Origin of the sequence: Streptomyces sp. NPDC046881 (genome assembly GCF_040645015.1) — a bacterium.
GTDB lineage: Bacteria > Actinomycetota > Actinomycetes > Streptomycetales > Streptomycetaceae > Streptomyces.
Genome location: NZ_JBEYXJ010000001.1, coordinates 84904 through 141993 on the forward strand (window position 1 = coordinate 84904; position 57090 = coordinate 141993).

The following is a 57090-nucleotide window of genomic DNA, read 5'->3' on the forward strand; positions in this document are numbered from 1 at the left end:
TCTTCTTGTGCTCTGCCGGTACTTCCCCACCTCCCGGGGGGGGGCGGGGCGGGCCGCTCCCGACGCGAGACTCACGTTCGGGGCCTGGTGCTCCTGGTGCTCGTCGCCGTCGGCTCATTGGCACCTACTTTGCGCGGCGCGACCGACCTGGTTGACGTCGGCGTGCGGGGGTGGGGGGCGGCGCCGGGCGGGGCTCTTCGGCCCTGATGTTCAGGCAGGGAGCGGAGACGGCAGTGGCCATGCTCTGGTCGTCCAAGCCCGGGTCGCGGCGGCGGCCGCCCAGGACGAGGGTGAGGTGGCGGCGGGCTTCGGCGAGCAGATACCGGCGGTTGATGCGGTCGCCGTCCATCACGAACACCGTCGCGGTGACGTCGACGGCCGGCAGCGCCATGTCGACCACGGCGGCGGATCCGGGCCTGGATCCGCCGCACCCACCGCCTGGCCCGCCGCCGCGCCACCATGGAACTCCGCCAGAAGCGCGCGGGGAGGGGTTCGGGGACGGGGGCACGCACGGCTGTCAGCGCCGGCTGGCAGCATGGCCGCATGATTGACGATCTTGATGGCGTACTGGCAGATCCCGCACGGCTGCTGACCGCCGACCGTGCGGCTCTGCGCGACCATCTCTCCCACGACGACCGGGCCCGTGGCGTCGGGGGTGAGGTCTTCCTCCAGGCCGAGGCGATCTTCGGGGGCGCGGAGGTGACGCCCGCGGAGTTCGCATCCTGGCTGCACTTCGCGGCGAAGGCCACCGGTCACCACGCGTACGCCGACCGGATCGCGGCGGCCGGTCCCGGCATGCCGTGGCGGACGGTGTGGGCGTGGTGGCGGCCGGCCCACTGGTTCCCGGTCCACCCGAGCCTGAACGGCGACTACTTCCAGGTGCGCCGGTGTGTGGACGGGGACAGGGAACTCGTCGAGGTGACCGACCAGCGCGGCCCCCTCTGGCTCGACGCGGCGACCGGCCATCGGGCGACGGGCGTGGACGAGGCGGCGCTGACCGACGCGCCGACCGCGACCGGGGCCGCCGAGGCACCCGCGCTGTACGACCTGGACCTGTTCCTCCCGGAGGAGTGGGAAGGCGCCGTGGCCTTCGCGACAGACGGCGGCCGGACCCGGCATCTCGTCGAGAGCGTGCACGGCATAGCAGTTGTGGAGACGGACTCCGACGCGCTGCGAAACTGGCCGCGCGGCACGGGCCTCGACCCCACGTCGGCGGAGGAACCACCGCCGGGACCGGCCCCCGCCGTGCGGCGACCGACGGGTCCGCTCACCGCGGCCCGGGTCGACGACGCCTTCGGCGGCGCGCGGCACGTGGTGCGCATCGCCGAGAGCGACCTGCCCGAGAGGCTCCTCCACGCGGGCAGCAGGCGGTATCTGCGGGACGTCGGTCTGCCCGCCTGGTGGGTGTGCCACAGCGCTCAGTACGAGACTCACCCGCTTGACGCCATGCGTCCACCGGCGGAGGGTGCCCTGCCGGACGAGAGCCTGCCCGACGGGGTGGCCGCCGCCGACCTGATCGCCTTCGGTGCCACCGAGTACGGCGAGCTGTACCTCCACCGTCACGACGGAACGGTGTACATCCGGAGCACCCTGGCGCGCCGTACCGACGAGGTACTGGTGCCGCTCGCTCCGGACCTCGACGTCTTCACCCGCGCCCTGGAGGCCGTCGACCGCTACCGCAACGCGTGCTGGCACCCGTACCCGGTGGAGGGCGGCCAGGAAGACGTGACGGAGCTGTTCCTGGCGGAGCTGGCGGAACTGGCCCCGGACCTGTCCGACCAGGACACCACGACGGGCAACGTTTGGAGCTGGCTCTACGCCGGCATCACGGAGCTGGGGGTGGACGGCTACTGAGCCGGTGCGGCCGGGCCCAACGACGCCAGCTCAGCGCACTGACAACAGCCTCTTCCCGCACTCCGCCCGCTCGCGCACGGTGGAGGCGCCACAAGGCACACAGGCGCACGCCCGTAGACCGGCCACGACACGGCCCCGGCCCACCCTTCGCTCCCCGGCCACGGCCTCACGGGTGCTGGGGCAGGCAGTCGTGCCTGCCCCAGCGCCGCTCAAACCTCGTCGATCACACCGGCCTGCCTCCCAACCGCACAAGACCTTACGAACCTGAGCCCACCAACACCGACCCTCCCCACCGACCCCGAACCAAGAGGCCACAGTCGTATCGTGCCGTCGTCGCTCGCGGTTGCCAGAACGCCTCCTCTGGCACTGAACGCCGCCGTGCGGGTGGCGGCGGTGTGGCCGACCAGCGCTTCGCCTACAGGTGTGGGGCGGGTGGGGGCAGTGACGTCCCACAACGGGATCGCGCCGTCCGTTGTTCCGGTAGCCACGGTGCCTCCGTCGGGGCTGAAGGCGGCTGCGGACACCGAGCCACCGGCTCGAGTGGAGAGCTCAGGGGCCTCGGGCGATCCAGGTGTGTGGTGTCCCACAGTTGGACCGTTCCCTCGCCGGTGCCTACGGCGATCGTGCGTCCGTACGGGGGCGAACGACATCGCGTTGCCCTTCAGCGGGTGAGGGAGCCGGACCTGGGGGGAGGCGTTCTTGGCGTCCCAGATTTTGACACTTCCTGCTGGGGCAGGGCTTTTTGCCTCCCAGAGCCTGACGTCTCCCGCTTGTCGGGCCGGAGCTCGGGCACACGTCGAGGGACAGGCCTGCGGTTGTGTGCCCCGCTCAGTCGCGCGTCATGCAGTCGATGCGCCCTGCCGGCCAGTCGGACGGGCGGATCAGCGCAGTCCTGCGAAAAGATCGTTCTCGGGTATGGCCGCACCGGTGGTGTCCTGGACACGTACGAAGGTCTCTATGCCCATCAGCTCGCGGAACCTGTCCTTTCCCATCTTGAGGAAGAAGATGTTCTCGCCCTGACTGGCGTGCGCGGCCAACGCGTCGAACTTCTGACCGCTGAACTCGGTCGTGTCCACCCACGTGGTGATCTCCTCGTCGGGGAGGCCGATCTCGGCCATCGCGGCGGCCTCGGCGGGATCCGGCTCCGGCATGTCCTCATGAAACTCGCGCATGACCTCGCCGAACCGCTGCATCATCGAACGGGGCACCGTCGTCCAGTACACCTTCGGTGCCAACGCGGTCATTTCCAGCGCCGCCATCGTGATGCGGTGAGCCTGGATGTGGTCGGGGTGGCCGTAGAAGCCGTTCTCGTCGTAGGTGACGACCACATCAGGTCGGTAGTGCTGCATGAGTTCGGCGAGCCGGGCCGCGCCTTCTTGCACGGGGGTCTGCCAGAAGGATCCGGGGGCGTCGTTGCTCGGCCAGCCCATCATCCCGGAGTCGGCGTAGTCCAGCGTCTCCAGATCGCTGATCTTCAAGACGGCACAGCTCGCTTCGAGTTCTTGACGGCGCATCAAAGCGACCGCCGCCGGATCGTGCCCGGGTGCGCCCGGCTTGACACCTCCCGGTCCGTCACCGCAAGCGCCGTCGGTACACGTCACGAGAACCGTGCGGATGCCTTCCGCCGCGTACCGCGCAAGGATCCCTCCAGTTCCGGTGGCCTCGTCGTCGGGGTGGGCGTGCACTGCCATGAGCGTCAAGGGCCGGTCAGTCATGAAGTGTTCCTCCTGCGGGCATACATCTCGGTCTGAGTGCGCGGCGGGCGTACCGCAATCCCGGGGCCCGGATCCTGGTGTGGCGCCGGTCCTCTGCCGATGCAACCGTGCCGGACGGACCGCATGTTCCCGGCGCGGCTACTTTGGTCCTCCAAATGCCGGTGGGACCATCCCCGCCCGTGCTGGGATGGCCTGGACGCCGACCTATCAGGCCTCGGGCGACGGGTGCTCCCCGCGTCCCGCGGTCCGCATGGAACTCCCGTACCGCCAGATGCGCTCCCCGCACGCGCGAGGATGGGCCCACCAGGGCCATCGCCAACCTGGCGCAGTTTCCGACCGGCCCTCCAGACAGCGTTGCGCGCCGGCCCACCCGCCCGAAATGCCGAGCTGCTCGGCCGCCTGCGCGGAGGAGCGACCACCTGTGAAACGACCTGTGAAGCTCCCGGAGTACCGGCGCACTGACCGGATTATTCAGGCCCCTCCCTGCGGATCGTGTAGTCGCCCCACTCGGGCACCTTCGTCATTGGGATGGAACTGCTCACCGCAGTTGCAGGACCAAGCCGTCCCCCTTCCGCCGGGCCAGATCATTTGATCGGACGAGAGCCGGTCTCCGGTGCGCCAGGCGTGCCATATGGCGGCACGAGCCAGACGCTGGGGCAAGGAGGCCCGGGGACGACCCGACGGACGGGTTCCCGGCCGCCGAGCAGTGGACGGCTGGGGGCGGAAACCGCCAAGAGTTAGTTGCTACGAGACGAATCAGCCCAAGCTGGACGGTGCTCCCGGGCCGCTACGACGCCGCAGGCTGCCTTCTGCACGCCGGCCGCAGCACCCCGCTGTCCCAGCATGCCGGCCGCGTCCTGGCCGACATGCCGGCCCCAACCGACGGGTACGCCTCCTGGTAGCGCAGGACATCGATTCCGATCGATGAGCGGCACAGCGGACGGGACGGCCTGGACGAGCGGGGACAGCCATTGCCCAGCACCAGCCGTCCGGTTTGCAGGCGGAGTCCTGGCCAGCCCGCCCTACGGGCGTTCGGTGAGCAATTCCGCCAGTCGGTCGGCGAATTCGGTGAGCCAGTCCAGCCGTGGGCCGCTGCGGGCGATACGAAAGCCGTGGCGGCGGCCCCAGAACGCAGCCTGGACGGCATGGAACTGGGCCCACCTCCGGACGCGTTCACGGTCGAGTTCCGCGGCCTCGGCGAAGACGTCCAAGACGCGGTGGACAGCCTTGCGCAGGTCACCCGCCTCAAGGAGCGTCAGCGCGCGGGACTTCAGCAGTGTGCCGCCGTCGTAGGCGGGATCTCCGACGTACCCCTTGGGGTCGACAGCCAGCCACGGCTCTCGGCGGGCACGCAGGATGTTCCGGGCGTGGAGGTCGCCATGGATGAGGGTGTCCGGCTGGGTCCGGCCCAGCTCCCGAACGGTTGCCACGGCTGCCTCCAGCACCTGACCCGACAGCGCATGAGGCAGTTCCTCGGCGTCTTTGCGCAACTGCTCCTCCCAGGCATCGGCCTGCTCACCCAGCCGGGGCAGGCCGGGCGGTGCGGGGATGGCCAGGCGGCGATTGAGCCGCCCGGCGACCGTCACCACCTCGTCGCCGTCCTCGACCTCCGCCAGGGTCGACGGCTGAACCCGCTCCAGCAGCATCGCGAACCGCTCGTCGTCGCGCTCATGCAGCAGGACGGCGCCGCGCCCGCCCCACGCAACGAACGCATCCGGTTCATGGACGTTGCCGGGATGCGGAAACGACACCTTCAGGACGGCGCTCTCCTCAGCCCGTCGCCGTACCGGAACGATGACGCCGACGCCCCCGTGCATGACCTCTCCGTCCGGCACGCATCCCCAGCGCCCGAGCAACTCCTCCACGATCTCGGGCAGTTCGGCGAGCCATGCTGCCCCTGCCTTCCCCTCGCGGTCGACGGTGCTCTGTGCGAACTCCTCTGGCATCGAGATCATCCCAGCACATTACGCGCCGGCCCGGCACAGCCACACCAATCCCAAGCCGGCCACTGCCGCCGACCGGCAGACCGCGCGCTCCGAAAATCGCGATCTACAACTGGATGACCAACTTCAGCCGTTGAAGATCCCTAGCCTGTCCAGATGCCGTTTGTGAACCCGCGTCATTCAGTCCGCGCAATCATCCTCGACGAGGACGACCGCATCCTTCTCTGCCGGTTCGCGATTCCGGAGCCAGAAGCAACCGTGGTGTGGGCAATTCCAGGAGGACGGATAGAGCCGGGCGAGACGCCGTTTGCCGCGCTGAACCGCGAACTCCGGGAAGAGGTCGGCCTTGCCGTCCCAACCGATCCGCCGCATGTCTGGCACCAGGAAGTCGCAGCCCCTGGCCATGCCGAGGGCCACGACTGCGTCGTCAACGACTACTTCCTCGTACGCACTGCCGCATTCACGCCGAGCGGAACCCTGTCCGGCGACCAGCTCGCAGCGGAGAACATCACCAGTCTGAAGTGGTGGCACCCGCGCGAGATCGCTTCCTATGCCGGTGCCGACCTGTTCTCCCCGCGCAGCCTCGCGACTTCCTTGACGGCACTGATCACCGCCGGTGTTCCACCACGGCCCATCCTGCTCGGCTTGTGAACAGAAGCTCCCTTCATAGCGCACTTCCGTACACGCGCACTCGGTGACGCCCCATTTCCAGGGTTGGTTTGGCCCAGCTATGACGGCGTTGCGGTTTCGGTCTATGGCGGAGTCGAGAGTGTGCAGGCTGGGCAGGTCGCCCTGCCGGGCGGCGTCGAGCGAGTCCGGCAGTCGCTCGCCCTGGCGGCCAGTGAACGTGGCCGCGGAGGGCCGGACGTGGTGTGTCAGCGCATCTAGTGCTCTGACCGCATCGGTTCGCCGGGGTGGTGGTCGTGGCGGTTGGATGTCCGATGACGTCCGATCCGACCGCCCGCTGGGGGCGCGGTGGCCGAGTCTCTCCGTGTGTGTTTCACCCCCACCCGCACCTCGTGGGCGAACCCGCTCGAAGCGCACTTCGGGCCGCTGAGGCAGTTCACCATCGCCAACTCGAACTGTCCCAACCACGCCGTGCAGGCCCGGGCCCTGCACGCCTATCTGCGCTGGCGCAACGCCAACGCCCGCCACCGCGACGTCCTGGCCGCCGAACGCAAGGAGCGCGCCCGCATCCGCAGCGAGTAGGGCATCCGCTGGGGCGGACGCCCCCTCACCGTCGCAGCCTGAACTGGAGTGGTCTCTCGCGTCACCTTCGCCAGAACAGGTGGTGCGTCACACCACTCGGGCTGGGCACGACCTCCAGGTGGAACCGGTCGAGTAGGTCATCGGGGGACTCCCACAGCCGCAGTCCGGACCCGAGCTTTACCGGCGAGACCGCCACATGCATGGTGTCGACGAGGTCGGCATCAAGGAACTGCCGGATGGTGGTGACCCCGCCGCCGAGCCGGACGTCCTTGCCCTGCGCCGCCTCCCGCGCCCGTTCGAGGACCGTGGCCGGGTCGCCGTCGACGAAATGGAACGTGGTGTCGGAGAGCGTGAACGACGGACGCGTGTGGTGGGTCATGACGAACACCGGGGTGCGGAACGGGGGCTCCTGCCCCCACCAGCCGTGCCACTCATGGTCCTGCCAGGGCCCTCGCTGGGGCCCGAACTTGTTGCGGCCCATGATCTCGGCGCCGATGTTGCGCGCAAAGTCCCGCGTGAAGTAGTCGTCGAGGCCCCGGCTCCCCCCGGAATCCGTGCGCATGGGCCAGCTCGCCGTGGCTCCGGCCCAGGCGAACAGCCTCTCGGGATGGTCGTGGCCGAACGGCCGCTCGAGACTCTGGTGCTCACCGGCACCGATTCCATCGCTCGAGACGTTGAAGTTCATGACTCTCAGCAGTTGATCCACGTGTGTCCTCGCCAGTCCTGTCGCGTCACCGTGCAGCGAAGCGCCGCACACCATGACGTCGAACGGGACATGGCCGGATCGACAGCGGCCCGCAACTTTTTCCAAGGCATGTCAGGAAGCGGCCCATGCGTCGCACCGGACGTCACCGCACATCCAACCGCCACGACCACCACCGCATCAATCTGGAGCTGTTCGGCCTACGGCGGACTGCGCACCGCCGGGGCCGAGGGCAGCACGGGCGGCCGACGTCCCGCCGTGGTGGCCGCCAAGACCGACGCCGTACGCACCGCATGCCTGGCGGGCCGCTCGATCAGCTGTACCGAGGTATCAAGGCCGGTGGGCGTTGTCGCTGAACCAGGCCAGGACCTGGTCGGCGTGCTTGTCCGGCGGGAAGACCGGGTAGAAAACGTGCTCGATCACGTTGTCCTTGATGATCAGCGTGAGCCGCTTGTACAGCGTCAGACCGCCAGTGGTGAATGTGGGGAGGCCCAGTGCCTGGGCCAAACTCCGTGCGGGGTCGGAGAGCATCTGGAACGGCAGGCGGAGCCGCTCCGTGACCTCACGCTGGTAGTCGCTGTCCTGGCTGGATAGGCCATACACGTGGGTCGCGCCGGCCGCGATCAGGTCCTGGTGGTGGTCGCGGAAGCCGCATGCCTCGGCGGTGCAGCCACGGGCACCGGGGATGGAGTTCCAACCTTCGGGCAGATCGGTGCCGGGGCGCCCCGTCAGCGGGTAGATGTAGAGCACCGTGCGACCTGCGCCCAGCGCCTCCAGGCTGATCGTGGCGCCATCGGTGGCCCGGAGTTCCAGTTGCGGCATTCTCGCACCACGCAGGTGGGCAGCAGCGCCGTCGTCCTCGGGAATGGGCAGGTCGGCAGGCAGGCTCGTGTAGTCGGTCATCGGTTCCTCTCCTTTTGCCGGTGAGAAGCGGCTGTTGCGGTGAGCAGCCTCATGCAGGTGCGCCACCAGTACCGCTCGGCGGGCGGTGAGGCCCTCGATCCGCTGCGTGAGTTCATCGATGGCGTCCCGGTATCCGGCCAGCGCAGCCGGGCAGTCGTCCGCGTGTCGGTGCCCCAGGGCCAGGCATTCCAAGAACGGCCGTGTCGCCTCGACAGAGATGCCGAGGCGACACAGCGCCCGGATCTCCTGCGTGAGCCGTACGTCGTTCTCGTCGTAGTCCCGGTAGCCGTTGGTCAACCGCACCGGCGCGAGCAGCCCCAGCGACTCGTAGTAGCGCACCGCCTTCGTCGTCACGCCCGCTCGCCGGGCCAGCTCACCTATCCGCATGCCTCTCACCTCGGGGAACGCTAAACCTTGCCCTTGAGGGTAAGGTCAAGCGCTCCGCGTGGAAGCCGGCAAGCAGGAGCCGCGGGACGACCAGCAGACGCTGCACGGTGGCCGTGGAGACAGCGGCAAGCAGCCCGACGGAGTGGATGCCGTGGTCGTGAAGCACGGTGGCCTGGTCGGGCCTGATCGCGAGTACGGGCTCCGTCGGCAGCGGGACGAGCCAGTCGGCGACTTGTGTGGGGGCGGTGGCGAGGACGCCGCCGGGGTGGGTGATCTGTACGGAGGCGAGGGCTGTTGTGGTAGCGCAGGGCGCCCTATCTGCTCGCCCATGGCCGCGCACGGTGGCAGCGCCTGCACGACCGGGGACAGGTCGAACAACAGCTCCAGTACCCGCGGGTGGGTCTCCTCCGGCAGCCGGTCGGGGCAGCGCACGTGCGGCGCCGTCGCGCCCGGGGTCGTAACCGGCTCACCAGCGTGATGCACGACGCTGTGAACGGGAGCGGCCGACGGCATCGCTGCCCGGTCAGCCAAGGATCTGGTCGGCCGTTTCGAAGCGGTGCTGCGTCGGCTTCAGCACTTCGTAGAGGTGACCGAAATACTCGGTTTTTGCCGTTCCGGTGAGCACCGCCAGTACGAAGGCGGCGCAGCCCATGTCGTGGTGCTCCCACAGGGGGCCGCGTCCCTCGTTGTAGAGCACGGTCCAGTCGTCGGGGTTCTGACCGGGCCGCGCCAGCCAGTACAGGAAGGCTCCCGTGCCTTCCTCGAATGCCCAGGGCAGGACTCTCGCCCCCGCCTCCTGCAGGCCGGCCGGCTTGTCCTCGAACTCCCACAGGTCGGCCAGGATCTCGTTCCGTTCCGTCGTCTGCCTATGCAGATCGCAGTCGTCGTAGGCGGAGTCCGGGACGAGTAGCCAGATCGTCTCATCAAAGAGGCCGTCGCCGTATGTCTCAACGAGTTGCTTGTAGTCGGCGGGCAGAGCCGTACCGAGGGCGCGCTCGGCTTGCGGCCAGTCCACTGCGGGTGGTGGGGCGGCGGGCAGAGACGGACGAGGGCGTCGAGGGCGATCATGGAACGGACGCTACCGGCATCCCGTCCGGTGCCCGGGGCGGGGCAGTAGGCCACTGCCGGGGGCGGGTCGGTAGGCCAATGAAGACCCGTTGCAAGGGCACGAGGGTCGTCCGCCCCGGCTGGGAGAGCACACCCTTCGGGTGGCGGCAGCACTTGCCGTCGCAGAGATGTCACCTGTCATTGAGGCGGCCATGATCGACGCGGCCTGGTCCCTGGTGTGGCGCTCCCTTCGTGACGTCGCCGACCTCGCCCATGCGGACAGCAGCATGCCCGAGAACCCCGTTGCCAGGATCAGCGTGGCCGTGCCGACCGACTCGCGCTCGGCCGGTGTTCCCGTGCAGCCTTCGTGGCACGTGTGGAGCGACGGCCCGGACCTCCCCGACACACCAGTCCAGCGGCGAACTGCCGTAGTCCAGACCCAAGACCGAGATTCCCGGGTCAAGCGCCAGGTCAAGGCGTGGTACGACAACGGCTGCCAGTTCTGCGGGACGGTGATCGAACTGCCGACGCCGCCCTTCGCGTACAGCGAAGCCGCACATATACAGGCGCTCGGAGCGCCCCACAACGGCCCCGACCGAATCGAGAGCGTGCTCTGCCTCTGCCCGAACTGTCACGTCCGCTTCGACATGGGCGCCCGGTTGCTCACGGATGAACTCCGCATCATCGACTCGGCCACAGGCGAAGATCTCGGGCCGTTGACGGTACATGCCCAGCACCGGATCCGCCTCGAGTACATCCGGCAGCACCGCTCCCGCTGGGTCAACACGTAGTGCTCCAACCGATCGCACTCTGGACGCGTGCAGGTGCCGGGGTCGGAATGCAGGCAGTGGTGGGGGGCGCGTTGTGTGTGGCGGCTCGGCGACCTCCGCTGGTCATCTCTCCCACCACGACTCCACGGCCTCGACCGCGACGAACTCGTGGAAGTCCATGTTGCCGATCTCCAGGTTGCACGCCATCGATCCGACCTCGCGGCACGGGAGAACGGTGGACTGTCCCGGTGTGTCGTACAGGTCGACGACGGTCAGCGGGCGGCCGGGCTCGGTGCAGGTCATCGCGTCGGCAAGCACGACCAGGGGGGTGTGCTCCGCCGGCGGGACCAACGCCGGTACGTGGCCCGGTCCAAGGCCCTCGAAGGCGCGGTCGTCGACGACCAGTGCCATCAGCTGACAGTTCTCCGGATCGATGTCGTCGGGGTCCGGGCCTGTCCCGACCCAGCCGTCCTCGTCCGTCCCGCCCAGTTCCTCAAGCAGGGCACGCCAGCCCCTCTCGTCGTCGAAGTGTGTGCGGACCAACAAGGCCCCGGCGCAGGCGGGCAGCGCCGGGAAGGACCTGCGCGGCAGCACCGCCGGCGTGGGGAAGGCGGGCCGGCCGCCGTCCCCCTGGTACACCCCGTATTTGTCCATGTCCCGCACCAGGTCGTCGAACGCGAGCGCGCCGTCCAGCAGGGCGCCCAGGATTTCACCGAGCCGGGCCGGCGTCACCCGGACACCTCGCCCGGGTATCGCCGCCAGGTCCACCAGCAACGGCCCCTCTCCGCCGTAGACCACGGAGAGGTCCACGAGGACGACGACAGGCGTCCCGGGGCCGCTACCCGGGGCGAGCGCCGGTACGTTGCCGCCGCGCAGGTGGTCCCATCCGCGGGCTGCGACCGGGCGGAGCCGCACCGCGCTGCCTTCGAGGACGAGCACTTCGCCCTGCCTACGGGCCCCGATCTGGTCGGGCAGCCCGCCCCAGAGTGCCCTGTCCTCTTCGTAGCATGTGCAGACCAGCAGCACTTCGCCGGGCGCGGGTGGTGTGAGTTTGGGGAAGGACATGACACAACGCTCCTTCAACCGAGCCGGGCCAGCGGGTCACCGATGGTCGCTTGCATGAGCTCCATGACGGACAGTGAAGCGCACCGCACTGACAACGGGTCGCTGTTGTCCGGAGAGGGCGCGTTTTCCGCCGCCGTCCCGTCGCCTCCCTTCCGTGATCACGGTTGTTCAAATCCCAGCGGCCAGGTCGGCAGGAGCTGGAGGATCTCGGCAGTCGCCGCACCGCTCGTGACGGAAGGAGGACGTCTACGGGAGCAAGGCCGGGTTCCGGAGACGCTCCCGGACGACAACAGCAGACACACGCTGTTCCGTCACCTGCCCATCGAACCCCCTTCCCCGCTGCGCACGGGTGTGGTGCGGACGTGTCCGGCGCCGCCACAGCGAGATCGTCCCGCCACAGCCGGAGTCATCGTGCTCGGCCATCGCCGCCTGCTGGTACGCGACGACGTCGTACGCCGGGCCTCGCACCGCGGTGGTGTTGCGCAGCTTCTCGAGCGGCGCATCGGACGCCGGCTCGGAGTGCTCGAAGCCGGCGTGGACGACGACGGCGGCCCACGCCCCCGGGGGGATGTCCCCACCGGTGCGCAGGTCTTCGGACGCCGGTCGGCTTTCTTGGCCGCCTTACACAGGAGGTCGGAGAAGCGGTGTCATGCGGGCGGTATCAGGGTGATGAGGAATTCCTGGTCGCGGGCGCCCGAGCAGCGACCTTGAACGATCTCGGCTCCTGCGACGGTGTCCTGGTCACGGACGGAGAGGCATTGGCCGGTGACGGCGGTGCGGAGACGGAAGTGTGCTGAAGCCGGCGGGCCGATGAGTTCGATCCGGAACTGTTGTGCGGGGTCGTCCTCGGCACAGTCGTCCCTGGGCTCGATCAGGTCGCGGCCGGGACCGTTACGTAAAAGGGTCAGGCAGCCGATGCCGTACTTCGGATGGTGCCACTGGATCTGGATCAGGTTTTCACCGACGGGTTCGATATAGGTGCGGGGCGGGACGGCTCGTACGCAAGGGGACTGGGCCGCGACGGCCGTGGCGTAGCGGTGCGTCCGGTCTCGTCCTTCGGTGACACACAGCCGTGGGGTGCGGGCGGGGTGGATCTGCGCCCAGCTGCCGACGGCCAGGATGGCCAGGTTCCGTACGGGGCGAGCGGCGTTTGTCGTGCGGTGCGGTGCCGACAGAGGCGACAGCAGTGCCTGTACGCCCAGGGCCACTCCGGCGCCGATCGCTGCGGCAGCGACCAAGCGCAGGTGCCGATACCGGTGTCTGCGCTGCGGCTCATGGTCTGCTTCGCCCGTGGTCGATGTCTGCTGTGCCTCGGCGTTGGACGGGACGAGATCGGTAGGAGAACCAGAGGGCTGCTGAGCCACGGCCAGGCGTCGGCGAGCGTCGAGCCACTGCTGGGCCTCGGCCTCACCCAGTCCGCACGCGCGGGTGAACGCGGCGACGAACGGCTCGCGGGGCAGTGTGGCGCGCCCCAGAGCGGTCGCAATCGTGCTGGAGGCCAGCGTGTCCCCGCGCGCTGCGGCTTTTCCTTCCAGTTGCCGGTAGGACAATCCGGAGTAGAGACGCAGGGCACGCAACGCCGTGGTGAACTCCGCAGCAGTGCGGGCCTGGTCCGGCTGAGGCGCCCCAGGTGGCGGCTGGACGCCGTTGCTGTCTGCCTCTTGTTCCACGTTTCCACCGTAACGGGGGCGTTACAGCTGGCAACCACGCCGAATTCGTCAACCAGATGCGCTGTCCGGCCATGTTCGGAATCTGCTGCCGGCAGTGTTCGGAGGCTGGTCGGGACTGTTCCGAACGTACGCGAACACCGGAGTCGCTTGTGCGCGCTCACCGTCATGGGGAGGCTCTAGGCCGTTGCCATCGGCATGGATGCCGCAACTGGCGATGAGTCAGACCAAGTTCAAGCATGTCCGGCACCTGCCCATGGACATGCGAGCGTCCATCGGTCGAGAGAGAAGGATGAGTTATGCGTATGCGCAATGTCCTCGCCGGCGCGGCTCTTGGGTCCGCGCTTGTGCTGGGGGGCCTGGCCGCTCCCGCGCAGGCCGCTTCCGCGTCCGTCGACAGCAACACCACGGCAGCCGCGCCGATCACCACACTCGGCATCATCAACGTCGGCTGGTACCCCACCTTGGCGCGGTGCGAGGCCGACGGAGCGAACTCCGCCTACAGCTACTGGTACTGCAAGTGGAGCTCCAGCCGCCACGCCTGGGGGCTGTACGTGGACACCGACTCGTAGGCACGCGGTGACCGGGGCCGACTGGCATGAATGACAGCACACGTGCCAGGGCGGCCATTGGACCCGCCTGCCGGGGCCTGCGGTTCGCCCATGCCCAGGGCCCGAGGCTCTTCGGGCCCTGGGCATGGCCTTCCGCGGCAGTCGTGCAGCACCCGTACTCCGCTGCGCCGGTTCCTGGGCCGCGGCGGCGGACCAAGGGCCGGTCAGGTGGAGGGCAGTGGCCGGTTCCCGTGCGGGTACAGGCGGTCGGTGAGGAAGGCGAGGATCTCGTCGCGGGCCCGGACCGTGGGGTGGCCTGCCTCGTCGACGAGATGGGCGGTGACGACGCTGTGCGGGGTGCCGACCAGGTCGGCGAAGAAGGGCGGCGGGGCCGGGTTGGCCGCGCTGTCGGGGAGGACTCGCCCGTCGAAGGCGTCGCCGAGCAGCGCGCGGTAGGCGGCGAAGCGCTGTCCCGTACACCAGCGATCGCCCTCGAAACGGTAGGCCAGGACGGTGAGTTGGTCACGGTGGAGCCGGTCGCGCACCGCGTGCGCGTCCGCGGCGTCGAGTTCGAGTCCGCCGGGGTCGTCGAGCGGCAGCGACGGATGGTTGACCACCGGGGCGATCACCGCCGGTTCCAGGGCCATGGTGAGGGCGAAGTTGCCGGTGAAACACAGGCCGATCGCGCCCACGCCCGGCCCGCCGCACTCGGCGTGGGCCTGGCGCGCCAGGCCGCGCAGCCAGACCGTCACCGGGCTGGTGCCGCCCCCGGCGAAGGCGCGGAACTCGGCGCTGACACAGGCGCGGCGGACGACCTCCCGGCCGCCCTCGACCGTGGGGAAGGCGCCGTCCGTCCCGAACAGGGAGGGCACATGGACGGTGAAGCCGGCGTCCCGCACCCACCGCGCGAGCCGCAGGACATCGGGACTGATGCCCGGCATCTCCGGCAGCACCACGACCGCGGGCCCGGCCCCGGCCACGTACACCGTCTTCTCCATCCCCTCCACGTCCATGCTCCGGCGGGTGAAATCGGTGATCGGATCGTCGTCGCTCATGGGGACAGCCTGGTCCCGGACCGGCCGCCGGGTGAGAGGCGGGATCGCCAGGGTCGGGGGTAATCTCGCCACGCGCTGGGACGGCGGCCGGTGCGCGGTCGGTGACCCGAGGCCGGGGACATCAGGGGGTACGGCAGCGATGGCGGAGGCGGCACGGCAGGCGGAGGAAGGTGCGGGTCCGGGCGCCGGACCCGGTGTCGGACCGGGTGGGCTACGGGTCGGGGTCCTGGCGTACCCGGGCTGCTTCGCGTCCGAAGTGTTCGGCGTACCCGACCTGTTGACGATGGCCGGGCATGTCGCCGGACCGGACGCGGCCGGCTACCGGGTGTCGGTCGTCTCGCCCCGCCGCCGGGTCACCGCCTCGGGCGGCGCGAGCCTGGACGTGCGTCCGGTGCGCGAGGCCGACGTCCTCGTGGTCCCCGGCTTCGAACTGCGCCCGGACACGGACCTCGACGCACGGCTCGCCCGGCTCGCCCCGGAGATCGCGGTGATCCGCGCGCAGGCCGCCGCCGGCACCGCCGTCGTGTCCCTCTGCGTCGGCGCGTTCCTTCTCGCCGAGGCCGGGCTCCTGGACCGGCGGCGGGCCACCACCTCCTGGCTGCACGCGGGCGAACTGGCCAGGCGCTGCCCGGAGGCCGACGTGCGGCCGGAGCACCTGGTCGTCACCGACAGGGGGGTGACGACCACGGCGGCCTTCAGCGCCATGTACGACTTCGCGCTGGACCTGATCCGCCGGCACAACGGCGCCCGGGTAGCCCGCACCACCGCACGGCTGGCGCTCGTCGACGACGCGCGGACCTCCCAGACCCCGTACGTCGACCCACGGCTCCTCCCGCAGCCCGGCCGGGAGTTCTCCCAGCGGGTCATGCGGCTGCTCGACCAGAACCTCGCCGAGCGGTACGACCTCGCCGCGCTCGCGGACGCCTTCCGGGTCAGCACCCGCACGCTGCTGCGCCGGTTCGCCGAAGAGACCGGATGCAGCCCGCTGGCTCATCTGCAGGGCTCCCGGGTCCGTCGCGCCTGCCATCTTCTGGAGACCACCGACCGCACCGTCGCCTCCATCGCCGCGGCCGTCGGCTACCAGGACCCCGGGACCTTCGCCGCCCTCTTCGCCCGCCACACCGGCCAGCGCCCGAGCGCTTACCGGGCCGCCTTCCGCCGCACGGGCCGGGCGTCCGCACCGGACAGCGGTACCTAGGCCGTCGCGTTCAGATCATCGGATCGACGGCCCGGGGCCGCACCGCTCGGGCCAGCAGTGCCGCTGTGTGAGGCCGAGCCGTTGAACGCCATGACATGATCAACAGGAGTCAGTTCTGACGTCAGGTTGGAGCCGCCGATGGATGTGACCGAGTCAGGGCATGCCGCGCGAGTGTCCGCTTACACGGCCGTGGGAACACGGCTGTCCCTGTTGAGCGACCGTCGGCTTGCGGATGCGGTGGCCGCCGCGCCGAGTCTCGGCTCCGGTATCGGGGGCAGGTCAGCGGAGTTGGAAGTCGAGGGGATACGCGTCTTCGTCAAGCGGGTCCCGCTGACGGACCTCGAGTTGCAGCCGCAGCACGTGCGGTCGACCGCGAACGTGTTCGATCTTCCTCTCTTCTACCAGTACGGGGTGGGCTCGGCGGGGTTCGGCGCCTGGCGTGAGCTGGCCGCGCACATCATGACGACAGGGTGGGCACTGAAGAACGAGTACGCGGGTTTCCCGCTGCTGTATCACTGGCGGGTCTTGCCTGACAGTCCCCCGGCCGGCTTCGTCGACGGGCTCGGCGGCGTCGAGGGGGCCGTGGCGCATTGGGACGGCTCGTCGGCCGTGCGCCGTCGGCTGGAGGCCATCGGAGGGTCCTCCTTCAGTCTGGTGCTCTTCCTGGAGCATGTGCCACAGACGCTCGCCCAGTGGCTCGGCGACAGCCGTGATGCGGCCCAACCGGAGCCGGGATGCGAGTCGCCCTATCGGTGGGTCGAGAATGCACTGCTGCAGGGGACGGAGTTCATGAGCGCGCGCGGTCTGGTCCACTTTGACGCGCACTTCGCCAATCTGCTCACCGACGGCCGGCGGGTGTACTTCGCGGACTTCGGGCTCGCGTTGAGCCGCGATTTCGAACTCTCGGCGGAGGAGCGCGATTTCCTGACTGATCACCTCGTGTACGACCGCTCCTACGCACCGAACCACCTGCTCCGCCACCACCTGCCGGACGACGTGCGGGGTGGCACCGAACACGGGGCCTTCCTGCGCGACTGGATGGACGGCCACCAACCCTCCGACATTCCGCCCGACCTTGCCGCGATCATCGACCGGCACGCTCGGCACGCAATCGTCCTGGACGACTTTCATCGTCGACTGCTTACACAGAGCAAACGCACTCCCTTCCCCGCGGCTGAGGTCAAGCGGGCCCTGGCCGGCGCATCGACGTCAGCGGAGTGAGTGCCCGTTGCTCCATTCTGGTCGGCCCACTGCGGTGCGTTCGGCTTATCAGGGTGATGGCGGTGATGGCGCGGCCGGAGCGACACCCTGCCGAGTGCGGGATCAACCGGCTGAGGCGCCATCGTGCCGTCGGCACGCGGTACGACTAACTCGCGGTCCGTTATGAAGCGACCGTGCCGGGATCGCCGCCACCGACGACAGCCCGTGGGCGCGCCGCCGCCTTCCCTTCTGTCCCGTGGCTAACGTGGAGATCCGTGCGCATGAGAGGTCCGGGCAGTTGGGAAGCTTCAAGACCATCGTGGTCGCAGTGGGCGGGCTGCTGGGCGCGGGGGCCGCGATCGTCGGCATTTTGACATGGGCCGGCGTCCAGGCGCCCTGGACGAGCACACCAGAGCAGACGGAGACATCGTCCAAGCCACCGACAGAAGTCGGCTCGCCTCTCAACGTCTACGCATATTGCCGGTACAAGGGGTTCGCGTCTTCCCGCCCGGAGGAGGAGCTCCGGACGGTCAAAGACTGGACGTGCGTACGCGCGGACGGAAGTTCGGAGCCGATCACGATCAATGGTCGGCTCTCCTGGAACGAGGCCTGTCAGTATCAGTACGGCCCTGCAGTCGTCGCCGCGCACACCGATCCCGGAAGCCAATGGGGCAGTGTGAGGTGCGTGAGAGGCTGAGGAAGCGATCAGGGGGCGGGGCTGTGCAAGTGCGGTTCCCGGGGGTCTGGAGTCGAGGGTGGTGACCGTGGCCGTAGACCCTGGCCGCCGTCCGGTCCCCGGAGCATGAGCTCCCGGACGCAGTCGCGCAGCCAGGCGTGAGCCGGGTCCGCCTGGTGTCGCGGGTGCCAGGCGAAGCCCACCCGGACCGCTGGGAGCCGGAGCGGGATGTCGAAGGTGACCAGGCCGAGGGTGGTGGCGAGTGAGCGGCCCCACCGGCTGATCAGTCCGACCAGGTCGGTGTCGCGCAGCACGAAGAGCGAGGCCGGGTAGGTGCCAACGCTGCCCACCACCCGGCGTTCGAGCCCGAGTTCGGCGAGGGCGTCGTCGACCGGGCCGCGCAGCCGGCCGCGCCGCGACACGATGAGGTGCCCCGCCTCCCGGGCGAACCGCTCGGCCGTCAGCTCGCCGGTGAGCAGCGGGTGTCCGGCCCGTACGACACCCAGCATGCGGTCCTCGTAGACGGTCTCCACGTGCACTTCGGGCGCGGTGGTGTCGATCACGCCGACCTCCAGGTCGGCGGTGCCCTGGCGCAGGAACGGGGCGTCCACATGGCTCTCGGACAGGAAGCGCAGCCGGATGCCGGGCGCCTCGCGGGCGGCGCGGGCGAGGAGGGCCGCTGCCTGGGTGGCGGCCATCGCGTCGTGGCCGAGGATGGTGAAGGTACGGGTGACGGTGCGCAGGTCGGTGTCCCTGACCGGTGCGAACAGGGCGCGTGCCCGCTCCACGACCGCGCTGACCTCGGCGCGTACGGCCAGGGCGTGCGGCGTCGGCACCATCCGGCGCCCGGCCCGCACCAGCACCGGATCGCCGAGAGCCTTGCGGATGCGGCCGAGGGTGCGGCTCATGGCGGGCTCGGACAGGTGCAGCCGCTGTGCGGCGCCCTGCACGCTCTGTTCCTCCAGCAGCACGTCCAGGGCGACCAGCAGGTTCAGGTCCAGCCCGGTGGATTGTGTCATGTGCAGGTATTCCTTGCAAAGGTTGCACTGGAAGTAAGGACAGGGCCGAGCCTACGGTGAGAGCGCATCCCCCACCACCACCAGCTCCCGGGAGGAGCCGTGCCCGCGCACGCCCTGAAACGCCCCACCCTGCTGACCCTGTGCGCCTGCGTCCTCGTCGCGCAGAGCATGGTCGCCGCCATCAACCTGCTGATCCCCCAACTGAGTTCGTCCGCCCTGCATCCCTCGCACACCGAACTGCTGTGGACGGTCGACGCCTACGTCATCGTCTTCGCGGGCCTGCTGATCCCGGCAGGCGCACTCGGCGACCGGGTCGGCCGCAAGGAGGCCCTGCTCACCGGCCTGGCCCTGTTCGCCGCCGGCGCCACGACCAGCGCGCTCGCCCCCGACCCGGCCGTGCTCATCGCCGGCCGCGGCGTCTCCGGGGCCGGCGCCGCGCTGATCACCCCGGCGACGATGTCGATCCTGGTGCACCTGGCCGGCCCCGAGCGCCGCGCCCAGGCGCTGGCGTCCTGGACGCTGGCCATCGGGCTGGGCGGCATGGCCGGCAACCTGGGCGGCGGTCTCGTCGGCCAGTTCCTGTCCTGGCGGGCCCTGTTCGCCGTGATGGTGCCGCTCGCGGCCGTACTCGCCGCCGCGGTGGCGGTCACCACCCCGCGCACGGACCGGGCCGCCGGCCACCGCCCCGACGCGATCGGCACGCTCCTGCTCACCGCGGGCCTGGTCGCGGTGCTCTTCGGCATCATCGAGGGCCCCGCGCACGGCTGGACCTCCCCGCGCATCCTGGCCGCGTTCACGGTGGGCGCGCTGCTCGTGGCCGCCTTCGCGGCGCACGCCCTGCGCGCCGACGCCCCGCTGCTCGACCCCCGCCTGTTCCGCTCCGCCGCTCTGCGCGCGACGACGCTCGGTCTGGCGACCGGATTCTTCGGCCTGTTCGCGCTGTTCTTCGTCAACTCGCAGTACCTCCAAGAGGTCAAGGGCTTCGAGCCGGCCGTGACGGGCGTCGCGATCGTGCCGCTGATCGTCGGCATGGCCCTGGTCCCGAAGTTCGCGGCCCGCTGGTCGGCGCATCCGCGTCCGGTCATCGGCACCGGGCTCGCCCTGATAGGCATCGGCCTACTCGCCGCGTCCACGGCGGACGCGGCGACGCCCTACCCGCTGTACGCCTGCTGGCTGCTGGTCATCTCCACGGGCACCGGCCTCGCCATGCCCGCGCTCACCCTGGGCGTGGTCGTGTCCCTTCCCCCGCACCGGGCGGGGCTGGGCTCGGGCCTCGGCACCTCGGCCCGCGAGATCGGCGCGGCCCTCGGCGTCGCCGTCGCCGGCACGGTCCTGGCGGGCCACACCGACTTCGCGAGCGGGATGGGTCCCGCGCTGCGGGTCGTCGGAACGGTGGTGCTGCTCGCCACGGGCGCGGTCGTCACGGGCTACCGCGCTCCCTCCCGCGCCTCCCACACGCCGTCGCCCGCGCCGCAGGCCGAAGAACCGGTGACCTGACCGTGGGCGGGTTCCGCGCCCGCAGGAGCGAACACGTGGGCCTGCGTACCGGCCGGTCATTGTTCGGTCGTCTGACCAGCGCTGCCAAACAATGCGCCGGCCGCTGGAATCGGTGATGCGAGCCCCGCAGAGCCATCCGGGGCGAAGGCCCTGAGGCTGGCGGGGCGGCACACCCGAAGTGCCACGACGCGTACGACGCGCCGTACCGCACCCGGGGTGCCGGGTCCGGTCGGTTCTCAACCGACCAGGGGGGCCCGGGCTGCGGGGCGGACGCACGTGCGCCCCGCAGCAAGGACGAAAGCACAGCCGTGCCGTGACGGCGCACCAGGCGCCGCGATGCATGCGGCCAACGGTAGAACCCACACGAACGGAGACATCACATGCGTATGCGAACCCTCCTCCCCGGGGCGACCATGGGCGCCGCCCTGCTCGCCGGCGGAATCACCGGCCCGGCGCAGGCGACGTCCCAAGCCGCGGGAGTCTCGGTTTCCAGCGCCCCGTCGGACCAGTCCGTCGTCGTGGCCGTCGAGGGATGGACCACCGCCCTGCGGTCGGGCGACCCGGTCAGGAGCACCTACTCGGCGAGCGGCTCCGTACTCTGGCGTACCGCCTACGCGGGACAGTCCCTCCACTACTACAGCAAGAAGATCAACCAGTCCGGAAACGTCTGGTACCAGCTCGACTCTCCGCAGTGGGGTTGGATCTACTGCGGGAACGTCGCGGCGCCCTGCTGTGGCACTCAGCCGACCGTGGCTCCCGGGCAGGCGGCCCGGGAGCCGTGCCACATTCCTACGCCTCGCGGCGGCGCGATCTTGAAGCTCTCGCGGCTCGTGACTCTGCACGTCATTAGTACGCCGATCGTACGTGATAAGTACGTGATGGGAGCGGTATGCGGCTAGAGTGAGAGCGGAGGTGTCCGATGTCCGAGCTGTTCGACGCGGTCGATGCGCTGGTCGCGTCCCGCTCCCCGTTGCCGCCGCCGACGGAACGCAGGCGGCTGCGCCAGGCTCACGCGCTCACCCTGGACGAAGTGGCCGCCGCGCTGAACGTGCGGCGGGCGACCGTCGGCGCATGGGAGTCGGGCAAGACCGAGCCGCGGCCGCCGGAGCGGGAGGCCTACGCCCATCTGCTGGGGCAGCTCGCCAAGCTCTACCCCTCCCCCGAAAGCACCGGTGCTCCGCAGGAGGAAACCGCGGCGCCGCAGACGGCCACCGATGCCGCGCCCACAGCGCCGACCCGGCCCGCGGCGACGACGCCGTCAGCTACGGACGGAGCACCGGACGCTGCGGCCGGACCCGAGGGGTCCCGCCCCTCCTCCCCGGCGGCCGTTCCCGAGCCGGCCGCGTCGCGTCCGCGTGCCGAGCGGGCGTCGCCAGGCGCGCGCCGTCCGGCGGCGCGGAAGGCCGCCCCGGCGCCCACGCCGGCACCCGGCGGAGCGCACGCGTACGCGCACGGCCCGCTGCTCGTCCTCGACACCGACGCCGAGAGGCAGGTGAGCGGGTACGGCATCGGTGGTCTGATTCTGGACGTCGCCGCCAAGTCGCTGCCTGCCCTGGTGGAGTGGGCGCTGGGCGAGGCGCGGCTCGGGGCGGAGAGACTGCACGGTTCGGGCAAGGACGCCGACCCGCTTCTGGTGCTCACCGAGGCCGCGTGCGAACGGTACGGCCTGCCCGGTCGGCTGTCGGAGTCGGAGCGGCTCGCCGGACGGCTCCCGGAAACCCACAAGGTCATCAAGCAGCTTCAGCGTGCCGACTGGCAGCTCACCAAGCGAGGGCTGGGACCGTGGGCGCGGATCTACCGCCCCGCCCAGGGAGGTCGCCGGCAGTGCGTGCAGCTGTGCATCCCCTCCTGGCACGCCCTCGACGACCGCGCCTGGGGCCATGCGGCGCAGCTGGAGCCCGCGGCACTCGCCCGGGTGCTCGGGGTGTACGCGCAGCGGGTCGTGACACCGGTCGGTTCCACCGCCGTGACGGGGCTGCATCTGATGACCGCGCTCAACCCGCCGACCCGCGCCGGCGAGCCGGACGCCGACGGCAGGCGGCACCGTGAGCACCGGCCCGGGTCGCTGGGAACCGAGCCGATGGATCCGGCGCCGTGCGAGGCGACCGACGGGCACCCCGTCCTGGCGCACCTGCCCCGCTTCCACGTACGGGGCCCCGGCGAGAAGCTGTTCGAGGAGGCCTACGACTGGGCGCGGGACCTGACCGACGCCGAGTGCACGAAGCGCTACCTGGTCGGCCTCGACGTGAACCTGTCCTTCGGCGCGGCCGCGAACGGCGCCGTCGTAGGCTTGGCCACACCGCCCGTGCACGTCACCAACCCCGCCTTCGACCCGGCGCTGCCCGGATCCTGGCTGGTCGACCTCTCCCACGTCGGCCTGTCCCGGGTGAAGGTCGCCAAGCATTGGCGCCGGCTCGAAGGAGATCTGCTGCCCAGTCCGTTCACACCGACCGGTGAACGCCCCGAGGGGCCGGCCTGGTACGCCACCCCCACCGTGGCGTACGCCGTCGAACTCGGCTACGACGTCGCCCCGCTCGAGGCCTGGGTGCGTACCGAGAGCGGCCGGTTCCTGGACGGCTGGTACAAGCGGCTGCGGGACGCCTACGTCGCCACCATGGCGGACCTGGGCGTGGGTGACAAGCAGGGCCCGGCGGAGTTCCTGGAAGCGATGGACGGCTACAAACAGCGTGACCCCGAGATGGCGATCGTCGTGGACGCGATCAAGATGACCGTCAAGGGCGGCATCGGCAAGCTGCAGGAGAGGGCACGCGGCGGCGGCTGGAAGCCGGGACAGCCCTGGCCCGCCCTCGCCCGCCCGACGTGGCGCCCGGACATCCGCGCCACCGTCATCTCCCGGGCCCGGATCAACATGCACCGCAAGATGCTGCACCTGGCCGCGGCCACCGGCCAGTATCCGGTCGCGGTGCTCTCGGACTGCGCCGTGTACGCCGCCGACGGGCCCAGCCCGCTCGACGTCCTGCCCTACGGCGCCGACAACAAGACCGTCCCCGGCTCCTTCCGGCTCGGCGTCAGCCCGGGCATGGTCAAGCACGAGGGCACCCAGAGCGTGCTGTGGGGCGCCGACGTGCTCGAACACCTCGCCGACGACGGCAAGGTCGCCAACCTCGCCCGCTACATCAAGACCGGCGAGGTCACCGCCAAGGACACCGGAGAGTAGGGACACGGGCCGATGGTCACGGTCACAGACGAGCTCGACAAGGCGGTGCAGGGCGCGTTCACGCGCCCCATCCCCAAATCCGCCGGGGCGCAGATGCGCTACCTGGTCCGACAGCACCAGCGCAGCACGCGGCGCGTCGCCGAGCTGCTCGGCATCAGCCAGCGCACCGTCGAACGGTATGTGAAGAACCAGATCAGAACCCCTCGCCCGGAGCTCGCCGACCGGCTGGAGCGTGAGGTCCGCGCGCGCTGGCAGCCGCAGGTCAGGGCCAAGGCCAAGCAGGCCGCGGCCACCACCGGCGGCATCATGATCGATGTCCAGGCCCGGTTCGGCTACACCGCCGCTCCCGGCAGCACCGACGACGCCCGCGTACGTCACCTCACCCTCGCCCTGCCACCCCAGCACGCCGCCCGCCTCTTCGCCGCCCAAGAGGGCGGCGCCACCGAAGACCAGCTCCGCCAGATCGCCGCCGAAGCCCTCGGCGAGGTCTACTTCCGCGACAACGGCCGCCGCGCCCACGGACTCGAAGTGGAACTCACCGACCTCCTCGACCTGGAGTTCGAGCTGTAGGGCCGGCAGGCCGGTCAGGCAACGGCCGGCCTCCTCAACGGGGCCGAGCCGCAGGAGGGTTCAGGTTCGCTTGCAGGACCTTCGCGGCGGAGGCGGGCCACGCGCCGCACCAGCCTCAGCATCACCGGGACGCAGAGGCCAATGCGCGGCTGTGCCGCGTGCCCTTCGCCTCGGCCAACGACAGACTGTGGCTCCCGGGGTTCCTTCCCGCGGTGCGCTGGAGGGGGTGGCCGACGCCCGGTCGCCCCTATGGGTGGTGCGCACCGCCTTGGCAGGTGGGCCACCGCCGAAACGCCTTGCGGCAGCCCCCGACGCGGTCCCGGGTCCTGGGCGATGAGCATGCCGCGCGCCCGTCTTGCAGCATTCGGCGCATACCGCGGACGCGTAACGGCCTGCCTGTCACAGCCGCCCCTGGCTGTCTGCCAGTTGTCTCGGCCGAGACAGGCGGGTGGCGAACAGGCCGTCGGACAGTGTGCGTAGCCAAGCGCAGTCCGTCGGTCTGACCCGCTCCCAGATGACCGTTCACGCCTGCCCCCGACCTTCGAGCACCGGTCGGCCCGGCACCCACCTGCGGAAAGACGTTCTGCTGGTGCCGAGTTGACAGTGTGATCAGCGGGCGCCAGCATCCCGCTGATGGAGATCAGCGATCTGACACCGGCGGAGCGCCGCGTATGGGAGGCCTTCTCACTGGGGGAAGGGGTCGACTTCCGTGAGAGCGCCTGTGAAGATCCCGCGCTCGGTGCGTCCTGGGGGGCCGAGCGCACCGTACGTGCCGCGGTGCTGCGGGCGCTGCTGGTCGGCGGGCCGGTGGGCGACGGTGAGATCGCCGGCCTGAAGCTGGCGGGTGCGCGCATTTCCGGAGGGCTGGACCTCAGGTACGGCACGGTCGACCATCCGGTGCGCCTGCGGTCCTGTCACTTCGAACAGCCTCCGCAGCTGTACGGAGGGCAGATCCGTGCCCTCGTCCTGAGCGACTCGGTGCTGCCCGGGCTGAGTGCAGCGACCCTCCGCGTCGACGGCGTGCTGCGGATCACCGGCTGCCGCATCACGGGACCCGTCCGGCTGCAGGGGGCGAAGGTCGCCGGCGGGTTCTTCCTGAACAACGCGCGCCTCGGGCACTCGGTTGCGCAGGGCGATCTCGTCATGCCGGACCCGCCGGACCACGAGCCGGCCGAGGAACCGATTCTTCAGCTCAACCATGCGGAGATCGGCACCGATGTGTGGGCCGTCGGCCTGGTCGCCCGTGGCCAGGTCCGACTGGACGGAGCGACGGTCGGTGGCCGGGTGAACCTGGAAGACGCCGTACTGTCCGCACCCGGCAGCATCGCCCTGCAGGCCGAGACCTTGTCGGTCGGCACCGACCTGCACGGCGTACGGCTGCGCGTCCAGGGCCAGGTCGTCCTGAGCGGGGCCAGCATTCCTCGCCGTCTCGACCTCGCCCGCGCCCAGTTGTCCAACCCAGGCGGAGAGGCCCTGAGCGCGGACAGCTGCACGGTCGGCGAGCTGTGGCTCCGCGAGGCCGCCCCGATCACGGGCACGGTGGACCTACGGCGCTCCCGGCTCGACTTCCTGCACGCCCTGCCCGACGTATGGCCCGCGCAGGTCAGGCTCGACGGCCTCGGTTACCGCACACTCGCCCCGCACCTCCCGGCCGGACAGCGCCTGCCGCTGCTGGAACGCGAGACCGACGGCCATCTCCCGTTCTCCTACGAACAACTGGCCGCCGCGTACCGTGCTGTGGGCGACGACCGCGCTGCGCGCACCGTCCAGCTGACCAGACTCCGCAGCCACCGCCGGACGCTGCCGTGGTACGCCCGTTTCTGGGGCCACCTCCAGGACGCGACGGTCGGCTACGGCTTCCGCCCTCTGCGGGCCGCCGGCTGGCTTCTGCTCCTCCTGCTCTGCGGCGCCATCGCCTTCTCCGTGCATCATCCACGCCCTGTGAAACCCGACGAGGCACCTGCCTTCACGCCCTTCGTCTACACCCTCGACCTCCTGCTTCCAGTCGTCGGCTTCGGCCAGGAGACGGCGTTCGCACCCAGGGGCTGGTACCAATGGCTCGCCTATCTCCTGATCGCCACCGGCTGGATCCTCGCGACGACGATCGCGGCGGGCATCACTCGCACCCTGAACCGCCAATGACCACGCTTCCGTGTCGAGCCGCCGGAAGTCCGCGGCTTCCGTGCGGTGGTGGTCGATCCAGTGGCGAATGCTGCGTTCGTACAGACTGCGGTGGGTTTTCGAGCGGCCCACCCGACGGTCGCACTCGGCCGTGTCGACGGTGAGCGCGACGGCCTGGTCGTGAGGCAGGGATTCTGGGAGCCCTGTCCCAAGCGTCACGCCGACGTCCGTCCCCGCGGCCACCGCCGTACAGCACAGGCCCCCTTCTGCCCTGGCGCTGGTTTCGGCAACCAACCGCCCGCTTCTGCCCTCTTCCTGGTCGACAGATGGATGCGGTCGAACCGGCCCAGCCATCTCCGACCAAGGGGGAAGCGTTGTTCCGCAATGCAGTCCGGGCCGTGGGCGTCGCCGGTCTCGCCGTGGTGCCTTTGCTGGGAGGGGCGGCAGGGGTGTCGGCCGCCGAGGGCGCGAGCCCGTCTCCGGGCGTCCGCCTGGAGTACCACGTGGCTCAGAACCTCGCTCCGGAAGCCGGTGACGACGTCTGGTTCAGCCTGGAGGGCATGCGACCGGGATGGGACGAGGCCGAGGTCACTTCTCCGGCCCTGCAGGAGCCGATCACCCTGACTCCCCTGAAGAAGGGGTCGACGCAGTCGGTGCAGGTGGACCCGGAGGGCTCGCAGCACCGCATCCGTTCGGGTCTGCGCCCGGGCACCTATCCGGTCACCGCGACCAGCCACGGCCGTATCGTCGCGACGGCCACGCTGAAGGTCGCGGCCGAGAACTCGGCGCAGATCGACCGGTTCGTCATCGGTCCCCGGGACGCGTTCCCCGGCAGCGGCACGCCGGCCTCCCTCCGGCCGGGCAGTGACGTCCGGGTGGTCCTCACCGACCTGCGGGCCGCACCGGGGGAGAACTCCCTGACCGTCACGTCACCCGTCTTCAAAGGGCCGTTGATCATCAAGACCAACAGCCCGGACAACCCCGGCTGCAAATGCGACGACGCCGGCACCGTCTACGCGGGCCACGCACGACTGCGAGGCGACGTACCCGAAGGCCGCTACACCGTGACCGTGGTCAGCCACCATGGGCAGCACACCACAACGCAGCACGTCACAATCGCCGGCCGGCCCGTCAACGACGGCGGCTCCTCCTGGGCGGTCGCCGGTGGCGTCGCGGCGGCGGGACTGGCCCTCGCCTGCGGCGGAGTGTTCACGGTGCGGCGCCAACGCTCACGCAAGGCCGAGCCGTCCGCGTAGCGGCGAACCGGCAGCCGCGGACCGACCCTGTCCTTCTCCGCTCTTCCTTCGCTCCTTCCGGCCGTTCTCCGGCCCGGAGGCACTTCAAGCTGTCCCATGACTCAGAAAGCATTCCTTGCATACCTCACACAGACGAATATCGCGCCTCGCGGTCCTCGCGGCCGGAACTGCTCTGTTCCTGACGGGAGGGGGAGGCCTCGCCCAGGCACAGACCAAGGCTCAGGACGTCACACCGGCGCCCCACCTGTCCTCGACCACGGTGCCGTCCGCCGGAACCTCGGCCGGGCCGTCCGCCGAACCCACGCCCACGGCATCCGCCAGCCCCTCGACCCCGAACGCGACGGGAGAGCCCCCGGCCTCGCCGTCGGCGAGCCCGGGCGGTTCCACGGAGCCGAAGACCGGCGACGACGACTGGTCGGACGCGGACGCCATCCGTTTCTGGACGCCTGAACGCATGGCCTCGGCCACCGACCCGGCCCTGCCCGCGCAGCAGGCGGACCCGAGCACCGCGGCCCGTGCCCGGCGGGCGGCCCCGGCCGGTCCCTCGGCGGCGGCCGACATGCCGACGGCGGAGCACGTCCTCGGCCTGCCGTCCGTCGGGACCATCTTCACGTACGACACGGACCCGACCACCGACCGGATGCACGCGCACAAGTGCACCGCCAGCGTGGTGGAGAGCCCCGGGCACAATCTGATCCTGAGCGCCGGGCACTGCGACGGTGGCAAGGCCGTCTTCGTCCCCATGTACGCCGCCGAGTACACGCTGGACAAGCAGACGTTCGGGTTCTACCGGGTCTCCAGCTGGTTCACCGACAACCGGTACGTGCACAACACCAAGAAGCCCATCTCGGACCTGGACTTCTCCTTCGGCCGGCTCGAGCCCTCGAAGAGCGGCAAGCAGGCGCAGGACGTGGTGGGCGCGAACAAGCTGGTGCGCACGCCGGGTTACCTGAACAAGGTCACGATGCTGGGCTATCCCTCCAGCCACGACCCCGAGGACCATCCGGTGCGGTGCCCCACGCAGACGGAGGCGCTCCCCGGCTTCTACCAGATCCAGGCCAAGTGCCGTGGCATGTGGAGCGGCGTCTCCGGTGGTCCCTGGTTCTCCCGGGTGGACTGGGCGAAGGGCACCGGTGAGATCATCGGGAACGTCGGCGGGTACCACGGCGGCGGCAACGACGCGAACGTGGACTGGCTCACGTACAGCCCCATGCACGGCGACTGGTTCTTCCGCCTGTACGACGAGGCGAAGAAGGGTCAGCACGTCTCCCACGGCAGCACCTACGACCAGCCGCCGCTGCCGTACTCCATGGGCGGCGGTGAGACCTGGTCCCACGCCAGGCTGCTGGCCTCGGGCGAGTACACCGGCGACCGTAAGGGCGACCTGGTCGTGGTCTGGACCGACGGTGAGGTGACCCTGTACACCGGCGACGGCAACGGCGGCTTCACCGGCGAGCGCCGGCTGGCCGCGCCGCACGGCGTCTGGCAGGACGTCAAGTCCCTCACCGGCGGCGACTTCTCCGGCGGCAACGGCTCGGACCTGCTGGTGGTGTTCAAATCCGGCGAGGTCAGGCTCCTCCCCGACGTCGGCACCAAGGGTATGGGCGGCGGGATCAAGATGGCCGGCGCCGGATCCGTCTGGAGCCACGCCGACCAGATCACCGGCGGCAGCTTCGGCACCGCGAAGTACGTCAGCGACCTGCTGGTGCGCTGGAGCGACGGCGAGGTCACCGACTACACCGCCGTCGGCGACAGGGGCTTCGGCACCGAACACCAGCTGGCCAAGCCGAAGAGCGCCTGGAAGGACGCCACCTTGGTGACCGCGGGCGACTTCACCGGCGGCAACAACTGGGACGCCCTGGTGCGCTGGTCCGACGGAAGGGTCTCCCAGTTCCAGGAGACCTGCCCCGGCGGCGTCGGCAAGGAGGTCCACATGGCCTCGGCCGGCAGCATCTGGTCCTACGACTCGGTGATGACGGCGGGCGGCTACGACTCCAACGGCTGGCCGGACGACCTCGTGGTCCGCTGGTCCGACGGCGAGACCACCATGTACGCACACACCGGCGCCACCTTCGGCACCGAGCACATGCTCGTTGCCCCGAAGTAACCGCGCCACCACCTGCCCCCGCGGCCGAGGCGGATCCGGGTGACCCGAACCAACGGGCCCGGGTCCGCCCGCCAGGGTGTCACGCCCTGCAGCGCTCTGATGTATCGCCTGACCTGCGGGAAGAGGGAACGATTCGGCGTCCTCGTTCGGGGGACAAAGCGTCTAGCGCACACCTGGTGGGGAATCGCTGGCAGTGACCGCACCGGTAACCCGACAGAGAGAATGTGCCTGTGTCCGTTCGTTCCATCAAGGCGGCCGTCGGCGCTGCATGCAGTGCCTTCCTCCTGCTGGTGGCTGTTCCCGGCTCGGCCTCGGCGGCCACCGGCCAGTTCCGCTACACGTACACCACCGCCGACGGGTACGAGGCCGTCGGCTTCCTGAACAACCCCGCCGGCGGTGAGTGCATCAACCTCGCCCCGCCGTCCTCCGCACCCGGCACCCCCTCACGGGCGCCCAAGAACCGCACGGACGCCACCGCCACCGTCTTCCTCGACACCGACTGCACAGGCGACACCTACTACACGCTGCCCCCGGGCACAGGCGCCTCCGACCGCCTGCTCCTGCGCTCGGTCGTCTTCTCCTGAAACCAACCACCCCGGACGGCCTGCACCCCGCTCGCCCCACCGCCGGTGCAGGCCGGTACACACCCGCAGCCCCACACGCATCTTCGGGGTGCTGAGGGGAGGCGCCGGCCGCGTGCCGCCTTCCAGGCCACGCTCGCGCGGGAGCGCCCCGCGGCGCGTGACTGCGGGGCGCCTTGGGGAGTTCAGTCGACCTTCTCCCCGTCGTGCGTACCGCCCTTGCAGTAGTTGCCCTCCTCGTTGATCGCGGGCGTTCCGCCGCCCTCCCTGCACTGAGAAGGGGTGACGTAGGACGAGGCACCCTGTGCGGTGGCGGCGGTGGCGGTGGCGGCGCCTGTGAGGCCGAGTCCGGCGAGGGCTGCCGTGGCGATGACGCCGGCGAGGATTCGTCGAGTGGGCATGTGGTTCCCCTTTCACGGATTGCCTCGGTTGGGGCACTAGCCAGCCTGATCTTCACCCATGTGGGTGGCACGTCATGTTGCGCCATTCGGGTGACAGAGCTGTCGGGTGCGAGGGCGGGGCGACCCACGTCGAACAGGCCCAGTGGCCGCTACGGCGTGTAGACCTGTTCCAGGCTGTGGATGGCGCCGTCGTCGCCGGTCGTGTACTTGAACACCAGTCCGGAGTCGGGGTGCGCGTTGACCCAGTCGATCAGCTCCTGCACGCCGATGCGCTGGTTCTTGCTGCTCGCGACGATGGGGTTGGTGGCGGTGACGTACGCGGCCTGGTCGAGGGCCCACCGGCTGTCCTCGCCGGTGACGACGAACGGCGTCCCGTCGGAGTCCTTGCCGGGGCATCCCCACGTCCCGTGCTGAATGACGAGGTTTACCTTTCCGGTGCTGGCGGGGAGTTCCTCGACGCGGTAGAGGGCGATCTCGTCGGGGTCGACATGGTCCGGGTCCGGCGCCTTGACGGCGCAGCCGGTGGCCGGCGCGGTGGTCTTGACCGGGTCGGAGGCCTTGGAGGCGGGCTTCGCCACGGGCGTTCCGGCACCGGCCGCATCCGGCGACGCGGTCGCCGTGGAACCCGCGCCTCCCGACCCTCCCGTGCCTCCCTTGGCCACGCCCTTGCCGCCGCCGGACGTGCCGGACGCCTGGCTCGCGGTGGCGGCGCTCGGTGAGCCATCGGCTCCGGCGGCGGAATCGGACTCCTGGCACCCGGTGAGCACCGCGGCCAGCGCGGCGGCGGCGAGCGCGATGGCGGCGGGTCTGAGGCGATGAGCATGCACGTCGGGACGTCCCCCCTGTTCACTGGCGGCCGTGTCGGCCGCCCATCGGTCGGGACCGTAGCAACGCCTCAGCTCGCGCCGCACTACCGGAACGCTCCATGTCACGGACTCCGGACAATGCCGTCACGGGGCGCGGATCATGTGACGGGAAGCAGATCCGGTTCAGACGCGGGTCCGGTCGGTGGGGAGGGAGGTCAGCGAGTTGGTGACCTGCTCGGCCTGGCGGCCTTGTGCTGCCCGGCCGCGCGGCGCAGCTGCTCCTCGTACCGCCCCGCGGGTGCCCGCCGCCGTGCGTTCGGTAGAGGAGGACCGAGTTGCCTGGTCACCGCGCGTGGCGGAGGTCCATGGGGCCGGGGGGACGGGACATGATGGGGGTGAACGGACGCGGTGCGAGGAGGAGTGCGGCGTGGGCGGATTGGGCTCTGACGGTGCGAACCACGGCAAGTCCCGGTTCGACGACATCTACGTCCAGCCGGATCCGCGTGCCTACTTCACTCGGCTGGCTCCGCTGGACTATGAGATCCCGCACCACGCCCAGCCGGTGTTCCGGCAGCTGGCCGCGGAGCGGGCCGCGTACGGTGACGATGGGGCCGGCGGGCCGGCGGTGCTGGACCTGTGCTGTTCGTACGGCATCAACGCCGCCCTGCTCAATCACGAGGTGACGCTCGCGGAGCTGTACGAGCGGTACACGTCCGACGCCGCTCGCCGCATGTCGCCGGAGGCACTGGCCGCGTGGGACCGGGAGTTCTACACCGAGCGGCGGCGACCGGACGCGTTGCGGATGTACGGCCTGGACATCGCCGCTCCGGCGGTGCGCTATGCCCGGCAGGCCGGTCTGCTGGACGCCGGTTTCACCGACGACCTGGAACGGGTGCCGCCCGGGCCGGAGCTGCGCGACGCCCTGCCGGAGGTCGGGCTGATCACGCTGACGGGGGGCGGCAGCTACATCACCGAGCGGACGTTCGCCGCGCTGCTGGACGGTGCCCGGCGTCCCGTGTGGGTGAGCGCGTTCGTGCTGCGGACCGTGGCCTACGAGCCTGTCGTGCGGAGGCTGGCCGCGTACGGGCTGCGGACCACGGTGGATGCGTCCCGGACCTACCCGCAGCGGCGGTTCACGGATGAGCGGGAGCAGCGGTACGCGATCGACGCGGTACGGGCCCTCGGCGGTGACCCGTCGGGCCGGGAAGAGGCCGGTCGTTTCCACAGCGTGCTCTACGTCTTCCGGCCCGACCCGGCACGGTAGTCCACGTACGCGATCCGACGGGGCGCCGCCCACGCCCCATGGGCTGCCGGCTCCTCCCCGGCCCTGGGCGAGATCCGGACACACGGCAGCGTACGGTGGCGATGATCACCGGGTCGCGATGTGGTAGGCCGTGCCTGGCGGCGACGGCCTTGAGTTTCTCGGGGTTGGCCACGTTGTGCAGGGCACTGATGCGGCCCTGGGCGTCGAAGTCGAAGGTGCGGGTGGCGATCACGCGTTCGGGGGCGCGGAAGACGATGCCCGGGCCGCCGATCGACGCGGTCCACCAGCTCACCCATGGGGCACACGATGACAGGGACTGCTCACGACGCCGGGTCCGCTGGGCCTCGTTTGTCCTCGACGTGGACGACGTGAAGCTCGGTGCCGTCCCGGTGGCGCTTGGAACGTCCGAACAGCCCGACGGCGATCTCCGACCGGTCCTGAGGCTCATCAGGGCCGACATAGGTGAGAACGTCGTTGTGATGCCCGGTGACGACCCATCCCTCGACGTCCTCGAGGTCGATCACCCCGAAGTCTCCCGCCGAAGATCCGGCGTGCGCCGGGCCGAACTGCTTCAGGAGGTCGGTGGCTTGCTCGGCAAGCTCCCCATCCGGAGCGGTCAGCACGACGCACGTGCCGTGCTCGAACAGCACCCACGACTTGCGCGGGTCGGCGAGAAGCCTCTGCCAGACGTCTATCAGTGTCTCGGTGTTCACGCCGGTCATCATGCCGCAGGGCACCGACAACGGGGCCGATCGACCGGCGGCCACAGCGCATACGCGACTCCTGAACATGCGGGTCCATCAGTCCGAAGGGCCAGCCGACGGGCCCCTGCGCCACACCCGCCGCCACTCGGAGGCCCTCACCTCGTGGGGCTCACTCATCGGGGTCGGGCCACGTCGCCACCAGGGTGCGCAGATCTGGAAAGCGGGGACCGGAGACCATCTCCCGGGTCGTCTCGCCGTTGAGCCAGCACACTTCCTCGGGACCGCCGTCGCCGGTGTCGAACAGGCAGCACACCCCGCCGGCGGTGGCGGTCAGGCCGGTGAAGACCTCCCTCACGCTGGCCGACCGCGCGAACAGGCGGCTCATCGCCGATGTCGCCGCCCAGAACTCCATGGACGCGTAACGAGGATGGAGCAAGGACTCGAACCGGATCGTCAGGTAGACGTAGCCGATCTGGACTCGCCCGTCCTTCTCGGTCCCGTGGCCGTGTGCCACCACATACTCACGCACCACGTCATCGACACCGAACACGAGGGAGGTGTCGAGCTCGAGCGTGCTGCTCCCGGAGCAGTCGACGGGCTCACTCTTGAAGCGGGACGTGAACGGGAGGACGAGCCGCTCCCCCCAGGGCAGTGTCAGCTCAAGCGGCGGCACGTCACGGGTCGGTGGCGCCAGCTCGGTCAGTTCGGCCAGTGCCCTGGCGATGTTCCGAGGACGCACGTAGATGTCGTAGCCGTAGGTCAGCCCCATACTTCCCCCTTTGGCGAGCCGAACCGCACCTTCTCACAAACCGCCCCTGGTGAGCCGGAGTCGGCCTCGAGCGCTGCCGTCAGGCCCGGCACGTCGGGCACGTCCGGTTCGGTGGGTGGCGACGGGAGAATCGGCGGTCGATGTCTCAACCCGCTGGGGCGCGCGTGTCCGGCCAGCCCAGCACCGTCAGCTCAGGCCACTCCGCCTGCCATCGCGCCGCCTTGGCCTCGTACACCGACCGCGGGGCGAGCACCGGGTTGGGCCGGACGACGAGGTTGAAAACGTCCGACAGCCCATGGGGCGCATGGACACGCCACCGCCCGTCCGTCTCCACCCGTACTCCGAGACAGCATGTCGTCGCGGCGAAACTGCCGATGGCCGCCTCGACGGAGTCATACGGCGGACACGGGACTCCGAACTTGTCCTCGTACCAGAGGTGCACCCGTACCTCGTTTCTGATCTCGACCTCTGCCGGCAGATCGGCGAACACCTCCCGTCCTGCCTGGATCACAGCGTCCTCCGCCTCCCAGGAGAGGTCGCCGCCATCGAAGTAGGCTCCAGCACTTCCGTCAACACGTGGTTACGGGGGCAGGGCTGGTGATCAGCCGACTCCCCCTCGACCAGCAACTCGAGTCCCTGCGTTCGGTGCTGTCAGGTGCCGTTGGAGCCGCCGTTGGTGTGGCGCTGTCCGGAACGGCTGCCGTGCCAGTCGAGGACCATCGTGGTGGCATCGTCGGGCAGAGATCCCCGGCAAGCCTCGTGGACCGCCGAGGTCAGCGCCCGGACCACTTCACGGGGGTGTTCGTCGCGGGTGGCGTGGACGAGGGCGGGAAGGTCGACCGTGGAGGCGGCGCGATCCCGCATGCCGTCGGTGATCAGGATCAGGCGGTCACCGGGTTCCAAGCGAAGCCGCTGTACCCGGTAGGCGACCGGGGCGGGCACTCCGAACGGCATGTTGACCGTGAGGGTCAGCTCCTCCACGGTGTTGCCGCGCAGACGCAGTGGCCAGGGATGGCCGGCGTTGACCAGCTCGCAGGTGCCGGTTTCCAGCTGGATGCGCAGCAGCTGGCCGGTGGTCATACCGCGGCCGTGACGGGTGATCGCCTGGTGGGCGGCGTAGGCCTGGTCGACGATGCTGTGCCCGGCACGGCGGGCGCCGCGCAGGGCGTTCACCGTCAGCGTGGCCAGCAGCGCGGAAGCCGTGTCGTGGCCCATCGCATCGGTGATCGACAGGTGGAGGGCGTCCTGGTCGAGGGCGTAGTCGTAGGTGTCGCCACCGATGTCATCGGCCGGAACCAGGCCGCCGACCAGGGTGAAGTGCGCGGCCTCGCAGCAGGACGCCGAGGGCAGCAACTGGTGTTGGATCTCCGCGGCCAGGCTCATCGTGGTGGTGCGCCGGCCCCAGTGGTAGAGATCGGTGAAGCGGCGGTCGGTGACCACGATGTACGCCAGCGCGTGCGCGGCCTGCACCACCGCGTCCCGCACCGCGTCGTCCGCTTCGGGTACGAGCAGGTCCAGGACGCCGATGCAGTCGCCGCGGTTCGTCACCGGGGCCACCAGCCGGTAGCCGCCCTCTTCGTCCGGCTCCTGGTGCAGGCGCTGGGAACGCAACACCTGGTCGTGGACGCTGCCTGTCAGCCCGCGTCTCTGCGTCTCACCCCGTGTCTGCGCGGCCGTACCGGCTCTGGGCAGCCGGACGGCTTCCTGCCCGACCATGTCCACGAGCCAGAACGACACCTCGCGCGCCGAGAACCGCTTCTCCAGGTTCCGGGCCACCACGTCCACCGACTCCACCGGCGCGGCATCCTCCGCCGCCCGCAGCACCTCGTCCAGGCCCAAGCCCTCACCACCATGCACGGCCACCTCCCCGTCCTCCACCCCGGATGCCCGGCGGAGCCGTCCTGGATGCCCCCTACCCGTATTCCTACGAGCCGAGGAGAAGCGGTTGCACGGTGAACGACGCCGTTGGAGGTGGGGGGACGACCTGGAGTGGGGCCGCCGTACGGTCGGGTGCCGGGTGGGGCGCGGTGAGGTCGTCGAGCAGGTGGTGGGCGTCAGCGGGTAGGGGCAGGGCCCGGCGCGGGCCCGCCCGCTCCAGGTCCGCCCGGGCGGCCTGCTGGTTCCGTCTGTCCGCTCCGGTCAGTGCGCGTACTCCCCCGCCGGATCACATGCCCCCGCGATGCCGAACGGCGTCGAGTGCTCGGTCGACAGGGCCGAGAACCGGGGCGGCCAGCTTGTTCGTGGCCTCGTTGTTGACCCAGCGGTGCGGGCGGGTCGGCGCGTACGCCTGGGTCAGCTTGACCTCGGCGCCGAGCATGCGCAGCCTGGGCACGCTGACGGCCCGCCGAAGCGCCATGAATTCCTCGCGCTCCTCCCGGGCGGCGTGCCGGGTGATCACTCGCCGGGCCTCGTTCAGCCGGCGCAGATAGCCGGAGCCGTCCGGGCCGGTGCGCCACAGTGAGATCAGCAGTTCCTTGGCCGCCTTCTCCTCGTGACGCCGACGGGCGGCCACCTCACGACCGTGCCGCAGCGCCCGCCGCGCGACGGGATGGACATGCGCTTCCTCGGCAGCCTCGTGCACGGCGAGCAGCCGCATCAGCCGGTGGAAGTTGCGGGCGCGCCACGGCCCGGGAAGCGCGGCCTTCAGGAATCCGAGTCTGATCTGCCGGTGCTGGCGGACGAGCAGGTCGACGGCGTTCTCGGCGCCCAGGGAGCGTGCGACCTTCAGTGACCATATGGGTGCGGCTTTCGCGGTTCTGGCCGTGGCCTTCCCTACGCGCAGCGACATCGGCGGCACCTGCGCGGCGGTCTTCGTCAGCGTGCCCATGATCCCTCCTCGCTTGGGTCCCAGCGCTGGCGGGTACCCACCCGTTGCTGCGCTCACGCGGCCGGCGCCCTCGCGAAACCGGCCCGCCCGTTTCGGAACGGGGTGGGCGGAGACTTCTGGTGGCGGGCAATGGCACCGCCGGTGGCGCCGATGATCCGGCGCCTGCCCGCCGTGCGGCCCGGCGCGGGCTCGGACAGGTCCTCCCCCGACCACAGTGGCGGCGAAAATGCGATGCGGAAGAGAAATCGGAAGCAGGATGAGACGGCGGTGAGCCGTCCTGCGTCGGGCGACCTCCGTCGAGGGGTTCCACTGCCGCACCGGTCTGCACGCGCCGTCCGACCCGTCCGGCACCGGGAATGAGTCATGCAAGTCCTTACGCGCCTGGACGCCTATCAGAGACGGCACCGCTGGGTGGGCCTGCCGCTCGCCGTCCTGTACAAGTTCTACGACGATCAGGCGCTGTACCTCGCGGCCCTCCTCACCTACTACGGATTCCTGTCGCTGTTCCCTCTGCTGCTGATCCTCGTCGTCGTCCTGAGCACCTTCCTCAGCGACGATCCGGCCCTGCGGCAGCATGTCCTGGACTCCGCCCTGAGCGAGTTCCCGGTCATCGGTGACCAGATCGGGGAGAACATCCGCTCCTTCCACGGCAACGGTGCGGCACTGGCCGCCGGCATCATCGGCAGCCTCTACGGTTCTCTGGGCGTCGCCCAGGCCGCGCAGTACGCGCTCAACAAGATCTGGGCCGTCCCGCGGCACGCCCGCCCCGACCCGTTGCGGTCACGCCTGAAGGGTCTGGCCTTCCTGCTGATCCTGGCACTCGGATTGTGTGCGTTCACCCTGCTGTCCGTGGAGGGCTCGGTGATTCACGTCCTCGGCGCACGACTACGAGGCGCGTCGTGGCTCGCCGCCACCGCGGGTTCGGTGTGTCTCAACACCGTGCTGCTGCTGGTGAGCTACCGGCTGCTGACGCACCGGACGCTGCCACTGCGCAGGCTCCTCGGCGTGGCGCTGGGCGCCGCTCTCGCCTGGCAGGCACTGCAGTGGGTGGGCTCCTACTACGTGAGCCACGTCCTGCGCGGGGCGACAGCCACCTACGGCATGTTCGGCATCGTTCTGGGACTGTTCGCCTGGCTCTACGCCGGGGCGCTGATCTTCATCACAGCCGCAGAGGTGGGGGCCGTCCGCGTCCTGCGGCTGTGGCCGCGCAGTCTGCTGACACCGTTCACGGACCGGGTGCACCTCAGCCCGGCGGACCGCCGCGCCTACCAGTCGTACGCGGCGACCGAAGCGTTCAAAGGCTTCCAGAAGATCCGGGTGCACTACGAACCGCCGCCCGATCCGCCGCACGACGAACCCCCCGAGGACGCCCCCTGAGGCGGCACGCCCCACGAACGGGATCCAGTGTGCAGGAAGCGGAATCGAGTAACCCGCCAACGGCTTAGGGAAGCCCCGGTACGGGGAACCCGGCCCCTCGAAAACGGATGGTGATGACCTCAGACGGCGCGACCCGTCGGGCAAGGACCGTTATGACTACCTTCGACGATGCGCTCGACCTGCACTTCATCGGCAACGCGACGGTCCTGCTGCGGTTCGGCGAGCTGACCCTGCTGACGGACCCCAACTTCCTCCACCGTGGCGAGCGGGCACACCTGGGCTACGGACTGGTCAGCCGCCGGCTCACCGAGCCGGCCCTCGACGCGGCGGACCTGCCCCGCCTGGACGGCGTCGTCCTCTCGCACCTGCACGGTGATCACTGGGACCGCCGGGCCAGGCGTCACCTGGACCGCTCGGTACCGATCGTCACGACCCGGCACGCGGCGCGCCACCTGCGTACCTGGCAGGGATTCCGCAGGGCGGGAGGACTTCGTACCTGGGAGAGCTGCACGCTCACGCGCGGGGAGGCACAGGTCCGGGTGACCTCGCTGCCCGGGCGGCACGCTCTGCAGCCCGTGCTGCGCGGCATGCTTCCTCCCGTCATGGGGAGCATGCTGGAATTCGGTCCGGTGGACGGGCCCGCGCGTCTGCGGCTGTACGTCTCCGGCGACACCCTTCTCTTCGACGGCTTGGAAGAGATCGCCCAGCGTTTCCCCGCCGCCGACCTGGCCGTGCTCCACCTCGGAGGCACTCAGCTACCCGGGGGATTCGTGGTGACCATGGACGGCGCGCAGGGAGCCGAACTCGCCCGGCGTCTCGATTACCGGCGCGTCCTGCCGGTGCACTACGACGACTACACCGTTTTCCGCTCTCCGCTGCACGACTTCCTGGCCGAGGCGCGCAAGCTGACTGGTCGCGGGCGGCGCCACGGTGCGGTGATACGGCCGCGGGAACCGATGTGCCCGGCCGGCGCCGAGGTCACTGCGTGCGCGTCCGCTCTTTCTTGAGCACCCTGTAGTAGTCGCTGTAGGGCAGCTCCAGCTTGAACACCAGGCCGTACCGTTTCCGGATGGCGGCAACCGTGGTGGTTTTCGGGTCACGGGCCACGCGGGAGACCGGCGGATCGTCGACGAGGCCGGCGTACGGCTCCTCGACCAGTCGGCGTGGGGCGCTACCGCGTGTCGTGTCCCAGGTCAGCGTCTGTCCGGAGACGGCCAGCCGGGTCGGTTCCGGGGCCTTCGCGCCCTGCGGGTTCGGGCCGTGCCCCCGGTAGTAGGCGAGGAGCCGCTTTCCGCGGTCGTCGTGCGTGAACGGGATGGGGCTTCCGGATCCGGCCGGCCCCGAACGGGCGTGGTCGCCCGCTGTCAGGATCCCGTCGAGGGTGTCGCTCATGTGCCCGGGGTCGGCGCCGTAGTAGGCGGTGACATTCATGGAGCAGACGACCTTGTCATCGTCGGTCTCCTGCTGGAAGAACCAGCCCGGCCCTGATCCCGGCACGCACACGTCGTGCACCACGACCAGACCGAGCGAGAGGGACGTACGGTCGGCGTACGCCCGCGCCACCCCCTGTAGCCGCTGCTGCGCCCGCTCCCGGGCCCGCACCGCCTGGCCGCTCTCCCCGAGCTTGCGCAGTTGCCTGTCACTGACGGCACGGTCCGGTGTCGTGGAACAGGCCGGGACGGCGAACAGGACGATCACCGCCAGCGATCCCCACACGCTCCTCCGGCCGGCGGCACCCCGCGAAAAGGCTCTCACGCGAGTCCGCTCCTCATCGCCAGCTGCCTCTCCCTCGTCGTACGTCCGGCCCGACCGTCACTGTCCACCAGGACGGCTGGGCCGGGCATGAGTACCGGTACTCAGACGGCCGCAGGGCATACCCTCACCGGGGCAGCTTGGGCACGGGCCGGGCCGGGTGGCGGGAGGGTGCGGACACGGGCCGCCGGGAGTGAGGTCCGTAGCAGGAACTGATCTGCTTGTCGGACGCGAAGCTGCGGCAGTTCGTGCCGCAAGGGCGGCGGAGGAGCTGGACCGGCCGCCGGCTCACGAGCCTGCGGCTGGAGGCGACCACGCCGGTGGGTGGCGGCAGCGTGGAGATCGGTCTCGCCGCAGGCGGCCAGGAGCCGATCAACACCGACCGCCTCGCAGCGTGATCAGGCAGCGGTCAGCTCAGCAGCGCAGCCGTGAATGTCTCGCGGTGGTCCACCAGCCATGTCTGCATACGGTCCCAGCGTTCCCATCCGCCGCGCTCGGACAGCGCATGGAGATAGACGGGGTCGCCGTCGGCAACGCGGCGGGCGACGAAGGTCCGGCAGACCTCCGTGGCCTGCTCGATGACGCCGGCCAACTCGGAGCGGTCCCGCGGGGAGAGGCCGTAGCTGTCGGCAAGGATCCGCAACCGTGCGGGCGCATCCAGCCCGGCGGGGTGGACGGCGGCCGCGGATGCGGGGTCGAGCATGGGCACCCAGTAGCGGGCGGTCATGGCGAGGTCCCACAGGGGGCGGCCCGGGGCCGCCATGTCGAAGTCGATCAGGGCAGCAGCGCGGCCGTCGCGGAAGACGACGTTGTCCGGGCACACGTCGTTGTGGCACAGCATCGTTCCCCCCTCCGGGTCGGCCAGGTCCCGTGGCCACTCGGCACGGGTGTCGACCGCGACGGTCGCGCTGGTCTCGTGCAGGCGCCGCAGCAGGCTCCCCACCGATTCCAGGGCGGAAGTCGTCATCGCCCAGTCCGGGAACGGCGGCAAAGCCACGTCGCCGGGGAGGAAGGTCAGCTGCTCACGGCCATCCACGGTGAGACCGACAGGGGTCGGCGCGGCGTCGAAGCCGCGCTCCTTCAGCGCACGGAGATAGCCGTGCAGGGCGCGCGCGTTGCGCGGCGCCGGGCGCTCGACCAACGCACCCCGGCGGAAGACCGCCCCCGCGTTCACCATCCCGCCGACCAGCGCCTCGCCCTCAGCCGTCATGACGATCACGCTACCGCCAGATCGACCCCGCGCGGGCCGGGCCGCAAACATGGCGCGAACAAGCGCCCAGGTCGTTCACGGCGGATGACTGTCGATCATTGAGGTAACCGGGAGGCGCTCTACCGGCGGACCGCCGAGATCAGGCCACCGGGCCGCTCCTCGCGTTGCGGCGGGGTGCTGATCGGGCGGCCGTAGGCGGCGGCGCGTTCGCGCAGGGTGTGGCAGCTGGCCTCCCAGCCGTGCCCGGCCAGCCAGTCCACCGGGTCGTCGGGCATCTCCGAGACCCACAGGGACGCCGCCGATCCCGGCTCGGCGTCCGCGCCGAAGCGCTCGATCACACCGCGCCCGCCCAATGTCAGCCCCATCCGACTGCCTGCCGCCGACCGCGCGCTGATCCGGGCCAGCAGCAGTTCCACCGCGTCCTCGGGCAGGTAGATCAGCAGTCCTTCGGCGATCCACACGGTCGGCACCTCGGGGTCGTGCCCTGCGGCGGCCAGCGCGCCCGGCCAGTCCTCACGCAGATCCACCGCGACGGTGATCCGCTCGCAGCGTGCGACGGCCCGCTCCTGGCGCAGCACCGAAGCCTTGAAGTCCAGTGGCGCGTCGGTGTCGACCTCGAACAGCCGGGTGCCCTCGGGCCAGTCCATCCGGTAGGCCCGGCTGTCCATGCCGGCGCCGAGCAGCACGACCTGCCGGACACCGGACGCGGAGGCCTGCTGCAACAGGTCGTCGAGGAACTTCGTCCTGATGACGATGGAGGACGCCACGGCCTGTCGGCGGCGTCGCGCGGCCTCGTCAACGGGCAGCGGCGGCGAGGAGGGCCACAGACCGCCGGCGGAGGCGAAGGCCCGTGCCAATGGGTCGCGGAACAGCGCGTTCTCCCGCTCGGTCTCCAGCGCCCGCACCCTGGCCACTCCCACCGCCGTGGCCCACACTCCCGACGGTTGCACCCGCTCCTGCTCATCAGTCACCGCGCCAGCCTAGACGGCCCGATTCCAGGGCGTCCGCGGGGAGTTGGCTTCTCGTGCGGCCGGCCAGTCGGTGCCGGCCGCAGCCGGCCCGTACCTGAAGATCTTGTACGCGAATAATCCGTTCCCGGGAGCAGGCGGCGCGCCGCTCATCTCCACAGGTCCTCACTCGTGCACACGTGTGCCCCCATGTTCCGCTCCATCATCTGCAGTGCGGCCCGAGCGAGGTCTTTGTGGATGTGGGCTACGGCATCCCTGGGAACGGTCACGTCGAAGTGACGGATGTGGGCGTCCAGAGCCGAGTAGAGCACGCACTGCTCGGTCACCTGCCCGGTGAGTACCAGCTGGTCGATGCCCTGTTGTCGCAGGAGGTACTCCAGCGGGGTCTCGAAGAAGACGGAGTGGCGGGCCTTCAGCACGAAGAGCGAATCACTGTCGGGCTTCAAGGGACTCACCAGGCAGCCGTGTGGTCCCTTCAGGGCCTGGTCCAGCAGCTCGCCGTGGTGCGATCGCCACTCACCGAAGTTGTCGTTTACGTAGATCACCGGTACCGAGCGGTCTCGCGCACGCCCCAGGAGGTCCTCCACCACCGGCACGATCGTCCGCGCCGAGGGAAGCAGCAGGTCGGCGTCCTTGTGGTCGTACGTGTTGATCATGTCGATGACCAGCAGTGCAGTCTTGCTCACCTCCGCCGGGTTCCCTGATCGCGCGGCGGTGAAGCCATCCGCTCCCCGCCTGCTGTCAGGGCTGTTCGGGAGAGCCGATCCGGCGCAGTATCCCGAAGGCTCGCAGCAGGGGCGCCGGACCCGTGTCCGTGAGGCCGGAGGCCCGGCGCGCCCTGCGGGTGCGCAGTACGGCGCGGACCGCGGACAGAGCGGCGCACGCGATCACCGCGGCCGTGAGGTCGGCGTCCGGCGTGTCCGGCGGCAGTCTGCGCTCGACCAGGACGGTGAGCCGTTCCTCGAAGTCGGAGAAGGCCTGGACGAGCCGGGTCGTGACGACGTTCTCGATGCCCTGGATCGGATGGCTGAGGGCGGTCAGGGTGGAGGCGGCGAACGGCTCGGCGGCCTCCAACAGGGCGTTGCACACCGCGTCCAGGGGCTCCTCGTCCGCCGGACGGCGAGCCAGGGCGTCCTCGACGTAGGCGAAGATCTCGACGCCGTCCGGCAGCAGCAGCGCCTCCTTGCTCTCGAAGTAGCGGAAGAAGGTGCGCACGGAGACGTTCGCGTATGCGGCGATGTCCGCGACGGTGGTGGCCTCGAAGCCGCGTTCCTTGAACAGGCGCGCGGCCCCTTCCAGCAGGCGGTGCCGCGTCTCCTCCTTCTTGCGCTCACGCAGTCCGGCGGGGGCAATCTCACTGGGCATGGTCCGAAGCCTCCCGTCCTGGTGTCACAGCTGTCAATTGACACACCTGCCGCACTCCGTGGCGGCACCCTTGTCGACCTCACGCCCGCTGCGCCCTGGAGCGCACTCTCAGAATCATCGCATCAGCAAATGTCACTGATGCCAATTGTCATTCGTGACACTTCCTCCTAGAGTCCGTGTCACTCGTGACACTTTTCCTAGGAGGCCTGGGTGGCCCGCCCTGCTCGCCCCACGCACCACTCCGCCGTAGCCCGCAGCAGACTCGGTCGCCTCGGCGGTTTCTGCGCCCGGCATCCGGCAGCGGTGATCACCGCCTGGCTGCTCGCTCTCGTCGCCGCCCTGGCAGGTCGGCATCTCGCCGCGCCCACCTTCAGCGACCAGGTCAGCCTGCCCGGCACCGCCTCCCACACCGGCGCGGATCTGCTTGCCGCCTCGATGCCCGAAGCGGGCAGGCCGGGCGGCAAGGTCGTGTTCCACACCGGCTCCGGCAGCGTGGCCGACCACCGGTCGGCACTGGAGCGGACCCTGGCCGAGCTGCGCGACCTGCCGCACGTCACCGCCGTCTCCGGGCCCGTCACCAGCGCCGACGGACGCACCGCGTACGCCGCGATCTCCTTCGACGAGCAGTTGAAGAACCTCGGCCACGACTACACCGGGCGACTGGACGAGGCGACCGGCCCCGCCCGGGCGGCGGGGCTCGGCGTCGCCTACGGCGGCGATCTGGACCAGGTGGTCCGTGCACCGGCCGACGACACACTGAGCGAGGGCGTAGGCGTCGTCACCGCCCTCGTCATCCTGCTGCTGGCCTTCGGCAGCGTCCTGGCCGCGCTGCTCCCGCTGATCACCGCACTGATCGGCGTCGGGGTCGGCCTCGGCATCGTGGGCATCGTCGCCGCGACCGTCTCCTTCGCGACCTCGGCCACCACCCTGGCCGGCATGATCGGCCTGGGTGTCGGCATCGACTACGCCCTCTTCCTGACGACACGCTTCCGCCAGGACCTCATCGACGGACGCGACCCCGCCGACGCCGCCGCCCGCACCGCGCACACCAGCGGACGCGCCGTCCTCGTCGCCGCTCTGACCGTGGCCGTCGCCATGCTCAGCCTCTACGCCTGCGGCCTGACCTTCATCGGCAAGATCGGCCTCGCGGCCACCCTCGCCGTCGTCGTCACCGCCGCTGCCGCCCTCACCCTCGTACCGGCGGCCCTGGGACTGGTCGGCAGGCGCATCGACCGGTTCCGCCTGCGCCGCCCGGTCGCCGAGGGCACGGCGGCCGGCGACGGCCGCAGCCGCTACGCGGACCTCGTCGCCCGGCGTCCCTGGACGTTCCTCGCCGTCGGCGTCGCCGTCCTCGGCGTCTGCTCCCTGCCCTTGCTGTCGATGCGCCTCGGCCACGTCGACGCCGGTGCCGACCGGCCGGGCAGCAGCACCCGAACCGCCTACGACTGGATCGCGGACGCCGACGGGCAGGGCTTCGGAGCAGGGGCGAACGGCCCGATCGTCACCGTGGTCGACGTGAGCGGCGCGAAGTCGTCCGTCGACCGGATCACGGGCGACGTGACCTCGGCCCTGAGAACCACCCACGGCGTGGCCGCCTTCACCCCCGTGAAGACGAGCGCCGACGGGAGGATCCTCGTCACCACCCTCACCCCGACCACCGGCCCGCAGGACGCCGCCACCGCCGACCTGCTCGCCGACCTCCGCGAGCGGACACTGCCCCGAGCCCTGCACGGCACGGGCGCCCACGCCTACCTCACCGGCACCGTGGCCGGCCAGGCCGACTTCCGGAACACGGTCGGCACACGGCTGCCCGTCGTCATCGGCATCGTCCTGGTCCTCGCCTTCCTGCTGCTCATGACCGTCTTCCGCAGCCTGGTGATCCCGCTCAAGGCCGTCCTGCTCAACCTGTGCACCACGGCAGCGTCCTACGGCGTACTCGTCGCGGTCTTCCAGTGGGGGTGGGGCGACTCACTGCTGGGGCTCTCGGAGCCGGTGCCCATCGAGTCGTACGTGCCGATGATGATGTTCGCGATCGTGTTCGGGCTGTCCATGGACTACGAGATCTTCCTGCTCTCCCGGATCGCCGAGGCCTGGCACCGCACCGGCGACAACCGGCTCGCCGTGGGAGAGGGACTGTCCGCGACGGCGCGCGTGATCTCCGCAGCCGCGTTCATCATGACCGCGGTGTTCCTGTCCTTCACCGCCTCACCGACCGTGGTCGTGAAGATGCTCGCCCTGGGGCTGGCGATCAGCGTGGTCGTCGACGCCACGGTGGTCCGCCTGATCCTGGTGCCGTCCGCCATGTTCCTCATCGGACGGGCGAACTGGTGGCTACCCCGCCGGCTCGACCGAGTCCTCCCGCACCTGCACGCCTGACCACCGGCACGCCGACCGATCCGGAGAAGTGACCCGTGAGACCGAACTCCCCCCGAAAGACCCGCCTCGTCCTGGCCGCCACCGCCGCGACCACGGTCCTGTTCACCGGCGCGACCGACCTCCTGGCCGAGCACCGCGCCGAGGAGCGGATCGTCACCCGGGCCACGCGCGGGCTGACGCCGGACGGCCCGGTGCACGCCGACCTCACCACCCCCCTCGCGGGCCTGCGCACCCTGGGAGGGGAGGTCGGAGACGTCGAGGTGAGCGCGGAAGGTGTACACCGTCAGCACGCAGTGCTGGACGTGAACGTCCGCCTCAAGGACGTGACGACCAACGGCGACAGCGCCGGGGGCACCGCAACCGCCACCGTGGGATACGACCAGGTGACCCGGCGCCTGGGTGCGTTGGGCGACGGCCTGAGGGCCGGAGGACAGGCCGGCGACCTGATCCTCACCGGGAGCGCCGGCCGCCTGGGCCTGCCGGTCACCGTGCGGGCGGCCCTGTCCACAACCGCGCACGCCCTCACCATCACGCCCAGAACCGTGAACGTCCTCGGCCGAAGCGTGGCCGTCGACGACCTCGCCGAACTGCCGGCCGCCTCCGCACTCCGCGACGAGCTCGCTCCCCGGACCGTGTCCGTCGGCGCACTGCCCCACGGCGTCGCACTCGCATCGGCGCACGCCGCCGGCGACGGCCTCGTCCTGGGCTTCTCCATCGCCGCCGGACCGACACCGAACGCGGGCGGGACAGCCGTCTGACCCGTCCGGGCGGCGGCCGCTCGCGGACGAACAACACCGAGGGCGTACGTGAGTCGGGCCCGGGCGGGCCCTTCCGGAGCGGAGGAAGCCGGGGCCGCCGTCTTCACGCCTTCTAGATCGGTTGGCCCCCGGGCACCATCCGGCTGGCCCCATGGATCCGGGCCCGGGGCGCGATCAGCATTGCGTCATGCGATACGCAAGTGCTTCCCGTTCATCCGGCTCATCCGGATTCTCAGGCTCCTCCGGCTCCGCCCGTTCATCCGGCTCCCCCCGCTCCGCCGGTTCCTCCGCCGTACCCGTGACGCGGCGACGACTGCTGGCCGGCGCGGGCGCCTTAGCCGCCCTGGGCGCCGCCTCGGCTCTGGGGCCGACTGCTCGCGCGTCCGCCGCGCCGAAGGCCCCCGCCGGGCCCGTGCGGCTCGAACTCCCCCGCCCCACCGGACCGTTCCCGCTCGGTGTCACCGAACTGCGTCTGGTGGACCGGACGCGTCGTGGCCCCTGGTGGGCGGGCGAGGCGGCCCGGGAGTTCCGGGAGCTCATGGTGAGCGTCTGGTACCCGGCCGACCGCGCCACGGCGAAGGACGGCCCCCGGGCGCCCTACATGCGTGCGGGCGCGGCCGCGGTCTTCGGGGCGGGCGCGGCAAAGATCCTCCGGATCGACGAGGGGGCCATCGACTGGGCCGGATTCGGTACGCACGCCCGCGTCGGAGTGGCCGCGGTGGCCAGGGCCGGGCGGTTGCCCGTGGTGCTGTACTCGCCGGGCATGTACAACGAGCGCACGCTCGACACCACCGCCGTGGAGGAGTTGGCGAGCCACGGCTACGTGGTGGTCACCGTCGACCCCGTCCACGAGGCACACGCGGTCGAGTTCCCGGACGGCCGCGTCATCGAGCCGGCGCCCGGGCTCGGCACCATCGAGGCGGACGCCGACCGGTCCAGGGCTGCACTGGACGTCCGGGTTGTCGACATCCCGTTCGTCCTCGACCAGCTCGCCGTGCTCGCCCACGGCGGTAACCCCGACGCCGGGAAGCGGCCGCTGCCGCGCGGGCTCGGGGACGCCCTGGACCTCACGCGCACCGGCATGTTCGGGCATTCGCTCGGCGGGATGACGACCGCCGAGTCGATGCGCGTGGACCGCCGTATCCGCGCCGGGGTCAACCTCGACGGGCCGCTCGGCTACGACTGGACCGACCCCGAACTACTGCTGCCGGTCGCCCGCACCGGGCTCGACCGGCCGTTCCTGCAGATGGGCGCGTGGCTCGCGGTCCCGTCCGGCAGGCTGCCGCACACCCATGAGCACTCCCCGTCCTGGCGGGCGATGTGGCGGAACTCCACCGGCTGGAAGCGCGATCTGTGGACGGAGGCGGCCGAGCACAACTCGTTCACCGACTACCAGACGGTCCTCCCCGGCCTCGCCGAGCGGCTCACGCTGCCGGACGAACTGGCCTCCCGGATGATCGGTACCGTCGACCCGGCGCGGTTCACCGTGAGCCGGCGGGCCTACCTCACCGCCTTCTTCGATCAGCATCTGCGCGGCCGCCACCAGCCGCTGCTGGACGGCCCCTCACCGCTCCACCCGGACGTGCGGTTCATCGACTGAGGCTCCGGTGGCACAGTTGTTCGCCCTGACGTCATCGTCGTGCCGCCCGGACGCGGCCGGATGCAGTGTCCGGAAGCGGGGCGAGGCTGAGCGGACACCTGCTTCTCGCCTAGAGTCGGCTGTATGACGGAGGCACCGGCTCAGGACCGCGGCGCACGGTCCCGTGACGCGATTCTCGACAGCGCCGGCGCACTGATGTCGCGGTACGGCTACGCCGCCACGTCCATATCCATGATCTCCGCCGAGTGCGGTCTGCCGGCCAGCTCCCTCTACTGGCACTTCGGCAGCAAGGACGGGATCTACGTCGCGGTGCTGGAGCGGGCCCGGACCGCGCTGCTGGCGGCCCTGCCCCCGGCCGAGGTGTCGGGTGCCGACGTCGCGCAGCGCCTGGACGCCTTCCTCGCGGAGGTCGAGGACGCCTTCCAGCGCCATCCGCACGGTCTGAAGCTGCTGCTGGGGCTGGGCATGGTGCAGCAGGACGCCAGCGCGGCGGCGGTGGCGGAGGTGCACCACTACCGCGACGCGCTGGTGGCCTGGGCTCGGGATGCGCTGAGCGCCGTCTTCGGGCTGAGCGACCGACCGGAGGTCGCGGACGAACTGGCGCGCTTCACCCTCAGATTGACGAGCGGCACCGCCGTCGCGCGCTGGTTCGACACGAGCGCCGTCCTGGACACCAGGGCGTTGCACGTGGCCTTGCTGGCGCTCGCGGCTCACCACGACGTTCTGGTGGACTGAACCGCGGGGGAAGGCGCTCTGTCGCGTGACGTCACGGACCGGGAATGACGACCGGGTGGGCGCCGTCCCGGGATCTGGCAGTTCCTGAGTGCGTTCGGCACTCGGCCGGGCCGCCCCGTGCACGGTCAGCAGGATGACGAGCCCCGTCCCTGCCGTCCCCCGCACCGCCTTGTCCGGCTAGGGGTTCCAGAACGCGCAGTGGTGGTCGGTCGCGAAGCCAGTCGTGGTGACGACCCCGTCCGGCGCCAGCACCTGGATGCGGTCCGCTTCGGCCGTGTAGCGAGGCCAGGCGGGGGCACGGGGGCCGTTGGGATCGCCGGTGGCCGCGAACCGTGCCCAGTAGGCGGTCATCGTGTCGGACAGCCGCCGCTGGGCGGGTGTCAGGCGCAGGGAGTCCATGGGAAAGAGATAGGCCAGTTCCGAGGCGTGGAACGCGCCCTGCGGGGTGTGTGGTGCCGGGATGAACGGTGGCGCTTGGGGGTCGTGGAACTCGTAGGCGTAGACAGGCGCCCGGGTGCCGTACAGCCGGCTGTCGGCCCGTGCCGGGCAGGCGAACCGCTGGTCGGTGTTGACGGCGGAATAGGCCAGGTTCGGGGATGGATACGCCGAGGCCGGATACGTGTGCAGGACTGCCGCTGCCCGGCCGCCGTGCTGGAGCCCGATCAGGGCGGCGTACGAGGCGGAGGTCAGTGGTCCGCCGCCGAGCAGGTCCACGTAGAGCGCGGTGAAGTACCGGTACTCGTCGTGGGTGTTGCCGTTCAGCGTGGGCACGGCGTTCACCCGTCCCTCGGCCCATGCCGTGTGCGGAGCACGTGGGAGGACACGAGGCCCGGTGTTCGGGCCCCACAAGGAGGCGGTGCCGGTGCCGGTGCCGCGCAGGAGTTCGGTGGTGGTCAGGGCGCGCAGGCAGGTCGCCGCGGTCCTGGGTTCCGCGCAGCCGACCGAGGCTGCGAAATCGCCTCCCCTCTGCTCGGCCGCGGCGAGCGTGAGCGGTGTCAGACCGCCGTTCGAGGCGCAGCTCCCGCTCTGCTGAATCGCCCGCTGGAACAGCCCTGCGGCGGTCGGGGATGCGATGTGGGCGCAGGTGTCCGCCGATCCGGCGGACTGGCCGCCGAGGGTCACTCGGTCGTGGTCGCCGCCGAAGGCGCCGATGTTGTGCCGGACCCAGCGCAGCGCGGCCTGCTGGTCCATCAGGCCGTAGTCGCCGGAGGCGTGGTCCTCGCTCTCCGATGACAGGGCCGGGTGGGCGAGGAAGCCGAGGGCCCCCAGGCGGTAGTTGACGGTCACCACGACCATGCCGTGCGCGGTCAGCGCCGAGCCGTCGTAGTCGCTGCCGGCGCCGTAGGCGTTGCCGCCGCCGTGCAGCCACACCAGCACGGGGAGGGGCCGGCCGCCGGTGCGGGCGGGTGTCCACACATTGAGGTACAGGCAGTCCTCCGTCGTGCTGCCGGTGCGGTTGGACTCGCCGGGCAGGACGGGGCCGCCGTCGGGGAGCAGCGTCAGCGGCGGTTGGGCGCACGGGCGGGCCGGTGCGGTGGCGTCCCGCACGCCGGGCCATGGTTCGGCGGGCCGTGGGGGACGCCAGCGCAGGCCGCCCGTCGGCGGGGCGGCGAAGGGGACGCCCTGAAAGACCCGGGTGCCGTCGCGGTGCGCCGCGCCGCGCACCCAGCCGCGGTCCGTGCGCACGACCAGGGAGTCGTGGGAGGCATCGGCGCGGGCCGTGGACGGGGGGACGGCGAGGGAGGACAGCAGCAGGGCCAGAACCGCGATCACGGCGCCGGCCAGCGTGGTGCGCAGGCTCGGGGACCTCGTCGCAACTCCTGGTGCCGGTGCGAGCGGTGCGGTCATGACGTGTGCTCGTAGGCGCCGATGTCGCAGGCGGGGCCCTGGGGGCGGTCGACACCGCGCTGATCGGTGGCCGGGCAGTCGGCCGCCGCGTCGAGGGCGGGGCTTCCCGGCAGCAGCGCGGCGGTGTCCGTGGGGCCGCCGTTGTCGGCGAGCGGGCCGATCAGCGGCGTACGGCTGGGCAGGTCGCCCGCGGCGGTGAGCCGGCAACTTCCGTCACCGTCGATGTTGTGCCCCTCCGAGGCGATGGTGGCGAAGGCCTTCTTGCAGTCGGCGGCCTTGCCGTCGACGGTGTTGTCGGCGACGACGGAGTTGCGCAGGGTCAGTCGCCCCAGGGGCAGATCGAGGACGTCGGGGAGCGGGAAGGGCAGGCTGTCGAGGTAGGCCGGGGCGATGTTGATGCCGCCTCCGCCGTCACTGGAACTGTTGCCGGAAATCGTCGAGTTGAGGATCTCCACGGGCCCCCGGCCACGGATGTCGATCCCGCCGCCGTAGCCGGCGAGGCTGCCGGGGCGGTCGCCCGGGTTCGTCACACGGTTGTCGGCGACCGTCGAGTTGGTCACGGTGCCGGTGTCGTCGAACCTGATGCCCCCGGCCTCTCCCGCGGCGTTCCCGCTGACGGTGCTGTCGATCAGGTCCAGGTGCGAGCCGGGGATGTTGAAGATGCCGCCGCCGTAGCCCGCGGAGTTCCCGGTCACGGCGACCCGTCGGAGGGTCATGTGGTGCCCGTTGGCGATACCGCCGCCACCGGTGTCGGTGATGGGCAGTTCGCGCTCCTTGGCCGTTCCCCCTGTGATCGTCAGATCGGACAGCCGGGTGTCCGCCTGCATGCGGAAGGCGCGGTCCAGGTGGTTGGCGTCGATGACGGTGGTCCGCGCGCCGGAACCGCGGATCGTGGTGGGCACGGCGACGTTCAGGTCACCCGTGGTCGGGTCGGGGTGGTCCCCGAGGATCAGGCGGGGGTCGGGCGGGATGGTCAGCCGGTAGTGGCCCGGAGGCAGGACGATGGTGCTGCCCTGGCGGGCGTTGGCGGCCATCACCGCGGCGCGCAGGCTGCAGGCGCCAGACGCGGTGCGGCACAGGCCGTCCGACGGATCGGCGTCGACTGCGTCGGACGTGGTGTCCACGGTGAACTCCGTGGGTCCGTCGGCTTCGGGCGCGGCAGCACTGGCTGTGGGTGCGGCGAGTACTCCGGCCGTCGCGAGGACGACGGCGAGTGCCGCTGGGCTGGTTCGCAGGTTCATCAGATGAACTCCTCTCGGCGAGGAAAGGGGGAACTCGGCTGATGCGAGGACATGCTCCCGATGCAGATGCGGCTCGGGCGACGAACGCGGGCGGGTGCCTTCCGTGTGGCGCTCGGGCGCAGAGGTGGGCCGAGGAGGGCAGTGTGCGTCTTGTGAACGGCGTATGAGCCGTCCGCGCTCTGTAGGGAGCGTTCCATTCACGGAGTTGGGTGTCTACTGACAGGTAGGGGAATGACCGGATAGAGACGGGGTCCGTGGAGGGGACGGCGCCCGCTTGAGCCCTGAGGAAGCTGGGCGAACCCGAAACTCGGCAGCGACCGGGCGGACATCCCGGCGGCCCCTCCCAACCCTCCATACCTACTGGTCAGTACGCTCGCGTCATCCTCGACAACACCGGTGCTCTCCGCCGCCCCACCGCGGCGAACCGGCCGTCGACTCGTTCCCGCACGCCCACGGGCCAGGTCTGCGGTCCCATGAGCGGGGCAACGCCCAACGCGGCCTTCCAGCCAGACTCCGCCGGCGTCACCCGTGTAGCCGTACGCGAACAGATAGGAGCTGACTGCGAGTTGAAGGTGGGTTGTTCGGCGGCGTTTCCGTGCTCCTCGAGTCTGCGGGAGGGGACGCCTTCAAGGCGGATGCGTCGGATGCTCGCCTGGGCAGCAAACGCTGGTCGTGGAACGCGCCCGTGAACCGTAGAGGCCGTTCAGTGCACGCGTTCACCGCACTCTGCCGGGAACAGGACGGCGCCGGGCGGCAGTTCGCCCGGACGCCGTCCCGTCACCCGCAGGCACGCTTCAAGGGAGCCGTCCACGGGTGGGTATTCGAGGCCGACCTCGTCCAGCACGGTGATCTCACCGCCGACGTGCAGTTCCACCGCGTGCACGCCGTCCGGGAAAGAGCCGGACAGAGCCCCGAAGGCTGCCGTGTCATCGCTGTCGGCGACGCACTCTCGGATCTCGAAGCGCCAGTGCTCGGCCGCATCGGCAAGCAGTGACCTGCCCCGCTTGCCCAGTCCAGCGAGGAAAGCCGTGCGAGCGCGCAGCTCGTGGGCGATGGCGCAGCAGACCGGGACTGCTGTGCCGTAGGACGTCGTCACCCGGCTGTACTCGCCGTGCGGATAGGACGACAAGGCCTCGTCGACCAGCCCCAACGCGGTACCCCGCGCCGCCGGGTGGCCCCGCTGAGCGATGTCCAGGAGCAGAGGGGTGGCGACCGCGGCCGCCGGAAACACCGCGGCACTGTGGCCATGGACGATTCCGCCGCCGCCGAGCAGCGAGCGGGCCTCCGCCGCCTCCACCAGGTTCGCCGCAGCCGCGAGCGCGCGCAGACCGCGGGCGGCACGAGCCGGCTCATACCAGTCGGGATGGCCCGGTATGGCACCCCAGTCCACCGCGTCGATCGCATCCAACACGATGGCATCCTCGCACCTGGCTGCTACCTGCCGCCCAGGACCCGATGACGCTCGTGCGGTCAGCGTCGGAGGGGCTGCAGGAAGTGTTCGAGAGCGCTCGCTACGGCGCCGGGGGCTTCGGCTGGGACCAGGTGGCCGGCGGCGGGGAGGGTGACCAGGGTTGCGTGCGGGATGTGCGGCAGGAGGCACTCGCGCAGGACGCGCGGCGGTTCCACCACGTCGTTCTGCGCAGCCAGCACGGTCACCGGGACCGCGATGCCGCGCACGGCGCGGGTGATGTCCTGCGCGATGCCGCGCAGTGGCCACTCCTGCCGGGCCGCGGGTCCTGCGGCGAGGCTGTCGCGTACCACGGTGGCCCGTACCGTCTCGGCCAGCGGTGTGCCGGTCAGGACGTGGTCGAGGGCGTGCCGCACCGTCTCGGGCGAGTCGTACGCGTGGGACAGTCCCTGCCGGTACTCCTCGGTGACCGTGGCCGGCGGCTCCGGCGGTGCGGGCGCGACGAGCACCATGCCGTCCAGGCCGGCCGGCCTGCGGGCGGCGACGAGCTGGCTCACCTTGCCGCCCATCGAGTGGCCGACGAGGACGTACGGCCCCGGCAGGCACGCCTCGACCACGCACGCGAGGTCGTCGGCGAGTTGGTCGAGGTGGTAGGGGCCGGGCAGCGCCCGTGAGGTGCCCCAGCCGCGTTGATCGAAGCGGACTGTCGCCTGCTCGGGCGGCAGATGGCCGATCACGTCGTTCCAGGTGTCGGCGGAGCCACCCCAGTAGTGGACGAAGACCAGCGCCGGTCCGGTGCGGCCGCCGACCCGTACCTCCAGGGCCCCGCCCGCCACCGGCACCATCCTTGTCGTTTCCATCATCGCTCCACCTTCCACTCGGCTGCGGGAGGCGATCGGCTCGTGCAGCCGCCGCCTCGGACGGGGCAGCTGGTCTCCCGTTCACGTGCATACTCGACGCTACGGAAGACGCGGTCCGCTCCCTGATGGAAAGGAGCACGGTAGTTGTGGAAAACGGACACCATGCTGTGCGGCAACTGCGCTACTGGCCGGCGGTCGGCTCGCCCCACGGTGTGGAGGTCCTCGACTTCGCCGCACTGCGTTCCATGGACACCCAGCGCCGTCGTGTACTCCCCCAGCGCCCCGACTTCCACGTCCTCGCCCTGACCGCCGCCGGCGTCGGCACCATCGAAGCGGACTTCCTCGCCTACCGGCTGGCGGAAGGCAGCGTCGTGTGGATCCGGCCCGGCATGGTGCACCGCTGGAGCGACATCGACGCCTGCGAAGGCCCGTTGATCCTCTTCCGGCCCGGTTTTCTCCCCGGCTTCACCACGGCGGAGGCCACCGCCCCGGCGTGCTGGCAGTTGGACCAGCAGCGTCTGGAACTCGCCCTGCTCGCAGCCGAACACCTCGGCCGCGAGCACGACTCGGCAGCGCGCAGCCCGCACGTGGCATCCCCCGCGCTGCTCTCCCATCTGCTGGCGGCACTGCTCCTGCGCGCCCTTCCCGATGCACCCGCCCGAACCGACCCGGCCCCGGCCGGCAACCGCTCCGCGGACGTGTTCCGCGCCTACCGAGCCGCCGTCGAGGAGCATTTCACCGACTGGCACCACGTGGCCGACTACGCGCGGGCACTCGGCTACGACGTGCGCACCCTCACCCGGGCGACCCGCGCCGCCACCGGCACGGGCGCCAAGGCCTTCCTCGACCAGCGCATCCTGTTGGAAGCCAGGAGACTCCTCGCCCACACCGACCTGCCGGTCGCCGGTTGCGCCCGACGCCTCGGATTCCGGGACGTCGGCAACTTCACCACGTTCTTCCGGCGTCAGGCAGCCATGCCCCCAGCCGCTTGGCGCACCGCCTACGGCGCAGCCGGCACCCGTGACGCCTGATGTCACCGCGGCTGGTCCGCCACTCGGCTCCGGCGGCGGAGAGGCTCTGACGACGTACGGTGACGAGGCCGTCTGCAGAGGCGGATCAGCTCGTGGCTGTGACCGGCACGCGACCACGTCTCAAGCCCACACCGCCCTCACCACGGCGTGACCTGCTGCAGCCGCCCGCCCGTAGAACCCTGCGAGGCGCCTGTGACAGTCGAGGAACTCCTGCCTGGTCCGCGCCTCGTGTCCCCGGGACCAGACGAGCTTCGCTCCGGCGACGTTCCACAGCTCGTCGAAAGAGACATTCGCGAGGAAATCCGCGGCCTCTAACACACCGGACGGCTCCAGGAGCCCCAGGGGCGGGTTGGAGGGGTCGGCGTCAGTGCCGTGTGCCACGGGGCGGCCGCCGTATATCGGCAGCTCCCAGGGTTTGGCGGCGTCTGCATCGAGGACATCGGCAGCGGCGTAGAGGTCGTTGACGGCACCCCAGACCTTCTCGATCGAGACGGCGATGCCCGCTGCGTACTCGGCAGGCTGGTTCTCCCACGCCTCCCCCATGAACGCCGCAAGCCAGGTGTGGTCGTCCCGGATCTCGGATTCCGCGACGGCGCGCATGTGCATGTGGATGCTCACAACGACGAGTCCTCGAGTTCGGCGGCCCGCCTGCCGGGCCGAACGGACAGAACTTACTCGACGGCCCTGACACGGGATCGGAGGCCGGGGCGGCCGTGGAGCCTGCCGCTGGAGACCGGTTCTGTTTGTGGCCACGTGCTGGCGGGCGCCTCAGCCGCCCCTCCCTGCTAAAATCCAAGCCAGCAGGAGAGCCTTCTCGGCGCGGATTCCGATCCGCCGGGGAGGCTTTTCTCGTGCCCGGGGCCTTGCCCCGGTGCTGGTGGGCCCGTTGTGAGGCGGTCGCCCTGCCGTGCGGGTCATCCGCCGCGCCCACCCGTCGGTTCCTGGTTCCCAGCCCCCAAGAGGAGAGCCCTGTCATGAGCCCACAGACGAGCACCACCGCAGCAGCCGCCGGAACTTGGCGACTCGGTGACCTGACCGTCAACCGCGTCGGGTTCGGTGCGATGCGCCTGACGGGTACCGCGCCCTTCGACCGCGGAGTGCCGCGGGACCGTGAGCAGTCGGTCGGCGTGCTCCGGCGGGCGGTCGAGCTCGGTGTGAACCACATCGACACCGCCGCGTTCTACTTCTCCGCAAGGTGCTCCGCCAACGAGCTGATCAAGCGGGCGCTGGCGCCGTACCCGGAGGACTTGGTCATCGCCACGAAGGTCTGGCCGGACCGTGATCCTTCGGGCGCGTGGTGGTGGGCCACTCCGGAGCAGTTGCGCGGCCAGGTCGAGGAGAACCTCCGCCAACTCGGCCGCGACCACCTGGACGTGGTGAACCTGCGCGTGCCACCGAGCCGACGGAACGGATCGATCGGCGAGCACTTCGGGGCCTTGGCGGAGCTGCGCGACGCCGGGCTGATCCGTCACCTCGGCATCTCCAACGTCACGTCCGAGCAATTGGCCGAGGTCCGAG

Annotated in this window: 52 protein-coding genes and 3 pseudogenes (1 of these 55 only partly in view); 25 read left to right on the forward strand and 30 right to left on the reverse strand. The window is 70.7% G+C overall.

Translation table 11 applies throughout. The annotated features are described in order from the left end of the window. Positions 1-124: 124 nt before the first annotated feature. Complete coding sequence (locus ABZ923_RS00375; RefSeq protein WP_361464711.1) at positions 125-400, reverse strand: hypothetical protein; 276 nt, start codon at positions 398-400, stop codon at positions 125-127. 143 nt (positions 401-543) lie between these two features. Here ABZ923_RS00375 and ABZ923_RS00380 point away from each other — a divergent pair, with 143 nt between their 5' ends. Continuing rightward, positions 544-1854: an SUKH-4 family immunity protein gene (locus tag ABZ923_RS00380; RefSeq protein WP_361464714.1), complete on the forward strand. Its 1311-nt coding sequence runs from the start codon at positions 544-546 to the stop codon at positions 1852-1854. Positions 1855-2063: 209 nt separating this feature from the next. On the opposite strand, the gene ABZ923_RS00385 is transcribed toward ABZ923_RS00380, so the two are convergent. The 3 genes from ABZ923_RS00385 to ABZ923_RS00395 all read right to left on the reverse strand — a co-directional run bounded on the left by ABZ923_RS00385 (position 2064) and on the right by ABZ923_RS00395 (position 5524). Continuing rightward, positions 2064-2504 (reverse strand): hypothetical protein, encoded by a 441-nt coding sequence (locus ABZ923_RS00385; protein WP_361464716.1) that lies wholly within the window; start codon positions 2502-2504, stop codon positions 2064-2066. 231 nt (positions 2505-2735) lie between these two features. After that, positions 2736-3569 carry a PIG-L family deacetylase gene (locus ABZ923_RS00390; RefSeq protein ID WP_361464719.1) on the reverse strand — a complete coding sequence of 278 codons (834 nt, stop codon included), beginning with the start codon at positions 3567-3569 and terminating at the stop codon, positions 2736-2738. Positions 3570-4591: 1022 nt separating this feature from the next. After that, positions 4592-5524: an aminoglycoside phosphotransferase family protein gene (locus tag ABZ923_RS00395; RefSeq protein WP_361464722.1), complete on the reverse strand. Its 933-nt coding sequence runs from the start codon at positions 5522-5524 to the stop codon at positions 4592-4594. A 144-nt stretch (positions 5525-5668) separates the two neighbouring features. Between ABZ923_RS00395 and ABZ923_RS00400 the strand changes: the two genes are divergently transcribed. Both ABZ923_RS00400 and ABZ923_RS00405 read left to right on the forward strand, forming a co-directional pair. After that, entirely contained in the window at positions 5669-6163 is a 495-nt protein-coding gene (locus ABZ923_RS00400; RefSeq protein WP_361464725.1) for an NUDIX domain-containing protein, read from the forward strand. A gap of 342 nt (positions 6164-6505) precedes the next feature. Beyond that, a pseudogene (locus ABZ923_RS00405) lies at positions 6506-6721 on the forward strand (IS630 family transposase); the annotation flags it as partial. A 61-nt stretch (positions 6722-6782) separates the two neighbouring features. Here ABZ923_RS00405 and ABZ923_RS00410 read toward each other — a convergent pair. The 3 genes from ABZ923_RS00410 to ABZ923_RS00420 all read right to left on the reverse strand — a co-directional run bounded on the left by ABZ923_RS00410 (position 6783) and on the right by ABZ923_RS00420 (position 9729). Further along, positions 6783-7427, reverse strand: coding sequence for a dihydrofolate reductase family protein (locus ABZ923_RS00410; RefSeq protein WP_361464728.1), 645 nt, complete (start codon positions 7425-7427; stop codon positions 6783-6785). A 327-nt stretch (positions 7428-7754) separates the two neighbouring features. Continuing rightward, positions 7755-8714, reverse strand: coding sequence for a redoxin family protein (locus ABZ923_RS00415; RefSeq protein ID WP_361464731.1), 960 nt, complete (start codon positions 8712-8714; stop codon positions 7755-7757). Between the two features lie 523 nt (positions 8715-9237). Further along, entirely contained in the window at positions 9238-9729 is a 492-nt protein-coding gene (locus ABZ923_RS00420) for a hypothetical protein (RefSeq protein ID WP_361464734.1), read from the reverse strand. A gap of 193 nt (positions 9730-9922) precedes the next feature. Between ABZ923_RS00420 and ABZ923_RS00425 the strand changes: the two genes are divergently transcribed. After that, on the forward strand, positions 9923-10552 hold the full coding sequence (locus ABZ923_RS00425) for an HNH endonuclease (protein ID WP_361464737.1): 630 nt from the start codon (positions 9923-9925) through the stop codon (positions 10550-10552). Between the two features lie 102 nt (positions 10553-10654). On the opposite strand, the gene ABZ923_RS00430 is transcribed toward ABZ923_RS00425, so the two are convergent. Both ABZ923_RS00430 and ABZ923_RS00435 read right to left on the reverse strand, forming a co-directional pair. Then, the gene (locus ABZ923_RS00430; protein ID WP_361464740.1) at positions 10655-11596 is read right to left on the reverse strand and encodes a hypothetical protein; all 942 of its coding nucleotides are present in this window, start codon (positions 11594-11596) and stop codon (positions 10655-10657) included. 647 nt (positions 11597-12243) lie between these two features. Continuing rightward, positions 12244-13266 (reverse strand): XRE family transcriptional regulator, encoded by a 1023-nt coding sequence (locus ABZ923_RS00435; RefSeq protein ID WP_361464742.1) that lies wholly within the window; start codon positions 13264-13266, stop codon positions 12244-12246. A gap of 296 nt (positions 13267-13562) precedes the next feature. On the opposite strand from ABZ923_RS00435, the gene ABZ923_RS00440 reads away from it, so the two are divergent. After that, on the forward strand, positions 13563-13835 hold the full coding sequence (locus tag ABZ923_RS00440; protein ID WP_361464745.1) for a hypothetical protein: 273 nt from the start codon (positions 13563-13565) through the stop codon (positions 13833-13835). 203 nt (positions 13836-14038) lie between these two features. On the opposite strand, the gene ABZ923_RS00445 is transcribed toward ABZ923_RS00440, so the two are convergent. Then, on the reverse strand, positions 14039-14869 hold the full coding sequence (locus ABZ923_RS00445; protein ID WP_361464748.1) for a dienelactone hydrolase family protein: 831 nt from the start codon (positions 14867-14869) through the stop codon (positions 14039-14041). A 283-nt stretch (positions 14870-15152) separates the two neighbouring features. Between ABZ923_RS00445 and ABZ923_RS00450 the strand changes: the two genes are divergently transcribed. Together ABZ923_RS00450 and ABZ923_RS00455 are read left to right on the forward strand one after the other, a co-directional pair. After that, the gene (locus ABZ923_RS00450; RefSeq protein WP_361464751.1) at positions 15153-16067 is read left to right on the forward strand and encodes a helix-turn-helix domain-containing protein; all 915 of its coding nucleotides are present in this window, start codon (positions 15153-15155) and stop codon (positions 16065-16067) included. 138 nt (positions 16068-16205) lie between these two features. Next, positions 16206-17288: a protein kinase family protein gene (locus ABZ923_RS00455; RefSeq protein WP_361464754.1), complete on the forward strand. Its 1083-nt coding sequence runs from the start codon at positions 16206-16208 to the stop codon at positions 17286-17288. 684 nt (positions 17289-17972) lie between these two features. Here ABZ923_RS00455 and ABZ923_RS00460 read toward each other — a convergent pair. Continuing rightward, on the reverse strand, positions 17973-18962 hold the full coding sequence (locus tag ABZ923_RS00460; RefSeq protein ID WP_361464756.1) for a LysR family transcriptional regulator: 990 nt from the start codon (positions 18960-18962) through the stop codon (positions 17973-17975). Positions 18963-19061: 99 nt separating this feature from the next. On the opposite strand from ABZ923_RS00460, the gene ABZ923_RS00465 reads away from it, so the two are divergent. From ABZ923_RS00465 to ABZ923_RS00490, 6 genes are all read left to right on the forward strand, one after another. Continuing rightward, entirely contained in the window at positions 19062-20459 is a 1398-nt protein-coding gene (locus tag ABZ923_RS00465) for an MFS transporter (protein ID WP_361464759.1), read from the forward strand. A 380-nt stretch (positions 20460-20839) separates the two neighbouring features. Next, positions 20840-21358 carry a hypothetical protein gene (locus ABZ923_RS00470; protein ID WP_361464761.1) on the forward strand — a complete coding sequence of 173 codons (519 nt, stop codon included), beginning with the start codon at positions 20840-20842 and terminating at the stop codon, positions 21356-21358. 20 nt (positions 21359-21378) lie between these two features. Then, entirely contained in the window at positions 21379-23637 is a 2259-nt protein-coding gene (locus tag ABZ923_RS00475) for a helix-turn-helix domain-containing protein (protein WP_361464764.1), read from the forward strand. Between the two features lie 12 nt (positions 23638-23649). Beyond that, positions 23650-24207 carry a helix-turn-helix transcriptional regulator gene (locus ABZ923_RS00480; protein WP_361464767.1) on the forward strand — a complete coding sequence of 186 codons (558 nt, stop codon included), beginning with the start codon at positions 23650-23652 and terminating at the stop codon, positions 24205-24207. Positions 24208-24840: 633 nt separating this feature from the next. Further along, positions 24841-26349, forward strand: a complete 1509-nt coding sequence (locus tag ABZ923_RS00485) for a membrane-associated oxidoreductase (protein ID WP_361464769.1) — start codon at positions 24841-24843, stop codon at positions 26347-26349. Between the two features lie 353 nt (positions 26350-26702). Further along, positions 26703-27584: a hypothetical protein gene (locus ABZ923_RS00490; RefSeq protein WP_361464771.1), complete on the forward strand. Its 882-nt coding sequence runs from the start codon at positions 26703-26705 to the stop codon at positions 27582-27584. A 219-nt stretch (positions 27585-27803) separates the two neighbouring features. Here the strand turns inward: ABZ923_RS00490 and ABZ923_RS00495 are convergent, their stop codons facing one another. Then, the gene (locus ABZ923_RS00495; RefSeq protein WP_361464774.1) at positions 27804-28016 is read right to left on the reverse strand and encodes a hypothetical protein; all 213 of its coding nucleotides are present in this window, start codon (positions 28014-28016) and stop codon (positions 27804-27806) included. Between the two features lie 22 nt (positions 28017-28038). On the opposite strand from ABZ923_RS00495, the gene ABZ923_RS00500 reads away from it, so the two are divergent. After that, the gene (locus ABZ923_RS00500; RefSeq protein WP_361464776.1) at positions 28039-29691 is read left to right on the forward strand and encodes a hypothetical protein; all 1653 of its coding nucleotides are present in this window, start codon (positions 28039-28041) and stop codon (positions 29689-29691) included. Between the two features lie 230 nt (positions 29692-29921). Beyond that, on the forward strand, positions 29922-30275 hold the full coding sequence (locus tag ABZ923_RS00505; RefSeq protein WP_361464778.1) for a hypothetical protein: 354 nt from the start codon (positions 29922-29924) through the stop codon (positions 30273-30275). A gap of 182 nt (positions 30276-30457) precedes the next feature. Here the strand turns inward: ABZ923_RS00505 and ABZ923_RS00510 are convergent, their stop codons facing one another. Next, a complete protein-coding gene (locus tag ABZ923_RS00510; protein ID WP_361464780.1) occupies positions 30458-30673 on the reverse strand; it encodes a hypothetical protein in 216 nt (71 codons plus the stop codon). 149 nt (positions 30674-30822) lie between these two features. Continuing rightward, positions 30823-31500, reverse strand: coding sequence for a hypothetical protein (locus ABZ923_RS00515; RefSeq protein WP_361464782.1), 678 nt, complete (start codon positions 31498-31500; stop codon positions 30823-30825). A gap of 406 nt (positions 31501-31906) precedes the next feature. Here ABZ923_RS00515 and ABZ923_RS00520 point away from each other — a divergent pair, with 406 nt between their 5' ends. After that, on the forward strand, positions 31907-32743 hold the full coding sequence (locus ABZ923_RS00520) for a hypothetical protein (protein WP_361464785.1): 837 nt from the start codon (positions 31907-31909) through the stop codon (positions 32741-32743). Positions 32744-32848: 105 nt separating this feature from the next. On the opposite strand, the pseudogene ABZ923_RS00525 reads toward ABZ923_RS00520, so the two are convergent. From ABZ923_RS00525 to ABZ923_RS00550, 6 genes and pseudogenes are all read right to left on the reverse strand, one after another. Beyond that, positions 32849-33011 (reverse strand): annotated as a pseudogene (locus ABZ923_RS00525) (RNA polymerase subunit sigma-24); the annotation flags it as partial. A 52-nt stretch (positions 33012-33063) separates the two neighbouring features. Continuing rightward, entirely contained in the window at positions 33064-33468 is a 405-nt protein-coding gene (locus ABZ923_RS00530; protein WP_361465243.1) for a hypothetical protein, read from the reverse strand. A gap of 148 nt (positions 33469-33616) precedes the next feature. Next, positions 33617-34216 (reverse strand): hypothetical protein, encoded by a 600-nt coding sequence (locus ABZ923_RS00535; protein WP_361464788.1) that lies wholly within the window; start codon positions 34214-34216, stop codon positions 33617-33619. Between the two features lie 145 nt (positions 34217-34361). Then, positions 34362-34769: pseudogene (locus tag ABZ923_RS00540) on the reverse strand (nucleotidyltransferase family protein); the annotation flags it as partial. A 98-nt stretch (positions 34770-34867) separates the two neighbouring features. Further along, positions 34868-36073: a PP2C family protein-serine/threonine phosphatase gene (locus tag ABZ923_RS00545; RefSeq protein WP_361465246.1), complete on the reverse strand. Its 1206-nt coding sequence runs from the start codon at positions 36071-36073 to the stop codon at positions 34868-34870. A gap of 307 nt (positions 36074-36380) precedes the next feature. Beyond that, the gene (locus ABZ923_RS00550) at positions 36381-37043 is read right to left on the reverse strand and encodes a hemerythrin domain-containing protein (protein WP_361464791.1); all 663 of its coding nucleotides are present in this window, start codon (positions 37041-37043) and stop codon (positions 36381-36383) included. A gap of 363 nt (positions 37044-37406) precedes the next feature. Between ABZ923_RS00550 and ABZ923_RS00555 the strand changes: the two genes are divergently transcribed. Both ABZ923_RS00555 and ABZ923_RS00560 read left to right on the forward strand, forming a co-directional pair. Further along, entirely contained in the window at positions 37407-38420 is a 1014-nt protein-coding gene (locus tag ABZ923_RS00555) for a YihY/virulence factor BrkB family protein (RefSeq protein ID WP_361464794.1), read from the forward strand. A 152-nt stretch (positions 38421-38572) separates the two neighbouring features. Beyond that, positions 38573-39427, forward strand: a complete 855-nt coding sequence (locus ABZ923_RS00560; protein WP_361464797.1) for an MBL fold metallo-hydrolase — start codon at positions 38573-38575, stop codon at positions 39425-39427. Here the strand turns inward: ABZ923_RS00560 and ABZ923_RS00565 are convergent. Then, entirely contained in the window at positions 39399-40175 is a 777-nt protein-coding gene (locus tag ABZ923_RS00565; RefSeq protein ID WP_361464800.1) for a hypothetical protein, read from the reverse strand. The genes ABZ923_RS00560 and ABZ923_RS00565 overlap by 29 nt on opposite strands. 218 nt (positions 40176-40393) lie before the next feature. Here ABZ923_RS00565 and ABZ923_RS00570 point away from each other — a divergent pair, with 218 nt between their 5' ends. Continuing rightward, positions 40394-40570 carry a hypothetical protein gene (locus ABZ923_RS00570; protein ID WP_361464803.1) on the forward strand — a complete coding sequence of 59 codons (177 nt, stop codon included), beginning with the start codon at positions 40394-40396 and terminating at the stop codon, positions 40568-40570. An 11-nt stretch (positions 40571-40581) separates the two neighbouring features. Here the strand turns inward: ABZ923_RS00570 and ABZ923_RS00575 are convergent, their stop codons facing one another. The 4 genes from ABZ923_RS00575 to ABZ923_RS00590 form a co-directional block, all read right to left on the reverse strand. After that, positions 40582-41382 carry a phosphotransferase gene (locus tag ABZ923_RS00575; RefSeq protein WP_361464805.1) on the reverse strand — a complete coding sequence of 267 codons (801 nt, stop codon included), beginning with the start codon at positions 41380-41382 and terminating at the stop codon, positions 40582-40584. Between the two features lie 119 nt (positions 41383-41501). Further along, complete coding sequence (locus ABZ923_RS00580) at positions 41502-42353, reverse strand: class I SAM-dependent methyltransferase (RefSeq protein WP_361464807.1); 852 nt, start codon at positions 42351-42353, stop codon at positions 41502-41504. 146 nt (positions 42354-42499) lie between these two features. Continuing rightward, a complete protein-coding gene (locus ABZ923_RS00585) occupies positions 42500-43036 on the reverse strand; it encodes an isochorismatase family cysteine hydrolase (protein ID WP_361464810.1) in 537 nt (178 codons plus the stop codon). A 55-nt stretch (positions 43037-43091) separates the two neighbouring features. Beyond that, the gene (locus ABZ923_RS00590) at positions 43092-43715 is read right to left on the reverse strand and encodes a TetR family transcriptional regulator (protein WP_361464812.1); all 624 of its coding nucleotides are present in this window, start codon (positions 43713-43715) and stop codon (positions 43092-43094) included. Positions 43716-43925: 210 nt separating this feature from the next. On the opposite strand from ABZ923_RS00590, the gene ABZ923_RS00595 reads away from it, so the two are divergent. From ABZ923_RS00595 to ABZ923_RS00610, 4 genes are all read left to right on the forward strand, one after another. Next, the gene (locus tag ABZ923_RS00595; RefSeq protein WP_361464815.1) at positions 43926-46091 is read left to right on the forward strand and encodes an MMPL family transporter; all 2166 of its coding nucleotides are present in this window, start codon (positions 43926-43928) and stop codon (positions 46089-46091) included. Between the two features lie 35 nt (positions 46092-46126). Next, on the forward strand, positions 46127-46849 hold the full coding sequence (locus tag ABZ923_RS00600) for a hypothetical protein (RefSeq protein WP_361464818.1): 723 nt from the start codon (positions 46127-46129) through the stop codon (positions 46847-46849). A 412-nt stretch (positions 46850-47261) separates the two neighbouring features. Continuing rightward, entirely contained in the window at positions 47262-48449 is a 1188-nt protein-coding gene (locus ABZ923_RS00605) for a lipase (protein ID WP_361464820.1), read from the forward strand. A 123-nt stretch (positions 48450-48572) separates the two neighbouring features. Continuing rightward, the gene (locus ABZ923_RS00610) at positions 48573-49184 is read left to right on the forward strand and encodes a TetR/AcrR family transcriptional regulator (RefSeq protein ID WP_361464822.1); all 612 of its coding nucleotides are present in this window, start codon (positions 48573-48575) and stop codon (positions 49182-49184) included. A gap of 177 nt (positions 49185-49361) precedes the next feature. Here the strand turns inward: ABZ923_RS00610 and ABZ923_RS00615 are convergent, their stop codons facing one another. The 4 genes from ABZ923_RS00615 to ABZ923_RS00630 form a co-directional block, all read right to left on the reverse strand. Further along, positions 49362-51032 (reverse strand): carboxylesterase family protein, encoded by a 1671-nt coding sequence (locus tag ABZ923_RS00615; RefSeq protein ID WP_361464824.1) that lies wholly within the window; start codon positions 51030-51032, stop codon positions 49362-49364. Beyond that, positions 51029-52273: a choice-of-anchor Q domain-containing protein gene (locus ABZ923_RS00620; protein WP_361464826.1), complete on the reverse strand. Its 1245-nt coding sequence runs from the start codon at positions 52271-52273 to the stop codon at positions 51029-51031. The genes ABZ923_RS00615 and ABZ923_RS00620 overlap by 4 nt, the downstream gene beginning before the upstream one ends. 703 nt (positions 52274-52976) lie before the next feature. Further along, positions 52977-53684 carry a hypothetical protein gene (locus ABZ923_RS00625; RefSeq protein WP_361464828.1) on the reverse strand — a complete coding sequence of 236 codons (708 nt, stop codon included), beginning with the start codon at positions 53682-53684 and terminating at the stop codon, positions 52977-52979. A gap of 59 nt (positions 53685-53743) precedes the next feature. Next, a complete protein-coding gene (locus ABZ923_RS00630; RefSeq protein ID WP_361465249.1) occupies positions 53744-54541 on the reverse strand; it encodes an alpha/beta hydrolase in 798 nt (265 codons plus the stop codon). A gap of 146 nt (positions 54542-54687) precedes the next feature. Here ABZ923_RS00630 and ABZ923_RS00635 point away from each other — a divergent pair, with 146 nt between their 5' ends. Beyond that, entirely contained in the window at positions 54688-55572 is an 885-nt protein-coding gene (locus ABZ923_RS00635) for an AraC family transcriptional regulator (RefSeq protein WP_361464831.1), read from the forward strand. A 120-nt stretch (positions 55573-55692) separates the two neighbouring features. On the opposite strand, the gene ABZ923_RS00640 is transcribed toward ABZ923_RS00635, so the two are convergent. Beyond that, positions 55693-56190, reverse strand: coding sequence for a DUF1877 family protein (locus ABZ923_RS00640; protein WP_361464833.1), 498 nt, complete (start codon positions 56188-56190; stop codon positions 55693-55695). A 356-nt stretch (positions 56191-56546) separates the two neighbouring features. On the opposite strand from ABZ923_RS00640, the gene ABZ923_RS00645 reads away from it, so the two are divergent. Further along, on the forward strand, positions 56547-57090 hold the 5' portion of the coding sequence (locus ABZ923_RS00645) for an aldo/keto reductase (protein ID WP_361464836.1). The gene runs 368 nt beyond the window's last position; the window shows 544 of its 912 coding nt (coding positions 1-544); the start codon lies at positions 56547-56549; its stop codon lies beyond the right edge, outside the window.

Excerpts from the sequence above, each read along its gene's own strand:
- ABZ923_RS00380 (WP_361464714.1), top strand. The coding sequence starts at position 544 with ATGATTGACGATCTTGATGGCGTACTGGCAGATCCCGCACGGCTGCTG.
- ABZ923_RS00385 (WP_361464716.1), bottom strand. The coding sequence starts at position 2,504 with ATGTCGTTCGCCCCCGTACGGACGCACGATCGCCGTAGGCACCGGCGA.
- ABZ923_RS00390 (WP_361464719.1), bottom strand. The coding sequence starts at position 3,569 with ATGACTGACCGGCCCTTGACGCTCATGGCAGTGCACGCCCACCCCGAC.
- ABZ923_RS00395 (WP_361464722.1), bottom strand. The coding sequence starts at position 5,524 with ATGATCTCGATGCCAGAGGAGTTCGCACAGAGCACCGTCGACCGCGAG.
- ABZ923_RS00400 (WP_361464725.1), top strand. The coding sequence starts at position 5,669 with ATGCCGTTTGTGAACCCGCGTCATTCAGTCCGCGCAATCATCCTCGAC.
- ABZ923_RS00415 (WP_361464731.1), bottom strand. The coding sequence starts at position 8,714 with ATGCGGATAGGTGAGCTGGCCCGGCGAGCGGGCGTGACGACGAAGGCG.
- ABZ923_RS00430 (WP_361464740.1), bottom strand. The coding sequence starts at position 11,596 with ATGTCCTTCCCCAAACTCACACCACCCGCGCCCGGCGAAGTGCTGCTG.
- ABZ923_RS00440 (WP_361464745.1), top strand. The coding sequence starts at position 13,563 with ATGCGTATGCGCAATGTCCTCGCCGGCGCGGCTCTTGGGTCCGCGCTT.
- ABZ923_RS00445 (WP_361464748.1), bottom strand. The coding sequence starts at position 14,869 with ATGAGCGACGACGATCCGATCACCGATTTCACCCGCCGGAGCATGGAC.
- ABZ923_RS00450 (WP_361464751.1), top strand. The coding sequence starts at position 15,153 with ATGGCCGGGCATGTCGCCGGACCGGACGCGGCCGGCTACCGGGTGTCG.
- ABZ923_RS00455 (WP_361464754.1), top strand. The coding sequence starts at position 16,206 with ATGGATGTGACCGAGTCAGGGCATGCCGCGCGAGTGTCCGCTTACACG.
- ABZ923_RS00460 (WP_361464756.1), bottom strand. The coding sequence starts at position 18,962 with ATGACACAATCCACCGGGCTGGACCTGAACCTGCTGGTCGCCCTGGAC.
- ABZ923_RS00470 (WP_361464761.1), top strand. The coding sequence starts at position 20,840 with ATGCGTATGCGAACCCTCCTCCCCGGGGCGACCATGGGCGCCGCCCTG.
- ABZ923_RS00475 (WP_361464764.1), top strand. The coding sequence starts at position 21,379 with ATGTCCGAGCTGTTCGACGCGGTCGATGCGCTGGTCGCGTCCCGCTCC.
- ABZ923_RS00480 (WP_361464767.1), top strand. The coding sequence starts at position 23,650 with ATGGTCACGGTCACAGACGAGCTCGACAAGGCGGTGCAGGGCGCGTTC.
- ABZ923_RS00485 (WP_361464769.1), top strand. The coding sequence starts at position 24,841 with ATGGAGATCAGCGATCTGACACCGGCGGAGCGCCGCGTATGGGAGGCC.
- ABZ923_RS00495 (WP_361464774.1), bottom strand. The coding sequence starts at position 28,016 with ATGGCGTCCGCGTCCGACCAGTCGTCGTCGCCGGTCTTCGGCTCCGTG.
- ABZ923_RS00500 (WP_361464776.1), top strand. The coding sequence starts at position 28,039 with ATGGCCTCGGCCACCGACCCGGCCCTGCCCGCGCAGCAGGCGGACCCG.
- ABZ923_RS00510 (WP_361464780.1), bottom strand. The coding sequence starts at position 30,673 with ATGCCCACTCGACGAATCCTCGCCGGCGTCATCGCCACGGCAGCCCTC.
- ABZ923_RS00530 (WP_361465243.1), bottom strand. The coding sequence starts at position 33,468 with ATGATGACCGGCGTGAACACCGAGACACTGATAGACGTCTGGCAGAGG.
- ABZ923_RS00535 (WP_361464788.1), bottom strand. The coding sequence starts at position 34,216 with ATGGGGCTGACCTACGGCTACGACATCTACGTGCGTCCTCGGAACATC.
- ABZ923_RS00550 (WP_361464791.1), bottom strand. The coding sequence starts at position 37,043 with ATGGGCACGCTGACGAAGACCGCCGCGCAGGTGCCGCCGATGTCGCTG.
- ABZ923_RS00555 (WP_361464794.1), top strand. The coding sequence starts at position 37,407 with ATGCAAGTCCTTACGCGCCTGGACGCCTATCAGAGACGGCACCGCTGG.
- ABZ923_RS00560 (WP_361464797.1), top strand. The coding sequence starts at position 38,573 with ATGACTACCTTCGACGATGCGCTCGACCTGCACTTCATCGGCAACGCG.
- ABZ923_RS00575 (WP_361464805.1), bottom strand. The coding sequence starts at position 41,382 with ATGACGGCTGAGGGCGAGGCGCTGGTCGGCGGGATGGTGAACGCGGGG.
- ABZ923_RS00590 (WP_361464812.1), bottom strand. The coding sequence starts at position 43,715 with ATGCCCAGTGAGATTGCCCCCGCCGGACTGCGTGAGCGCAAGAAGGAG.
- ABZ923_RS00610 (WP_361464822.1), top strand. The coding sequence starts at position 48,573 with ATGACGGAGGCACCGGCTCAGGACCGCGGCGCACGGTCCCGTGACGCG.
- ABZ923_RS00615 (WP_361464824.1), bottom strand. The coding sequence starts at position 51,032 with ATGACCGCACCGCTCGCACCGGCACCAGGAGTTGCGACGAGGTCCCCG.
- ABZ923_RS00620 (WP_361464826.1), bottom strand. The coding sequence starts at position 52,273 with ATGAACCTGCGAACCAGCCCAGCGGCACTCGCCGTCGTCCTCGCGACG.
- ABZ923_RS00630 (WP_361465249.1), bottom strand. The coding sequence starts at position 54,541 with ATGGAAACGACAAGGATGGTGCCGGTGGCGGGCGGGGCCCTGGAGGTA.